Source organism: Treponema saccharophilum DSM 2985, from assembly GCF_000255555.1.
Classification (GTDB): domain Bacteria; phylum Spirochaetota; class Spirochaetia; order Treponematales; family Treponemataceae; genus Treponema_D; species Treponema_D saccharophilum.
In genome coordinates this window covers 57,672-115,183 of sequence record NZ_AGRW01000049.1, presented here as the reverse complement: position 1 = coordinate 115,183, position 57,512 = coordinate 57,672, and the positions used below count along the sequence as shown (strand labels likewise).

The following is a 57,512-nucleotide window of genomic DNA, read 5'->3' as shown; positions in this document are numbered from 1 at the left end:
TGCTTGACGCCGTTGCGAAGAAATTCGGGCACAAGTGGAACTACACGAACGTTGTGGCGGGCGGCGCGGCAATCGACAAATTCGGCAAGCCCCTTCCTGAGGAGCAGCTCGAAATCTGCCTCAAGAGCGACGCGGCTCTTCTCGGCGCGGTCGGCGGCCCCAAGTGGGACAACCTCGCCTCCGAGCTTCGCCCTGAGAAGGCGCTTCTTGGTCTTCGCGGCGGAATGAAGGTTTTCGCGAACCTGCGCCCCGCGGTCATGTGGAAGCAGCTCAAGGACGCGTGCCCGCTCAAGGACGAGATTGTCGGCGACGGGCTGGACATCCTCATCGTGCGCGAGCTTACGGGCGGAATCTATTTCGGCGAGCGCGGGACGAGCGCGGACGGAAACACCGCGTGGGACACCGAGAAATACACGCGCCCCGAGATTGAGCGCATTGTCCGCATGGGTTTTGAGTACGCGATGAGCAGGCAGAAGAGGCTCTGCGTCGTTGACAAGGCGAACATCCTCAACTCAAGCCAGCTCTGGAGGCGCGTCGCCGAGGACGTGAAGAAGGACTATCCCGAAGTCGCGCTCTCATACCTCTACATCGACAACGCCTCGATGCAGCTGGTGCGGAACCCGCGCCAGTTCGACGTCATCGCGACGAGCAACATGTTCGGCGACATCATGAGCGACGAGGCGAGCCAGATTACCGGCTCAATCGGAATGCTCGCGTCTGCCTCAATCGGCGACGGAACGGGCCCCGGCCTCTACGAGCCGATTCATGGAAGCGCGCCCGACATCGCCGGAAAAGATTTGGCGAACCCGCTGGCGACAATTCTCTCCGCGGCGATGCTCCTCCGCTACAGCTTCAAGCTTGAGGACGAGGCGAAGGCAATCGAGAACGCCGTGAGCGCGGTCCTTGACGACGGATGGCGCACGGGCGACATCGCCGGAAGCCACATCGACGAGGTGAAGGCTGCTGGCAAGCTCGTCGGAACGAAGAAGATGGGTCAGCTCGTTGTCGAGTACCTGAACAAATAAACGGTTTCAAGCGAACCGCAGATAAAAAACAAGGGGCAGTTCGCCCCTTGTTTTTTTATGCCTTGCCCCCTACGCGAGCACCGAATGTATCGCGGAAAGCTCGTCGTCGGTGAGGTCGGGCGCGTTTATGACGCGGGCGTTCTCCACAATCTGCTCGGCGCGGCTCGCCCCGATGAGGACGGACGTGAGCCTTCCCCGCCTGAGCGCCCAAGAGAGCGACATCTCGGCGAGCGACTGCCCTCGGTTTTTTGCGATTTCGTTCAGGCGGTTGAGCTTCGCGCGAAGCTCGTCGGTTATCCTGTCCGGCGTGAGGAACACGCTTCTCGTAGCCCGGCTTCCCTCGGGGATGCCTCCGAGGTAGCGCGACGTGAGAAGCCCCTGCGCGAGCGGGCAGAACGCGATTGAGCCGGATCCAACTTCGTCGAGCGCGTCGAACAGCCTGTCGTCGTCCGCCCACCGGTCAATCATGTTGTAGCGGAACTGGTTTATGAGGAGCGGCACTCCCATCGAGCGGAGAATTTCCGCCGCCTTTTTCGTCTGCTCGGCGTTGTAGTTGGAGATTCCCGCGTAGAGCGCCTTCCCCTGATGCACGATGTCGGCGAGCGCGCCCATCGTCTCCTCGAGCGGCGTGTCGGGGTCGGGGCGGTGGTGGTAGAAGATGTCCACGTAGTCGAGCTTCATGCGCGAAAGGCTCTGGTCGAGGCTCGACATGAGGTATTTTCGGCTGCCCCAGTTTCCGTAGGGACCGTCCCACATCTCGTATCCGGCTTTCGTCGAGATGACAAGCTCGTCGCGGTGGCTTTTGAGCTCCGCGGAGATTATCCGCCCGAAGTTCTCCTCCGCGCTTCCGGGGACGGGGCCGTAGTTGTTCGCCAGGTCGAAGTGGGTGATTCCGAGGTCGAACGCCGTGAACAGAAGCTTCTTCTGGTTCTCGAACGGGTCGACCGAGCCGAAATTGTGCCACAGCCCGAGCGAAATCCTCGGAAGAAGCAGCCCGCTCTTTCCGCACCGCGCGTATTTCATCTGCGCATATCTGTTTTCGTTTGCTTTGTACATGCGCCTATTTTACAGCCGAATCGCCAAGTATCAAGCGCGGAAGGTAGGAAAATGCGCGCGCGCCGTATTGTTTTTGGATTTTTTTGATATTTCCGACAATCCGCAACGCGGAGTGACTGCGAAATGCTTTTTCTTGAGATTTTTTTATAGAGGTTTTGTCGGATATTGTATAAAATATCTCGCTATGGGAAGCTCTAATTCATTCGACGCGCTCGTGTCCGGAATCTCTGCGGAGGAGAGGCAGTCTATACTAGACAAGATGCAAAGCACTCCAAAAGATTATGAAAATGACTCATTCTCTCCAGTTGAGGACCTGCCGACGGAGCCGGAGACGACTTTGTCCGAGCAGCTGAAGAAGGAGTCTCTTCCGTTCAGGTTTTGGCTTTGGTTGAAATCGATTTTCACGAACACGTCGACGGAAATCCTGTTCAACGAGATAAAAATCCAGAGCATGGCGAAGATTGTCGGGAGAAATTTTCCCGGCCTCATCGACATGAAGCGGGGGTTCATCCTTCCAGCGTTCTACGACAAGCTCCGCGACCTCAAGAAATCGGCGGACTTTTTCCGGCCGTACGTCGTGTCGTTCGAGCAGGACGAGGGCGCGTTCTATGTGTTCCTCGGCTCGATTGTCATGCCGATTGTGGCCCGCGACCTTGCCGACAACGTTGACCCGTACACGAATCCAGTTACTGGCGAGGCAAAACTCGAGTACCGCGTCGAGCTGCTCCGGCAGATGGACGACATTTTCCAGTCGATTCCGGCGGATTCCAAAAACGAGATGTACGAGGCTGTCAAATCCGTCGATTGGCTCAGGCAGTTCGTCCGGCTTCCCTTCAACAGGTTTTTGAGCCTTTTCTCCGAGATAACGGACGAAATCCACACGTGCCAGTTCAGCCAGATTGAGAACGAAATCGGCGCGTTCGCGAAATGCCTGCTGAACAGCTTCCGCCTTCCCAACGAGGTTCTTGAGACGCTATTCCTCTTCTCCATCAGGAATTCGAAGAAAAAAGGCTCCGATTCCGACGAGAATTCGAACGACGCTGTTGAGTTCATGTCGAAGGCGATGGAGAACATGTCGAACCTGCACATGTTCATGAGCTCCGTCCCGATTCATTCGATAAGCTGCATCGTCTATTCCGATTCGCAGTGGATGCCGGAGCATTTCTCGGGCGGCGAGGACTGGTTCGTCAAATTCAAGACGAGCTGGAAGAAGATTTTCGAGCAGAAATGGGACTCGTGGGTTTTCGACTGCAAGAAGGAGAACCTCAGGCAGAGCCTCGTCAGCCGTTTCTCGTTGGAATCGTTCCCGATTCTGCCGAACAGGCCGTGGGAGAACCTTTGGGGCGGCGTGAAATTCCGCTACGAGCTTACGGGCGGATTCCTCTACTGGTATTTCCTCAAGGAATTTCCGACGTACGAGATTGTGCTCAAGTCGATTATGGTCGAGGGCGTCTTCAAGAAGAAGGACAACCAGCTGATGTACACGGACACGTTCAACGATTTCATCCATATATCGATGGCGCTCAACGCCCTGAACGACCGCATCAAGCCGAGCGGCGATGTCGGAAGCACGTTCGCGAAATTCAGCGCCGAGGGGCAGATGAGGACGCTCCAGGAGCAGACCCGCGTCGAGCAGCTGATGAGGAGCGTCGAGTCAGAGATGCAGCTCATAATAAACCAGTTCGGCACCGCAAACCGCTCGATGAACCACATTCTTTCCGGACTTCTCGGTCTGAAGAAGGAGGCGCGGTTCGACACGCTGTCGAATATCGGGCATCTGTCGGGGCGCGGCAACGAAAACTTCCTTTCGACGCTGCAGAATGCGCGCGATTCCCTCGAAAATGCGCTGAACATAATAAAGGAGCTTGAGATGTTCGACGCGCCGCACGTTCTTGCCGGGGACGGAATCTGACGATGGCGGAACCGAACGTCATCAGTGTCTCGGAATCCGTCTCGCCGTCGGACGAGTTCGCCCTTTTCCCGTTCTTCTCTTGCGGTAGGCCCGTTCCCGGCGCCGTCTGGGGGATGAGCCTCCTGCGCGCGGGCTCGATGCGCTTCCGCTGGAACGAGCGGAACGACAACCGCAAGAAAATCATCGATTTCGTATCGTCCGCCGTCGGAAATTCCCGGAAGATGGCGCTTTCCCCCGTCGAGCTTGTCCACTCGAAAAAGGTGGTCGAGTCGTCTGTTGCGGGAGACACGGAGGGAATCGTCGCCGACGGTATCGTCACGAAGAATCCCTCCGTCGTTCCCGTCGTGACGGTCGCCGACTGCGTCCCGATTTTCCTTTACGACCCGAAGACTGGCGCCGTGGGCGCGCTCCATTCCGGATGGAAAGGAACGGGAATCGCAGCCGAGGGCGTCTCGATGATGGCGGATAAATTCGGCTCGGACGCAGGCTCCCTTCTTGCCGCAATCGGACCGCATATCGGGGGATGCTGCTACAACATCGACCGCGACCGCGCAGGCTTCTTCGCCGGCACGTTCGGAAAAACGTGCGTCTCGGAAAAAAACGGCGGATTCTTTCTTTCCCTCACGGAGGCGAACCTTGCCGTGCTCCGCTCTGCCGGAATCCGGGACGAGAACATCACGGTGTCGTCCGACTGTACCTGCTGCTCGTCGTTCCCCGACGGCTCTCCCGTCTTCGGAAGTTTCCGCCGCCAGTCCGCCCCGCTTCCGCCGACCGTGACAGCTGACGAGCGTAGCCGCGCGATGACCGTTCAGTCGGCGCTTGCATTCCTTTTTCCGTTCTGAGTTCAGCATTTATGGAGCAAGCGCACGCAGGAACATGCGGAGCATGTTCTGCGCCCTGGTGAGGTTGCGCGTGATGTGGGGTGCGGCTTTGCGTTTTCTTTTTCCGTTCTGAGTCCGGCATTTATGGAGCAAGCGGATGCAGGAACCTGCGGGGCATGTTCCGCGCCCTGGCGGGGTTGCGCGTGATGTGGGGATTTGCGTTTTTTCTTTTTTTTCACACGGATTCGGGGTGTCTGACGACACCCCTGTTTTTTTTGTGCGTGGTCTTTTTATGCGTCGATGTCCTGTTTGAGGTGGTGGACGATGAAGTCGCGCCGCTCGGGGGTGTTCTTTCCCATGTAGAAGGAGAGCACCGAGGGGACGTTCTTCAGCGCCTGGACCTCGACGGGGGTGAGATGCATCGTGCTCGGGTCTATGAACTGCTTGAACTCGTGCGGGCTTATCTCGCCGAGTCCCTTGAAGCGCGTGACCTCCGCCGACGCGCCGAGCTTCTTCACCGCCTTGTCGCGCTCCTCCTCGCTGTAGCAGTAAATCGTGTCCTTCTTGTTCCGCGCGCGGAAAAGCGGCGTCTCGAGAATCCACACGCGCCCGCTCGTCACGAGCTCCTCGAAATACCCGAGGAGGAATGTGAGGACGAGGTTCCTGATGTGGAAACCGTCGTTGTCGGCATCTGTCGCGATGACGATTTTCGAGTAGCGGAGGTTCTCAACGTCCTGTTCGATTCCGAGCGCCATCATCAGGTTGAACAGCTCCTGGTTCTTGTAGATGTCGCTGCGCTTCTTGCCGTACATGTTCTCGGGCTTTCCGCGCAGGGAGAAAATCGCCTGGTATGTGGGGTCGCGGCTTCCGACCATTGAGCCCGTCGCCGAATCTCCCTCCGTTATGAAAATCATCGACTCCGCGCCCTTCTCGCCGTCCTGGAGGTGGAACCGGCAGTCCTTGAGCTTCTCGATTTTGAGCGAGATTTTCTTTGCCGCCTCCTTCGCCTCCTTCTTGACCGCGTTCAGCTCCGTCCTGAGCTTCTCGTTCTTCTCGATTTTCTCCTTGAGCGCCTCCGCCTCCTTCGGGTGCTTGTGGAGCCAGTCGTCAAGCCCGCTCTGCGTCTCCGCGACAATCCACTGCCGGATGTCCGTGTTCCCGAGCTTGTTCTTCGTCTGGCTTTCGAAGACGGGGTCCTTCACCTTCGCGAGAACTGCCGCCGTTATTCCCTCGCGGACGTCCTCGGATTTGTAGTTCGAGTGGAAGAAATCGTTCACGCCCTTGAGGAATCCTTCCTTGAAGGCGGCGAGGTGCGTTCCGCCGTCTGACGTGTACTGCCCGTTGACGAAGCTGAAATAGTTCTCGCCGTACGAATTCGTGTGGGTGAACGCGAACTGGAGGTGCTCCCCGCGGTAGCTTCCGATTTGGTAGAGCGAATTCTCCTCAAGCTCCTTCTGCAGAAGGTCGAGGAGCCCGTTCTCGCTGACGAAATCCTGCCCGTTGAGCCTGAGCGTCAGCCCCGTGTTGAGGTACGCGTAGTTCCACATCCGCTTCTCGACGAATTCCATGTTGAACGAGTACTTCCCGAAAATCGATTCGTCGGGCGTGAATTCGAAATACGTTCCGTTCGGCTGCGGCTGCTTGAGCGTCCCTGTCTTCTGCGTGACGAGCTTTCCGCGCGCGAACACCGCCTCGGTGCACTGCCCGTCGCGAATCGATACGACGCGGAAATGGGACGAGAGCGCGTTGACTGCCTTCGTTCCGACGCCGTTCATTCCGACTGAGAACTGGAACACGTCGTCGTTGTATTTCGCGCCCGTGTTAATCTGCGACACGCAGTCGACGACTTTCCCGAGCGGGATTCCGCGCCCGTAATCGCGGACGGACACGCTTTTGTCCTCAAGCGAGATGGTGACGTCAATGCGGTCGCCGAATCCCATGATGAATTCGTCGACCGAGTTGTCGATTATCTCCTTGAGCAGGATGTAGATTCCGTCGTTCTGGTTCGAGCCGTCGCCGAGCCGCCCGATATACATTCCCGAGCGCAGGCGGATGTGCTCGAGCGCGTCCAGGTGCCTGATTTGGTCGTCGGTGTATGATACGGCTTTCTTCTTCGGCGCGCTGAGAGACGGGTCCTTCGATTTTGCTGCGGCGAGTCTTTTTTCGGCATCCTCCGCGGTCGTTCCCGGCACGAACCCCTTGTCCTCTGTCTTTCCTGTTTTCTTGGCGTCCGATGTCTTTGCCTTGTCCCATGCGCGGAACGTTCCGTCCTCCCCGATTCCTGCCTTGGGCTTTGCGGTGGCGGCAGTCTTCCTTGCCGCCGTGTTCTTCTCTTCTTTCATATCTGCGATTGTATTGAAAATCGCGGGAAAATGCACAGGGCAATTCCCGTTTTCGGAATGTTTGTTTTAGATTTTCCGTATTTATGTAGTAAAATGAAGAACTGTCCTGAAAATTTATTTGATATCACCGTGAGATTTATTGAGAGGAATTTATGGAAAAGGAAAGGAGAATAAACATAATCGTTTTCGGTATTTTCGGCGTGCTTCTGATTGCGGGTCTTCTCTTCTTTTTCGTCCATGTTTACGAGACTGACAAATTCAACGCGCGCCGTCGCATCGTCGGCGAGGGGGAGCGCGCCGAATGCACGGTGCAGCTCTATCCGCGCGGCGGGCTTGCCGATTCCTGGGACAAGCGCGACATCGAGTTCATGGGCGAAATCGTCACGTTCACCGGCTCGACGTACGACTGCACCGTCATGAATTTCAGCGACGCGGAGCTTACGGAATGGAAGCTCCGGATAAACATCAAGAAGGAATGCTACATCAACAACTCGTGGTGCGGCACGGTCGAAATCCACCAGCACCGGAAAACGTACCCGGAGGAAATCGTCCAGGAGCTCGACCTTCGGAACTACAGCGAAAGCGAAATCAGGCTTGAGCATTTTTATGTCGCGGAGGATTTGTACATTTCCCTCTCCGACGGCGACTACATAATATACAATCCGTCTGAGGTTTCCGGGGAACTTCCCGTCAGGGCGTTCGGGAATGAGGCGGGGAAGACGACGGTAGGGTTCATCTTTTACCACAAGAAGGGCGAGCGGCTCGATTTTTCCTGCTCGATGTTTTACCGGCTCACGAGAAGCTGCCTTCAGGGGACGCGGCCGAAGCTTCTCCTCGCCGCGTTCGCTCTTTGGCTTGTCCTCCTCGTGATACGGGTGACGTTCGTCCTCACCTTCTCGAACCTGAAGCGCGATACGAATTCCGTCATCCGCGCCGTGTCGGGAATCTACACGATTCTCTACAAGGCGAACCTTGAGAACGACACGTTCCAGGAAATCCGCGCGAGCGACGTGCTCCACGAATTCTTCGGGAAGCACACGAGCATCCGGGAGGCGCTTGACGGGATTCCTGAAGAATTCTACATCCCGGAGAACATGCGGGAGGTCAGGGAATTCTTCGACATCGACACGATGAAGGAGCGGCTGCGGGATACCGACAACTGCAGCGCCGATTTCAAGTCGCGCGATTTGTACGGGCCGGGAACGGGGCGCTGGTTCCGCTCGAGCCTGATTGTCTGCAAGCGGAACGGCAGGAACGAGCCTGTCGAGGTGATTTGCGGCACGCGGGACGTCGATTCGGAGGTGCGCGAGCACGAGGAGCACAAGATGATGCTCGAACGGTTCGCGACGGAGCTGAGCGACGAGGTCGCCAAGCAGACTGTCCACGTCCTCGAAATTCAGCGGAGGATAGTGTCGAGCCTCGGCGACATGATTGGCTCCCGCGACGGGAATACGGGCGGGCACGTGAAGCGGACGAGCGAGGTCATGAAAATCCTCGTTGACGAGATAATCCGCAGGAACAGGGCGGGGACGGGGAACCCTAAATTCAGCAGGATTTCAAAGAAAAAGGGCGAGGACATCATCCGCGCGGCCCCGATGCACGACCTCGGGAAGATTTTCATCGACACGAAGATTCTCTGCAAGCCAGGGAAACTCGACGCCGACGAGTACGCGATTATGAAGACGCACGCGGAGCACAGCGGCGAAATCGTGAACCTTGTCCTGCGCGACGTGGAGGAGGAGTCGTTCGTCGACACGGCGTTCAACATCGCACGGTACCACCACGAGCGATGGGACGGGCTTGGATACCCGGAAGGGAAGGACGGCGGCATGGTGGGCGAGGGAATCCCCGTCGAGGCGAGGATAATGTCCGTCGCGGACGTCTACGACGCGCTCGTCAGCAAACGGTGCTACAAGGAGCCGATGAGCTTCGAGATGGCGTGCCGGATTATGATTGACGGCATGGGCAAGCAGTTCGATCCTGATTTGGAGAATATTTTTGTCGCCTGCCTGAAAAAACTTGAGAAATATTATTCGGAGAACGCGGATTGAGAATCGTCACCGGACGTGCCGTCCGGCGACGGCGCTCAGACGTCTTTTGTGCTGTAGCACGGTTTTGGGTGGCCCGCGCACACGTCGTTCGAGAATTCCTCGAAAAACGACTTAGCGCTTTTCTTGTCCGCGAAATCCGCGAAGTCGAGCGTTTCCTTCTCGCCGAACACGAATTTCAGCGACTGGATTCCGTACGTTTCGTCAAGGTAGAAATACCTGACACGTTCGAGGTTGACGGCTTTTCCGTCTATCATTGTGTACATGTCCGCTCCTCCTCGCTCCATCCCCGGAAATGCGTTTTGCCTCCGGGAATGGAGCGAGCCGCGCCTTTTACAGCTTCTTTGCGATTTCGTCGATGAATTCCCAAGAGTTGAGGACTTTCGACGCTTTCGGTTCCGCGATGCGCGCGAGGTCGCCCGTCATGACGCCGCTTTCGATTGTGTCGAGAGTCGCCTTCTCGAGTTTTTTCGCGAACGCGGCAAGCTCTGGCGTTCCGTCAAGCTCCGCCCGTTTTGCGAGCGCGCCCGTCCACGCGAAGATGAGGGCGACCGGGTTCGTGCTCGTCTTTTCTCCCGCCTGGTAGCGGTAGAAATGCTTCTGCACGGTGCCGTGGCTCGCCTCGTACTCGAATTCGCCGTTCGGGCTAACGAGGATTGACGTCATCATGGCGAGCGAACCGCATGCCGACGCAATCATGTCGCTCATCACGTCTCCGTCGTAGTTCTTGCACGCCCAGAGGAATCCGCCCTCGCTCTTCATCACGCGCGCAACGGCGTCGTCGATGAGCGTGTAGAAGTACTCGATTCCCGCCGCGTCGAACTTCGCCTTGAATTCTTCATCGAACACGCGCTGGAAAATCGCCTTGAAATTCCCGTCGTACGTCTTGGAGATGGTGTCCTTCGTTCCGAGCCAGACGCTTATTTTCTGGTCGAGCGCATACGAGAAGCAGCAGCGCGCGAAGCTTTCGATTGACGAGTCGAGGTTGTGGATTCCCTGGATGATTCCCGGCCCCTTCATCTCCTGTATCGTCTTCCTGATTTCCTTCCCGTCCGCGCCGGTGAAGACGAGCTCCGCCTTTCCGGGCTGGTCCGTCTTCAGCTCGCAGTTCTTGTAGACGTCTCCGTACGCGTGGCGCCCGAGGACAATCGGCTTCTTCCAGCTTGTGACCGAGCAGGCGATGTTCTTCACGAATATCGGCGCGCGGAAGACCGTTCCGTCAAGCTCCTCGCGGATGATTCCGTTCGGGCTTCTCGTGAGCTGCTTGAGGTTGTATTCCTTCATCCTCGCGGCGTTGCTCGTTATGGTGGCGCACTTCACGCCGACCTTGAGCCTTTTTATCGCGGCTGCCGAATCGTACGTGACCTTGTCGTCTGTATCGTCGCGGTTCTTGAGGCCGAGGTCGTAGTATTCGGTCTTGAGCTCCACGAACGGCTCAAGGAGCTTCTCCTTGATAACTGCCCAAAGCACGCGCGTCATTTCGTCGCCGTCGAGCTCGGCGATGGCGTTCTTCATCTGGATTTTTGCCATTGTCTTTCTCCAAAAAATAAGATTACCCGATTATAGATTTTCTCAATCCGTTGAACAACACGCGTTTTCCGCATTTTTTTCTCGTTCGGGCTGAAATCGTTTTTCCGCACGTTATGATTGTTAACGTTTTTTTCGGAATGCGGCGGGCATATGCTCTTCCTTTATATGTTTAAGGTTATATATTGATTATCTTAAGATTCTTATTGCCTTTCTGTATTAGAATCTTGAACTTGTAAAGGTGGATTTAGTCGTTTTTTCGTTGATTGCCCCGGGGCGTTTTTTGTGTCTCCGTGTTGCTGCTCCCCGGGAATTCGGGAGCCGGGTGGAGCCGGTTTCCTGAAAAATATAGTTTCTTTGTTAGGAGGAAAAATATGAGGATTTTGCTTGTTGAGGACGAGGAAGGAATGTCGCAGGCTCTCGTCGAGATTTTCAAGAAGAACAAGATTGGTGTCGATGCCGTTCTCAACGGTATCGACGGGCTTAAATATGCCGAGTCCGAGGGATACGATGCGATTATCCTCGACATCATGCTCCCCGGAATCGACGGAATCACGATTCTCAAGAAACTCCGCGAGGCGAAGAACAACGTTCCCGTCCTGCTCCTTACGGCGCGCGACGAGGTTTCCGACAAGGTCGCGGGGCTTGATGCCGGCGCCGACGATTACCTCACGAAGCCGTTCTCGACGGACGAGCTTCTCGCGCGCGTCCGCGCGCTTACGAGGCGCAAGGGCGAGATTAAGGACGATTCCATAACGTTCGGCGACCTCACGCTCAGCAAGAAGAACTGCGAGCTTCAGTCGAGCGAGGGAAAGGCGATAAAGCTCTCTCTCAAGGAATTCCAGATTCTTGACCTCCTTTTCGAGAATCCCCATCAGATAATCACGAAGGAGCAGATAATCAACAAGATTTGGGGAAACGACTCGAACGCCGAGTACAACAACGTCGAGGTCTACATTTCGTTCATCCGCAACAAGATTGAGAATCTGAAAGTGACCGTCAGAATCAGGACGGCGCGCGGAATAGGGTACTCGCTTGAGGATGAAACCAGATAGCAATGAGCGTAATTAAAAAGCTCCGCATTCAGATTATCGCCGTCATTGTTCTCGTGCAGATGATACTTGTGGCGGGAATTCTTCTGACAGTCGATTATTGCCTTGCCCGCCACGAGATAGTCCGGTCGCGGCATTATCTTGAGACCATCGCGGAGAATGGCGGGATTCCTCCGCTTCCCGACGGGCGCGTTCACAAGGGGAATTTCGTCTCCAAAAAGCCGTGGCTCGCGATCGGAAGCGACGATTCGTTTTTCCCGCTTCAGATTTCAGTGGACAAGGACGAGATGCGGAATTTCTTCTCCGTGAAAATCACGCCGGACGGTGTGATAGGGGATGTTATCAAGAATTATTCGTTCGATTTGATGCCGAGCGACATCTCGAAGTTCGTCGGGAAGGTGCTTGCCGAATGCCGGGCGCGCGGCGGCGGGTGCTATCCCGGAAAAACCGTCGAGGGGACGTTCGACGGAATCCTTTTCTATATGAAGGTGAACGATGACGGTTCGAGGATAATAAGCGCGATGAACAGGCGCGTCGAGATAATGATGCTGTATTATCTCGTCCGTTTTTCCGTCGTGGTGTTTGTCGCGAGCATGGTCGTGGCGACGGTGTTCGCGTTCTTCCTTTCCGGCTTCGTCATTCGGCCGACCCGCGTCGCGTTCGAGAAGCAGAAGGCGTTCATAGCTGATGCCGGCCATGAGCTCAAGACTCCGATTGCCGTCATCGGCGCGAACCTCGACGTGCTCGCGCCCGACATGCCGGGAAACCGCTGGCTTTCGTACATTCGGGAAGAGAACGAGCGCATGAGCCATCTCGTGAAGAACCTCCTTTATCTCGCCAAGGACGATGCTGGGCGCAACAAGATTAATTTCGCCGAATTCGATTTCACCGATGCGGTGAGGAATTCCGTCCTGCCGTTCGAAAGCACCGTTTTCGAGGAGAAGAAGCGTCTTGAGCTTGGAATCCGCGAGGGGTTGCGGTTCGTCGGGGACGAGCAGCAGATAAAGCAGGTCGTCGTCATCCTCGTCGACAACGCCGTGAAGAATTCGGAGGAGGGCTCGACCGTCAGGATTTCTGCCGTCGCGGAGAAGGACAAGATAATCCTTCGCGTCTTCAATACGGGACACGGCATAAAGAGCGAGGATTTGGACAAGATTTTCAGGCGTTTCTACCGTTCCGATTCTTCGCGCGCGCGGAAAACGGGCGGGTACGGTCTGGGACTTGCAATCGCGCGGACAATCGCCGCCGTCCATAAAGGAACGCTGACCGTCGACAGCAAATTCGGCGAGTGGGCAGAATTTACGCTTACGCTTCCGATGAAAAAAGGAAGGAAGAAATCCTTCTTCGGCAAATAATTTCCCGCCGGGGGAAATCCCCGCGCGTTTTCATGCAGGAATCTTCTATATATAAGAACGTTTTTCTGGGGCTGCGTTTTTTTTCGGAAACCGCTCTGCCCCGTTGCCCACAACTTGATTCATCTTTTATTGTCGTTCATTATTCTTGTGCCGTTCGGTGCTTTGCGTGCCGCGCGGCATAAAAAAACAGGGTAGGAAAAAAATGAAAGACATCAAAGACATCAGGGTTGCGTGCGTCGGGTGCGGTGTTATGGGCGGTGCGCTCGTGAGGGCAATGGCGAAAGTCGTCGGCGCGGACAGGATAACTGTCTCGGCCGCTTCTTATGGCGAGGCTTCTTCGTTCGCGGAGAAAACGGGCGTGCGCGCCGCGAAGACGAACGCCGACGCGGTTTCCGGTGCGGATTTCGTGTTCCTTGCGGTGAAGCCTGCGTACATACGGGACGTCCTTTCCGAAATACGCCCGTTCGTCAGGAAAGATGCCGTGTATGTCAGCATGGCGGCGGGGGTGACTCTCAAGACAATAGGCGAGCTTCGCGCCGTCCGGATTATGCCGAACATTCCCGCTACGGTCGGCGAGGGAATGGTCGCGCTGTGCAGCACGGAGGGCGTATCCTCCGATGACCTTTCCCTCGTGAAGACACTTCTTTCTGAAAGCGGGCGCGTCGACGAGATTCCCGAGAGGCTTATGGACGGCGTTACGGCTGTTTCCGGTTCCGGCCCCGCGTATGCTTTTCTTTTTATCGAGGCGCTTGCCGATGCCGCCGTCAGGTTCGGGATGCCGAGAAAGCAGGCGTACGTGTATGCCGCGCAGACGCTCAAGGGCGCCGCGGAGCTTTTCCTGAACGACGGCAGGAGCGTCAGCGAGCTTAAGGATGCCGTCTGCTCTCCTGCCGGGACGACGATTGAGGGAGTCATCGCGCTTGAGGAGTCCGGGTTCCGCGCGGCTGTCATCAACGCTGCGACCGCTGCGTTCGAGAAGTCGGTGGAGCTGGGGCAGAAATGACGCTTTCCGCGACGGATATTCGGTAAATAGCAGGTTGCTTTTGGAGCGGCGGGGTGGGCGCGCCTTTTCCGCCGCTTTCCGTTCGTTTTTCTCATTAAGCGCGCGCCGTGTTTCTCCTTGTTCCACAAAAAATCCGTTTTTGGTAGTATTTCCCGCATGATTGCAAGAAACACAGGATTTTCCAATTTGACGGCTGGCTATCTCTTTCCTGAGGTCGCCCGCAGACGCAGGGAGTATGCTGCGGCTCATCCCGCCGCTTCCATCATAAGCCTCGGAATAGGAAACACGACGGAGCCTCTTTCGCCGCATATCGCGAAGGCGATGAGCGACTATGCGCTCGGGCTTGCGACTCCCGAGGGGTATTCCGGCTACGGTGACGAGCAGGGCAACACTGCCCTCCGGGAGCGCATCGCCGAGGTGTTCTACAATGGCATCGCCGACGCGAGCGAGATTTTCGTCTCCGACGGCGCGAAATGCGACATCGCGCGCATCCAGACGCTTTTCGGGCGCGACGTTTCGGTCGCCGTTCAGGATCCGGCTTATCCGGTCTATGTCGATGGTTCCGTCGTTGTCGGAGCCGCCGGAGCCGCCAAATCTGACGGTTCGGGCTACGAGGGAATCACGTATCTTCCCTGCACGCCGGAAAACAATTTCTTCCCCGACCTCTCAAAAGTCGGAAAGAACACGCTCCTCTACATATGCTCGCCGAACAATCCGACAGGCGCGACTGCTACGCGCGGCCAGCTGAAAACCCTCGTGGATTTTGCGAACGCGAACGGGTGCATCATAATCTATGATGCCGCATATTTCGCTTTCATCAGGGACGAGAGCCTTCCGAAGTCGATTTTTGAAATCGAGGGCGCCCGCACCTGCGCAATCGAAGTCAATTCGTTCTCGAAGCCTGCGGGATTTACCGGCGTGCGCCTCGGATGGTCTGTCGTTCCCAACGAGCTGAAATTCGCCGACGGCTCGTCGGTCAACCGCGACTGGAACCGCGTCATGACGACGCTTTTCAACGGCGCCTCGAACATCGCCCAGGCAGGCGGCCTTGCCGCCCTCGACGAGCAGGGGCTCAAGGACATGAAGGATTCTGTCGATTACTATCTTGCGAACGGAAAACTCATCAAGGAAACGCTCGACGGCTCGAATTTCAAGGCGGCGGGAGTCGAGGCGTACTTTACGGGCAACGGTCCGTATGTCTGGGCAAAATTCCCCGGGCGGAAGTCCTGGGAGGTTTTCGACCTCATCCTCGACAAATGCAACGTCGTGACGACGCCGGGTTCCGGGTTCGGGCCTTCGGGCGAAAGCTTCATCCGCTTCAGCTCGTTCGGGCACAGAAAGGATGTTGAGGAAGCCTGCGCGCGGCTCTCGAAGCTCGTGCTCTAGCTCTTCCTGAAAAAAAAATGCGCGCCAGCCGTTTTCCGGTTTTGGCGCGCGTTTTTTTTGTCAAATCGACTTCTTGAATCCCACGGTGATTCCGCTCTCGCTGAATTTCGTGGCTTTTATCCTTGCCGTCGTCGTCATCGTCCCGCCCATCACGGGGAACGACACGAACGGCATCATCTTGATGGCAATGCAGTCGGAAAGCTCGCTTTTGTCGCCGAGGTCGCCGAGGTGCCGTCCTTCGAGGGTGAGCATCGTGTGCATCCCGAAGCGGATTCCCGCGGCTCCCGTCTCCCTCGATATGAACGTGATGTTCCCGCCGAGCGTGTCGCTCATTTCCATGTAAGTCAGCGGCGTGTATGCGAAAATCGGCGTTCCGTCCGACGACTCGACTATCTTTCCGAGCGTCGTTCCGGGGATGTTGAAGAACGTGAAGTGGATTCCGCTCCCGTTGAATTTGAATCTCGGCTCGACGAGGAGGAACACGTCCTTCATCTCTGTGTCCGCCAAATCGGACAGCGCCTCGACTTCCCTGTTGTAGAATCCGCCCTGCACGAAAAGCGACGTGGAATTCCTGTTCCCGATGATGAGCGTGATTCCGGAATGGACGTTCACCCTGTCTATGAGGAGGAACACTTTCTCGCCCGTCGAAAGCTCCCGCGTTATCGGGATTCCCATGCCGAACGCGAAGTCCATCGTCAGGTACTTCAGCGCCGTCGCGAACCTGAAATCAACGTTCGTCTGGGATGTCTCGTCCGACGTCTCGTCGTTCTTGTAAATGTACGCGCCCGCGGCCGCCGGAACGGAACTGAACCGTGCGTTGTACGATATGCCGCTTCCCTTGAGCGGGTAGATTGCGATTCCGTCGCTTCCCAGGTGGCTTTCCGTTATCGGGGAGGCGACGCCGTTTGTCCCGAGCATTCTCCTCAGATACGTGTCCGTCCCGACAGAATCCTCGTATCCCGAGAAGGCCGACAGGACGTGTGTCATTCCCGCCGCATGGAACGAGTAGTTCAGCGAGAGCTTGTTCATGCTCATGCCCGACGCGGTGTCCTCGAAAATTCCTCCGTCGAGTATGTCGTCCGTTTTGACCGCGATTTCCGCCCGCGCGAAAAGCTTGTCCGTCATGTTGACCTGCCCCGACACGAATCCGTTCATCGTCAGCGCGATTTTTCCCGAATTCTGGCTTTTGCAGAACGTTCCCGCAAGCCCTGTCTCGCAGTCGAACGAGAAATCCGCGTATGCGGGGAATGAAATGGCGGAGAGCGCCAGCGTTATCGCTGCAATGACTTTGTTCTTTTTGACTTCCATTTCAAAAGCTCCTGTTTTTGTGAGAAAAAAGTTAATGATTATAACAATTATCGACATCTTGTGCTGAGCCCGCTTCCCGAAAATATGGCTTTTCCGCTTGACTTTGAAAAAGTAACTGTTAAAATGTTCTGTATGAGTGATTATCTTGATGCAACAAACGAAGAGTTACTAAAAGACTACTTTTCTGAATCGGAACAGATGGTTGACAACCTCGAGAGCAACATCCTTGCAATCGAGCAGGATCCTAATAACCATGATGCCATCGACGAAATTTTCCGCGCGGCTCATACTCTCAAGGGAAACTCAGCTACTGTTGAATTTACTGAAATTTCTCATTTTGCTCACACGATGGAAGATCTTCTCGATGAGGTTCGTTCTGACCGCGTCAAGGTGACTGAAGATGTCGTGGATACACTCCTTACGGCACTTGACGTTATCAAGGCGATGCTCGAATCACGGACTAACGGAAGTATCTACGGTGAGAGCGTCGATGAGATATCGAACAAAATCCGCTCGATGATTCCGGACGGTTCCGGAAAATCGAAGGCGGCGCCGGCACCGTCGAAGCCTGCTGCCGCTCCGGCTCAGCAGAGCGCGCCTTCTTCTGCCTCAAGCGGGGAGATTGTCGTCGCCCTTTCGGAATACGAGCTTGCAGAATTGAAGCAGGGATGCACCGACGGTCAGAAGCTTTGGGCAGTCAATGTCGTATTCGACGAGAACAACCCGATGAATTCCGTCGGAGGAATCCAGATTTATGCGGCGCTCAAAAACCGCGGCACAATTCTGAAGACGGAGCCTGATTTCGAGGAGCTGTATGAGGATGAATTCCACCGGGAAGTCGTCTATTACATCGCTTCGTCGAACGATGCAAACCAGATTGAAGACACCGCGTTCATGGATGACGTTACGATAAGCGTCGACGCGAAATGCCTCGACAATGCGGTGTCAAAGGAGGTCGTCGGCGACAGAAATTACGCTGCCGAAACTCCTGCTCCCAAGCCGGCGCCTGCGCCTGCCGCGCAGAAACCTGCCGTCGAGCAGAAAGCGGAAGAGAAGCCAGCTGCACCGGCGGCAGGCGGAGAGCAGAAGGCTCCTGCGAAGGCTCCCGCAAAAGGTGCGCCCGCGAGCGGCCACGCGCAGCAGAGTTCAATCCTCCGCGTCGATTCGAAGAGAATCGATTATCTTCTGAACCTTATATCGGAAACGGTCATAACAAAAGCCGCGTTCAACCAGAGCGCAACCCATTTGGCTGACATGCTCGTGAATTTCCAGACCTTGGACGCATCGTTCAAGGAAAAAGTCAGGAAGATGTTCGAGCAGCTTCCGCAGTACCTCGATGAAATCCAGAACGGTGTGGCGGTCAAGGATATAAAGACGAATATCCTCAACGAGTTCGGCGACATCGCGAATTATTTCGATTCCTTCGAGACGAAATTCAAGGATTTGAATTCGAAGTTCCATTCGTCGACCCAGAACCTCGGCCGCATAGCGGGAGAGCTTCAGGAAGGCGTCATGAAAATCCGAATGGTTCCTATCAGCCAGATTTTCGACCGTTTCCCGCGCGTCGTCCGCGATTTGCAGCGTGATTTGGGAAAGAAAGTCACCTTGCAGATTGAAGGTGAGGAGACAGAACTCGACAAGACTGTCATCGATGATTTGATGGATCCGATTATGCACTGCGTCAGAAATTCCGTTGATCACGGAATAGAATCTCCTGAGAAGCGCCGTGCTGCCGGAAAGGACGAGACGGGTACTGTCCTTCTCAAGGCTGCCAATGAGGGCAACATGATTATCATCGACGTCATCGATGATGGTGGCGGAATCGATGTAGAGAAGGTAAAGGCGAAGGCTGTTTCCAAAGGCTTGATTCACCCGAACAAGGTGCTCAATGACCAGGAGGCGGCGCAACTCATCTTCATGCCGGGATTCTCGACGGCTGATAAGATTACGAATGTGTCTGGGCGCGGCGTCGGTCTCGATGTCGTCAAGACCATGATTGACAAGCTCAATGGTACCGTTAACGTAACGACGGAAAAGGGAAAGGGCTCGAAATTCAGCATCCGCCTTCCGTTGACATTGGCAATCATTCAGGGGCTTTTGGTGCGCGTCGGCAGGGAAGTGTATTCTATTCCTATCGCGTCCGTAATCGAGAGCGTCCGCGTGAAGAAGTCTGAGATAAATACGATTGACAACTATGAGGTTCTCAACGTCAGGAATGAGGTTGTCAGCGTGTTGCGGCTCAGCAGGTTGTTCAATATCCGGACGAAAGAAGAGGGCGAATATTGCTTCGTCGTAATCGTCGGCTCTCAGGAAAAGAAAATCGGCATAATGGTTGATAACCTGATTGGCGAGGAAGATGTCGTCATCAAGCCGTTGCGCGATCAGTTTACGCAGTCTCCTGGTATTGCAGGTGCTTCGATACTTGGCGACGGTTCTGTTTCCCTGATTATCGATGTTACGCAATTGCTGGAGCTCGGCGTCCGTCAGGAAATCGAGGCTCGTCAGGAAAACAGTTTGGCTGATTAACAGGAGAATAGTATGGCAGAAAATACCAAACCTTCAATCAATGCGGTTCTGAAGGAAAGTCTTGGAAATCTCCAAAGCCTTGCGGGACCTGATGCGGCCGGTGAGCTGGCTGACAACATAGCGACTATAATTGACTACAAGATGGTCACCTTTTCGCTTGCGGGAAAGGATTATGCGATAGACATCATGAAAGTAAAGGAAATCGCAAAGGCGGGAAGATTCACATATGTTCCCAACGCGCTTCCGTTCGTTCTTGGTGTCTATAACCTCCGCGGTGACATTATTCCTATCGTGGACTTGCGCCTGTTCTTCAACATAGAGGTGCCCGAGCGCGAGTACGATGCGATAGAGAATATGCTTATCGTCGTTATCGGCGACCAGACGTTCGGCGTCGTAGTTGATGATATCGATAAGGTTGTCGGAATAAAGAAGTCGACGATTAATCCGCCGCATCCCTTGTTCGGTGACATAAACATCAAGTACATACAGGGCGTCGTCGAGGTAAACAACAGGCTGTACGTTCTTCTTGACATCGAGAGGATTTTCGGCGCGAAGCAGGACGTTTCGGCAGAGGCTGAGGCTGCCGCAGCTCAGGTTGCGAACGGCGTATCGAAGATTGCCGTCCAGACGACACAGAAATCGGCGGCGCAGAAAGTCGCGGAGTCTAAAGCGGAAAGCGCCCAGCCCAAGTCGGAGCCGAAACCGGTGGAGAAGGAAGTCAAGAGGGAGAAGATTGATTATTCGTTTATAGTCAATGGTCTTTCTTCGATGAAAAAATTCATCGTCACGGGGCTTAACGAAAAATGGATGCAGGGACGTTATACTGATTGGGAGAATGAGAGGGGGAAGGACAAGACCCAGCTCCAGACTGCTTCCGATGCTGATGCGTTCTTGAAGACGTTCTTCTCTCCTTGTTCAGGAACATGGTGGAGCAAGGAGTACGCCGATTCCATCTACAAAGCGCTTCCGGATAATTCTGCCAAGCAGATTGTCGTTTGGAACCCTGGGTGCGGAAAAGGATATGAAACGTATTCGTTCGCGTGCCTTTTGAAAAAGAGATATCCAGATGCGAAGATAAAAATATATGCGCATGAGGTGGATTTGCTCAGCATATCCAACGCTCCGCTTCTGTCTGTTCCGGCAGATGTCGCTGGGGATTGGTATTCTCCGTATGTCACGAAAAAAGCCAACGGCGAATATACGTTCGCTCAGGATATTCGCGACAGCATCTTGTTTGAGTACCATGACTGCGCAAATACGAATGCTCTTCCGCCTGTGGATATCGTTTTTGCCCGCGATGTTCTATCATTCCTTTCTGCCGATGCGCAGAAGAGAATTGCCGCAGACTTTGCGGATAAGCTCAAAGGAAATGGAGTCGCGTTTGTCGGGCAGAACGAGGTTTTGGACAATATGGAAGGTTCAAAATGGAATGTTCGTACAGTTGGTTCTGTAACTGTTTTTGGTAAATAACATACAAAGGAGTTAAAACCCATGAGAGTAGAGTACATCAACCCGTTTGTAGAGACTTCATATCAGATTTTGAAGGAAGTTCTTGGAGGGGCGACGGTCACCCGTGGTGACTTGTATTTAAAATCTACAGCGATGCCTGTTATGGGTGTTGCTGCTTTCGTCGGATTGGCTGGCGATGTTGAAGGACGCGTTCTTTTCGATATGACGTTCGAAACTGCGTTGAACATCGCATCACAGATGAATGGTGAGAAGCTTGATAAGTTCGACGACTTGGCAAAGGCTACAATCAGCGAGCTTGCGAATCTCATCACCGCTCAGGCTGTGACGAAATTGCACGAGCTTGGGTTTAAGTTTGATTTGACTCCGCCGGCTTTGTTTGCTGGTGAGAAAATGGAAATCGCTGCGATGGGCGGAAACAATGCTAACAGCGTCGAGGCGTTGATTGTTCCTCTTATCACTGATTGTGGAAAAATTGAAGTAAACGTCGCAATTCGCGAACGCGTGTAATAAGGAGTGCCGAAATGAAAACAAAACAGGATTTCCCTTCAATCAATGAGCGTCCGCCGGAAGGTATAAATGCTGACGGAACAAAAATCCGTGTATTGGTTGTTGATGATTCCATGTTCGTTGCGAAGCAGCTTGGACAGATTCTTACAAGCGAAGGTTATGAAGTTGTCGCTACGGCTGTGGATGGGAAAGATGGTGTCGATAAGTACAAGGATTTGTGCCCGAACGTTGATTTGGTCACGATGGACATCACTATGCCTCGCATGGATGGAATCCAAGCCCTTGAGCAGATAATGGCATTCGACAAGAATGCCCGCGTCGTTATGGTCAGCGCTCTCGGAAAAGAGGAGCTTGTAAAGAAGTCTCTGATGCTCGGCGCGAAGAATTACATCGTAAAACCGCTCGACCGCAAGAAGGTTCTTGAGAGAATCGGTGCTGCGGTCAAGAGCTGATGCTGTTTTGACAAGGCTGTATCCGTAAAACGGGTTGGTTTCGCAGATTGTAGTGCCGATGGCGGAAAATCGTCTGAGCCTGTCGGCATGTCACTGTAAATCTTCATGGCCTAAAAAACGCCTTTAATCATGGAAAAAGACTCCCCTTTGATGTCCTACGGCTTCAAGGGGGAGTTGTTTTTTTACTCTACAAATAATCGTTTTTGATTTATAATCTACGCATGGCTAAATTGAATATAGCTCCGACGAAATCAAATCTTCTTTCGATAAAGGAGCAGCTCAGCGTCGCTGTTGACGGATACGACCTTCTTGAGCAGAAACGGGAAATTCTCGTCATGGAACTGATGCGCATGGTCGAGAAGGTGAAGTTGTTGGAACGGGACATCGACAATACGATAGGAAAAGCGTATCCCGCGTTGAAGAATATGCTCGTTACCGTGGGAAGCGACAGGGTTGAACGGATAGCCCATTCGGTGAAATACGATTACAACATGAAGGAAAAGTCGGTTCAGGCTGGCGGCATGACGTTCAATTCCATTGATGTTGAAATACCGAAGCAGCAGCTTTTTTATTCGTTCATGGGGACGTTTGCGGATTCGGACAAGGTTATGGTCGAATTCTTCAAGCTTCTGAATCTCCTGACGGAACTCGCCTCGATACGGACAATCGTGTGGCGGCTTGCGAACGAGGTCAAGAAGACTCAGCGGAGGGTGAACGCGCTGGACAAGATGATAATTCCCCAAACGGAGGAGACGAAGGTATATATCGAGAGCGTCCTTGAGGAACGCGACAGGGAAAATGTGTTCGTTCTGAAATCCCTGAAGAACAGAAAACGTGACGCTTGATTTTGCCGTGGTTTTCAGGAGGAAAAGATGATAAAGCCTCTTTTTCAAAAAATTGTTGTTGCCGTCAACGGTTCCGAGCAGTCGCTTCGGGCGGCGATGTACGGAATAATGATGGCAAAAATGTTCAAGTGCGAGCTTAAGGCCGTTTATGTTGTCGATACGGATACGCTTCGGCAGCTTGAGCTGTCAAAATTTTTCATTACCGAGGAAGTTTCGAGATACAGGGCGAACCTGAAGTCGGATGGCGAGCGGTATCTTTCGTATCTGAAGCGGCTTGCCGACGAGAAGAGCGTGAAGATTTCTGTCGAGCTGAAGGAAGGCGCCGTTTGGTCCGAGTTGATAAAATCAGCGGAAGAGTTTGATGCGGATTTGATAGTCCTTGGCGGAAAGACGAACGGGGCGAATTCGATGAGCAGCGTCCTCCGAAGGGACAAGGTTTCCGCCGCGAACAGCGAAATAATCGGAAGCTCGAAATGCAACGTGCTCGTCGTCAAGGATGCCGATGTCGAGAAGCTGTTCAAGCTTTTGTGACGTGATTGCCGAGCGTTAGAATCTTTCCGCACAGCTCCTGCGCCTCTGCCTCGTCATGCGTCACGAGAATTGCGGTCCTCCGTTCGCGTTCAATCGTTTCCTTTGCGAAGTCCATGACGCGTTTTTTCGTTTCCTTGTCCAGCGATTGGAATGCCTCGTCCATGAGAATCGTTTCCGAGGGGAACGCAAGCGCGCGCGCGATGGATACGCGCTGTTTTTCTCCGCCTGACATTTTTGTTGGGCGCTCGTTTTTTTTGTTTCCAAGACCCATCTTGTCGAGGATTTTTCCGGCTTTGTCGTAGGCGTCGCCGCTCTTCATCTCGTTCTTCAGAGGAAGCGCGACGTTTTCGAGAATTGAAATTCCGTCGATAAGCCGCGGCTCCTGAAAGATGAATGAGACTTTCCTTCCTGCGGCAATCTCCCTCTCGGCGATTTCGTTCAGCAATGTCGTCTTCCCGCTTCCGCTCGGCGCGAGTATTCCCGTCGTCGTTCCCGCCTCGAATTCGACCGAGAAATCGTCGAACAGTACGGTTCCGCCGAATTTTACGGTCAGGTGCGATACTGCTATTTTTTTTCCGACAAGCTCCATTTCAGAATTTTCTCCATTGCGAAGCTGATTGCGATGATGAGCAGCGAAATCGCCATGACTTCCTGCGATTCGAGGTGGACTTGCGCCGATGACAGGCGTGTCCCTACAGCATGTTTCGGCAGGCTCAGGACTTCCCCCGCGACGACGACTTTCCACGACATTCCGAACGATGCGACAAGCCCCGCCGACGCGAACGGGCGCAGCTTAGGAATCCAGATGAATTTCATCCGCTGCCACCGCGTGAGCCTGAAAACGCGCGCCATCTGCATCATTTTCCTGTCTTCTTCCGATTCCGTGAACCCGCTTGAGATTGCGGAGAACATGACGGGAACGGACATCAGCGCTGCGACCGCGACGGGTACGGACGAAGATTCCGCCATGAAAACGATTATGAGTATGAGCGAGACGACAGGCGTCGAGCGCAGGAGGGAGACGGGGAATTCGAGGAATTTCCTCACGGGGCGCGAGAGTCCCGATGCGATTCCGAGCGCCGTTCCTGCCGCGGCCGTTATCGAGAACGCTTTCGCGACGCGGACGAACGTGTATGCCTCATCACGCCAGAATGCCGGCTCTCCGCACATCGTGATGAGGCAGCGGAATACGGCGGTCGGCTCCGGAAGTATTAGCGGGGAGCAGATTGCCGCCGCCGCAATCTGCCACAAAATGAGTGCCGCGGCGACGGAAAGCAGGTGCGGCGCGCTTTCTTTTATCTTCAATAGTAGAATTTCTTGTCGGGGAGTTTCCCGCCGACTGATTCAGGGGCGTTTTCCAGAAAAACCGAAAGAATTTTCTCTATGTCCGCCCGCCCGTCCTTCGCCGTCTTCCATGTGAGCGCGGCGTTCGGTATCGCCTTCGCGGCGACAGCGGCCTTCAGCCCGAGAGAATGCTTCTCGACGAGCGCGCCGGCTTCCGAGGCGTTGCCGTTGCTCCACTGCAGCGCGTTCCGGAATTCCTCGATTACTTTCGCGATTTCTTTCTTGTGCTTTTTGGCGTATGAGGCGTTCGCGACGAGAAGCGTCATCGGAAAATCGGATTTGACCGCCGACTTGAATTCGTCGGAAATGTTTATCGCGCGCCTGAACGAGCCGTCCTTCGTTTCGATGACCGTCGCGAACGGCTCGGGGACAAGCGCGTAGTCGAATTTGCCCGCGATGAGGACGCCCGCTATCTCGGGGTTCGGCGTCGTGAAATCGAGGTTCGCGGAGACGGAATTCTTTTTCATGAGGAATTTCGCGACGTATTCTGGCGTCGCGCCTTGTCCCGCGCATGAAATCGTCTTCCCGTCCAAGTCCCGGAATGAAGAAACCGATTCGTCCTTCGTCATGAGGAATATGTTCCCGTTTCCGGTGATTCCGAGGCAGACGAGCGAGTTCTTGCTCGTGTTGTACACTTTTGCCGCGACGTTCGGCGGAAGGAACCCTACGTCGATTTCGCCTTTCAGCAGTTTCGGAAGCTCCGTCTGCGCTGACGCGAAAACCTCGAATTCGAAGGGAACCGTTCCCTCCGACGCTTTTTCCATGAGCGGCGCGCACGGGATTCCCGACGGTCCGTTGAGAACCCCGATTTTCTGCGCCGATGCAGAAGCCGCAAGCGAGAGTGCCGCGGCGATTGCGATGATTTTTCTCATTTCTTTCACCTCTTTTCGTTTATGACGTTGTTGATGTCGCATTTTATTGGCCTGCCGTTCTCGTCGGGCTTGCTTCCCGCGTTCGCGTACAACGTCAGGAGCCCGTTCCCGAGCTTTGGGTTCGCGATGACGAGCGGCCCTGCTATGCATCCGCCCTCGCACGCCATGACTTCTATCAGGTTGGGCGTTTCCGGCGTCGATGGAATTGTACCGGCGTTTATCTGTCCGTAAGTCGTCAGCTGCTTCATCCCCGCCTTGTCGAGCCCGTTTATGACTGAGGGACGCAGAATCGACTTGTCGCTGAGCCTGACGCGCACGCTTTCCGCGACTCCGCCCGTCTTGGCGAAATTCCTGCCGGAGACCGTGGGGACGTATGATGTCGGAACGGAGTCCGGCTTCGACTCTACCTTCGCGATGTCGATTCCTTTCGCGGTGAAGAGAGCGTTTATCTCCTCGACGGAAAGGACGTAATCGACGATGTCCGTGTCGAAGCCTTCCCGCCTTTTTGCGAGGCAGGGGCCGATGAAGACCGTTATGCAGTCGGGGTTCGCCTGCTTCGCAAGCTCGGCAGTGTACATCATCGGCGATTTCGTGTCGCTTATGCATCCGGACAGTTCGGGGACGTGGATGTTTACGGCGCGGACGTAAGCCGGACAGCAACTTGTCGTCATCATCTTGTCTCCGTGCGCCATCCGCTCCTCGAATTCTGCCGCCTCCTTGTCCGCCGTTATGTCGGCCCCGATTGCGACTTCCCATGTTTTCGTGAATCCCGCGAGCCTGAGCGCCTCCTCAAGCTGTCCCGGTTTCGTCCTGAACTGGGCGCCTATCGCGGGCGCGTACATTGCGACGACTTCTTTTCCTGCCATTATGTGCTTGACGACGTCGAACAGCTGCGATTTGTCCATCATCGCGCCGAACGGACAGTTCGACATGCATTTTCCGCAGAATATGCACTTCTCGTAGTCGATTGACTCGCGGCCGTCAGCGCCTTTCGTTATCGCGCCGACGGGGCACGCTTCCTCGCACGGGACGACTGTCTTTATTATCGCGTGGTACGGGCAGTTCTGCGCGCAGATTCCGCAGTTGATGCACTTAGCCGGGTCGATTCTCGCCCTGTCCGTGACCGTTATCGCCTTCTTCGGGCAGTTTTCCTGGCAGGGGCGGGCGAGGCACGCCTGGCACGCGTCTGTGGGGAAGTATTTCGGCTTTACGCAGGCGTTGCACGCGCTCTGAATCATCGTGAGCATCGGCCATGTCGGGGATTCCCGCGCGTATGCCTCCCTTACGTAGTCGGCAAGCTTCTTCGACTCGTCGTAATCTTCCACGGAATGCCCGAGCCTCGCGACCGTCCTTATCCGCGCGATTTTCCTGTCCTCTTCTATGCTGCCCCTGACCGGTATGCTTCCGTCGGGAATTATCGTTTCCGGGATTTTTTCGATTTCGTCGATAGTCGCCTCGTCGAGCAGCTTTCCTGAAAGCTGAAGTTTCATAATCTCGACGAGAATGTTCTTTTTTAGATGCGCCGAGTTGTTGTTCTGGTTTAACATGGTTGCCTCCTGTTCTGTAAAATCAGCTCGAAGAAAAGTATAGCACAGAACGGGCGGAAGAACGCGTGCCGCGCATGTGCGGGAAGCATGATGATATCTTTCTTATAATCCGATTGTGGAAAATCCGCCAAAAATTTATCATTTGGAAACCGCGCGCGGGAATCCGGGGTTGCGCGGGGCGGGGCAGTTCGCTTCCGCCATACAAAAAAGACAAGGGGCTGGAGATGACAGATCCATACAAGGTGCTCGGAATTCAGAAAAACGCGACTGCTGCCGAGATAAAGCGCGCGTACAGGCGGAAGGCGAAGGAGCTTCATCCCGATTCGTCCGGAAGCGACACGTCCGCGGCTTTCAACGAGGTCGTCAAGGCTTACGAGCTTCTGTCCGACGTTCGCTCCCGCTCGCTTTTCGACGAGTCGTTTTTCATGCGCGCTGGCGGGGACCCGTACAGGCGGCGCACGGACTCGTGGGATTATCGGACGTGGCTTCTCGCTCGGCACGACGAGGAGAGCCGTGCCAAGCTGATATTCTTCGACCTGATGCATTCCCGCGAGGACGATGCTGTGGCGGAATTCAAGCGTATGTGCACGGAGCACCTGTCGTTCAGGCTCTCGCACTGGTTCTCCCGCGAGGATTTCATGGATTACGGGTTCATACTCTGCGAGGAGCTTGTCATAAGGCAGGAATACTACGACGCGTTCAATCTTCTTGAGCAGATAATACTGATGGAGCGCAGCTTCTCGTATTTCCGCCATTTCTTCCCCGAGGTCATGGATTTGGCGCGGCTCGTGCTGAAAAGCCATCTCGACGGGAAAATTTCCGACGAGCTTGCCATCGACTCGTGGGAGCGCGCGCTTGAGCTGGGGTTCGGGAACGATGACGACGCGTTCTTCCTCAGGAAGATGGGCGGCGCGTACCGGCGGATGGGCGACGTTGGAACCGCGAGAATCTGCGAGGAGGAGGCGGCCCGCCTTGCCGGATGAGCGCGAAGATTATCAATTAGCGCCGGCGAACTTTCAATTGTCGCACGAAAGTTTTATTATTCTGCCGAAAGATTTTTTGTTGGAGATTTGAAAGATGATTCGATTGAAGAATGAGAAGGAAATCGACGGAATCAGGAAGTCGTGCCATGCGCTCGCCGATTTGTTCAGGTTTGTCGTTCCCAAGGTGAAGCCGGGAATCTCGACCCTCGAAATAGACAATCTGTGCCGCAAGTTCTGCAAGGACATCGGCGGGAAGCCTGCATGGGCGAGGGAGGATTTTCCCGGGGTCGCGTGCATCTCGGTGAACAACGAGGTCATACACGGCATTCCGTCCAAGAAGCGCATCATTCAGGACGGCGATATCGTTTCCCTCGACATAGGAATCGACCTCAACGGCTACATCTCCGATTCGACGCACACCGTTATGGTCGGAAACGTGAAGCCCGAGATACGGCGCCTTGTCCAGGCGACGCGCGAGAGCCTCGCCGCGGGAATCCAGGCCTGCGTCGCGGGGAACAGAATCCGCGATATTTCCATCGCGGTGAACGATGTCGCGTACGGGAAATACGGATACGGCGTCGTATACGATTATTGCGGACACGGCGTGGGGCTTGACGTCCACGAGGACCCGAGCATCCCCAACTGCCCGCAGAGCGGCGCGAATCCGCGCATCCAGCCCGGAATGGTTCTCGCCATCGAGCCGATGATTAACCTCGGTACTGCCGACGTCGAGACAGCAAAAGACGGCTGGACCGTCCTTACGCGCGACGGAAAGTGGTCGTGCCATGAGGAGCATACTGTCGCCGTTTTCGCCGACCATACGGAAGTCCTGACTGCGTGCGATGGGCTTCCCGACTGGGCCTGATTTCCTTTTTTGACTATGGCGCGTCCCGGAAAATTCGGGGCGCGTTTTTTTTGCGCGGCGCTAACAACATTTTATAGTAACATTGCCGTTTTTCTCGCGTTTACCTCTTTGTAAGCAGCGTGGCGGTCGCGTTTGCCGGGCGCTGCTTTTTTCATTAAATTAAAATCAAAGATATATTCGGAGGTTTTCCATGAGAAAAATCACAAAAAGCGTGCTTGGTGCCACCGCTGTCGGAGCGTTGGCATTTTCTTTTTTCTCGCTTTCATGCCACAGGGTCGAGGTTCACGGTTCGGCGGATACCGTTTTCGCGGAATCTCCTAAGAATTCCGCTGTCGAAATCTCAAGGAGCGATCTCGGTGTCCTTGAGGCGCTCCAGTCGTCGTTCAGGGCGATAAGCTCGGGCGTCCTTCCGTCCGTCGTGGAAATCGACGTCACGGAGAAGACGGTCGTCTCGGCGGCGTCCCCGTTCGATGATTTCCCGTTCTTCTTCTTCGGAATCCCGAATCAAAACGACAAGGACAGAACGCGCGAGCGCGTGCAGTCGGGGCTCGGCTCCGGCGTAATCGTCAGGCGCTCGGGCAACACCGTCTACGTTCTCACCAACAACCACGTTGCCGGAAAGGCGGATTCGATAAAGGTCAAGCTGAACGACGGCCAGGAATTTGACGGGAAGCTCGTCGGCGCGGACGAGAGGCAGGACATAGCGCTCGTCTCGTTCGAGGTCAAGTCGGATTCGAACATCGTCGTTGCCTCGCTCGGCAATTCGGACGAGGTTCAGACGGGGGACATCTGCCTTGCGATGGGCGCCCCGCTCGGATACAGGCAGTCGGTGACGCAGGGAATCGTCAGCGCGATAGGAAGGAGCGGCACGCAGATTGGGAACCTCAACGATTTCATCCAGACGGATGCCGCAATCAACCAGGGAAATTCCGGCGGCCCGCTCGTGAATATATACGGCGAGGTTATCGGCATCAACACGTGGATTGCGTCGAATTCCGGCGGAAGCGTCGGGCTCGGGTTCTCCATCCCGATAAATTCCGTCAAGCGCGCGATAGACGATTTCATCGACAAGGGGAAGATAACGTACGGTTGGCTCGGCGTCTCGCTCCTCGATGTGACCGACAACTACAAGGACAGCCTCGGTCTTAAGGGGAAGAGCGGGGCGCTCGCGTCGCAGGTTTTTATCGGCTCTCCCGCGTTCAAGGGCGGAATCCAGGCCGGCGACTACATAATCGAGCTGAACGGGAAGGCCATAAAGGGCGTCTCGGAGCTGCAGCGCGAGGTCGGCTACCTTCCTTCCGGCGAGAAGGCGTCGTTCAAGGTTATTCGCGGCGGAAAGGAGGTTTCCGTCAGCGTGAAGATTGAGGAGCGCTCGAATGATTCGGGCAGCGACAACGCGAAGCTCTGGCCGGGATTCTTCGCGTCTCCGCTGACCGACGAGCTCAGGAAGGAGCTTCAGATTGATGATTCGAATGTCAAGGGCGTCGCGGTTTCCCGTGTCCTCGAGAAGTCGCCGGCGGCCGCGCTCAGGATTCAGAACGGGGACGTCATAACGGCGGTGAACGACAAGAAGGTCACGAACCTCAAGGAATTCTACGAGGCGCTCGACATATCGAAGAACAAGGAGATATGGTTCGACGTATACAACGGCGGGCATACTATTTCCACGGGACGGTACAAGTTCAACTGACGGGAACGTCGCGGATTTTCATGTTTTTTCCGAAAAAAAAAGAAAATCCGCTTGACCAAAATCTTCCGTTTGGATATATTGTAAAAACATTCAGCAATGAATGGATGGGCTACTAGCTCAGGTGGTAGAGCACCGCCCTTTTAAGGCGGCTGTCGATGGTTCGAGTCCATCGTAGCTCAGAGTTGGGAATCTTGGTGAATATCGCCAAGATTCCTTTTTTTTTGACATTCGGGATTTTCGGAGGGCGAAAAATGGCGGTTGATTTGAAGAAGATGCGCAATATCGGAATCATGGCGCACATCGACGCGGGAAAGACTACAACGACGGAGCGAATCCTCTATTATACTGGAAAAATTCATAAAATCGGCGAAATAGACGACGGTGCTGCGACGATGGATTTCATGAAGCAGGAGCAGGAGCGCGGCATCACAATCGCGTCCGCCGCCATAACGACGCAGTGGGATGGTCATACCATCAACATAATCGACACTCCGGGGCACGTTGATTTCACTGCCGAGGTCGAGCGCTCGCTCAGGGTGCTTGACGGTGCCGTCGCGGTCATCTGCGCCGTCGATGGCGTCCAGCCGCAGACGGAGACGGTCTGGAAGCAGGCCGACGAATTCAACGTTCCGAGGATATGCTTCGTCAACAAAATGGACAGGGTCGGAGCCGATTTCTTCTACTGCCTTGGCGACATAAAGGAAAAATTCGGCTGCGATACGGTCGCGCTTCAGATTCCGATAGGGCAGGGGCCTGATTTCGAGGGCGTAATCGACCTCATCAAAATGAAGGAAATCAGATGGGACGAGGAAAGCGAGGGGGAGAAATTCACCGAGACCGACATTTCCGGGGCAAACCTTGCCGAGGCCGAGAAGTGGCGTGCCAAGCTTGTCGAGGATGTCGCCGGCTCAGATGACGAGCTTGCGGAAATCTACCTCGAGGGCGGCGAAATCACGAACGAGATGCTCGTCGCCGCAATCCGCAAGGGGACAATCTCCCGCGCGTTCGTGCCGTTCGTCCTTGGTTCCGCGCGGCGCAACCAGGGAATCCAGCCGCTTATCGACGCCGTCATATCGTATCTTCCTTCTCCGCTCGACGTTCCCGCCGCGAAGGGAATCCACTCGAAGAAGGACAAGGAGGAGGAGGTCGAGATTCCGTGCGACGAGAAGAAGATGCCGCTCGGCCTGGTCTTCAAGATTCAGCAGGACAGGGAAATGGGCGCGCTGTGCTTCGTCCGCGTCTATTCCGGAAAATTCACGGCAGGTTCTCAGGTGCTCAACGTCGGGAAGAAAAAGCGCGAGCGCATAAACAGAATCCTCCGCGTCAACGCGAACCACATGGAGCAGATGGAGAGCGTATCTGCTGGCGACATCGCCGTTTTCGTGGGGCTGAAGCTTGCCCAGACCGGCGACACGCTCGGAAGCGAGGGCTTCCCGGTTCTGCTGGAGAGCGTCCGATTCCCGGAGCCGGTGATTTCTGTCGCGATTGAGCCGGAGACGCTTTCCGACAAGGACAAGCTTGTCGAGACGCTTGCGATAATGAGCCGCGAGGACCCGACTTTCACGAGCCATGAGGACGCGGAAACCGGGCAGCTTATCATCAGCGGCATGGGCGAGCTCCATCTTGACGTCCTTGTTACGCGCATGAAGGATGATTTCGGCGTCAAGGCGAATGTCGGCGCGCCGCAGGTCACGTACCGCGAGAGCGTCACGTCCGAGGTTTCTCATTCCGAGACATGGGACAAAGTTCTCGCCGGAAAGGAGAATTCAGCGGGCGTCACGCTCAGGATATTCCAGAACGAGCGCGGCGCGGGAAACACGTACTCATGCTCCGTCCACGACAAGAATATTCCCGAGGAGATATACGATGCCGTAAAGGCCGGCGTGGAGAATTCGTTCGGTTCGGGAATCCAGTACGGGTATCCGTGCGCCGATGTCGGCGTGGAGGTTACTTCCCTCGACTGGAACGAGCTTACGGCTTCCCCGATGGCGTTCACGGCGTGCGCGGCTCAGGCGTTCGACGAGGCGGCGCGCAAGGCTTCTCCCGAGCTTCTCGAGCCGGTCATGAACGTCGATATTTCGTGCCCGCTCGAATTTGTCGGCGATGCGATAAGCCAGATAACACAGCGGGGCGGGATGATTCAAGGGCAGGATTCGAAAGCATCGTGCGAGATTGTCCACTGCACGGCACCGATGGCGAAGATGTTCGGGTTCTCCACGACGCTGCGTTCCGTCACGCAGGGAAGGGCGAGCTTCAGCATGGAATTCAGCCATTTCCAGGTGAAGGCGGGCGGCCTTGATAGGGCGTTCTGATTTTTTGAGGTTCTGAAATGCCGGGGTCTGTCTTAGGCATTTCAGTTCAGCGTTTTGTATTCTGATTTTCCCCGGAGTTTTCATTCCGGGGATTTTTTTTGCCCGGGATGATTTTTGAAGTTTCCTTTTGAAGGCGTGCACTAAAACCCGATGCGCGCAAAAAAAATCCACTGAACTATTCAGTCCAGTGGATTGTCGGGTAGACTGGATTCGAACCAGCGACCCCTACGTCCCGAACGTAGTGCGCTACCAGCTGCGCTACTACCCGAAAGAAAAACCCCTCAAAAAGCCGAGGGGCTTTTCGCGATGTGCGGGGCTCGAACCCGCGATCTCCGGCGTGACAGGCCAGCGCGATAACCAACTTCGCTAACACCGCAATTGATGTTTGAGATAATAGCAGTACTTTCTTTTTATGTCAACAGCTTTTTTAATTTTTCACGATTTTTTTTCAAAAAAAGAATTTACCGCTGCGACAGGAGGAAGTCCAGAAAATCCTTCTGGAAGAAGAACTTTTCGATTCCGAGAGACTTGAACCCTTCGTTCCATGTGAACGACGCGCTTATTCCTGGCGTCTCCGTCTTCAGCCCCTCGAGCTCCGGGAGGTCGAAAAGCGGTGTCGTCTTTACGAGGTTCTTCGGCTCGTGCCTGTGCGCGGCTTTGAGCATCGCGTCGATGACCATCGGGGTTATGACCGTTCTTATGACTTCGTTCTGGAACATGTTCGTCTTGTGGTTTATGTTGAAGGAGATGCCCGCGAGGGAGCAGAACAGGAACGAGTCGAATTTGATGAGGATTTCATGTTTCTCTATCTCGACGAGGAACAGAAAATCGTTGTCCGATATCGTCGTCATGAATTCCGCGCGGCTTATCTGCTCCGTGGCTGACGGCGTCAGCTTCCGTATTCCCTGCTCCGAGAAAACATCCTTGAGGTGCTTTTTGAGTATCGCCGAAAAATCGTCCATGAGCGTGCCGAATTTCGCAATCTCGGCGTCCGTCGCTATGGTTTCCCTTTTGAATGCCGGAGCTTCTTTTTTCTGCGTCGGAACTGCCGGCCGTCCGAGCAGCCTGTCTACTTCGTCTTGGGAGAGGCTTATGTTATTTGCATTATCCATTCCCTTATTCTATACCGTATTTTTGATGATTGCACGGCATTTTAAGAAAAAACGCAGACAAGCGGTTTTAATACCGTAATAAGTTGCATTCTTGGCGGCGGACGATTGTTTTTTCGTTTTATTTTGCTCTTTCCGTTTTTTTATTCCGCGTGATTCTGTATAATCGACTGAATGAAAAGGATATTGTTCATCTGCCATGGAAACATCTGCCGTTCGCCGATGGCGGAGATGGTTTTCAAGCACATCGCTGCCAGCCGCGGGAAGGGCGCTGATTTCTTCGTCGATTCTGCCGCCACGACGTATGATGCAATCGGCTGCCCGATACATCGCGGGACGAGGAGCGCGCTTGTCCGCAACGGCATTCCGTTCACGGAGCATGTCGCGCGGCTCGTCACGGCGGACGAATACGGCTCGTTCGATTTTATTGTGTGCATGGACGACGAGAACGTCCGCCACCTTGCACGGATTTTCGGTTCTGACCCGGAGGGGAAAATCCACAAGCTGCTCGAATACTGCGGAGAGGCGCGCGATGTCGCCGACCCGTGGTATACGGGGAATTTCGACGAGACGTTCGACGATGTGATGCGCGGGTGCACGGGGCTTTTTGGAACAATTTCAGAGGAGTCAAAATGAAAGAATTTCTGTCTTACGATGTTGTGAGGAACAACGCAATCAAGCTTGCCGAGAAAATCTACAGGGAGGACGGTTTCGTCCCGGATGTCATCTACACGTCGCTCAGGGGCGGGGCGTACATGGCAAACGTCATAAGCGAGTATTTCAAGATTGCGAGGAAGACCGAGAAGCCGGTTCTCTATGCCGCAGTCGTCGCTAGAAGCTACACTGACGTGCATCAGAGCAGCGCCATCAGGATTGACGGGTGGACGTATTCGCCGGAGCATCTGCGCGCGGGCGACAAAATCCTCCTCGTCGATGATATTTACGATACGGGGCGTACGCTCAACTATCTCGTCGAGGTTCTGATGAGCTACGGCGTCCCGAGAAAGGACATCAAGGTCGTCGTCCACGATTTCAAAAATTTCCTCGACAGGCCGACACTTCCGATAAAGCCGGATTATTGGTGCCGCAAGTTCGACATCGCGAAGCCGGAGGAAGACAGGTGGATTCACTATATGAGCCACGAGCTTGTCGGTTTGTCGCAGGAGGAGCTTGAGGAGAACTACTTCAAGCAGGATGAGGCGCTGCGCCCGATTCTCGGACGCCTTTTGGGCGGCGGGGAGTAGAGCGGGGAAGGGGATTGCAGGACGGTGCGGGTTCTTTTTTCTGTATTCGCTTTGCTTTTTTCGCTTGCCTTCGAGGCTGCGGCTTCTGTTCGCGTAATCTCCCCTGTCGCGGGAAGGTGGGCGAACAGGCAGCCGCTCGTACTCGATATCGGCGATGATGAGGAATGCTTCTACTCGTTCACGTCGTCAAATCCCCTCGACTCCGGTTTCGCTTACGATGGTCCCGTCCTGATAGACGTGGGCGGCGACGTCAAGCTCCGCATCGTCTGCTTCGGGCGGGACGGCAGCCGCGAGGAATTCGCTGTCGATTACACGGTCGCGTCGGAGCCGTCGTCTTTTTCCTCCGGCATCGAGCGCGATTTCTTCGAGAAGGTCGCGTCGGCGGGCGTTGTTCCCGTTTCCGGCGGTGAGAAACTTGAGATTCCCGCGACGCTTTCCTATTGCATAGGTGACGGCGACATGCCGTTCATCCCCGGGAAGACGATTTCCGTCAGCGAGCCGAATGCCCTTTCGCGCTACGTTCCGTGCACTGTCTCCTCCGCTTCCGCGTCCTGCCGTTTCGTGATATTCGTCGTGGGAAGCGGGGCAGGGACGTTCGCGCGCCTTTCCGTGCCGTTTTCCGTCGAGGACTGGAAGTGGATTTCGTTCGGCGACAGGAGCCAGATTTGGCGGATTGACGACGGGATGTGGATGAAGGCGGGGACGGGCGAGAAAATAGAGGTTGACAGGAGCGTCCCCCATTTCGTCGAGTGGCAGAGCGTCGAATACGAGGCGGGGAATCCCGTGCAGCGGTTTGTCCTTCCGGAACTCCCTTCCGTTTCCGTCGGATATTCGACTGACGGGGTGCGTTTTTCCCTTGTCGGGGACGCGAGATACCGCATTGGGATTTTTGACAGCGGCATCGCGGGTACTGTCAGCGACGGAGGCTCGTTCACCAGCGTCGTTTTCGATACATTTTCCGGCGACGACATAAGCGCCGATGCCGTTTTCTCCGTTTTTTGCGACGGCGTCTATCAGGGAACCTTGTCTTCACCGTTCTCCCTCGACAAACGTCCGCCGCTTCCGCCTGTTTTTTCCCCGAGCGAGGGCGGAAGCTATGCGCGCAGCTCGGTCGAGCTTTCCGTTCTTGCGGAGGACGGCGCCGACGTGTTCTGCTCTGTCGCCGAATTCTCCGCGGACGAAAGCGAAAATTCGAGCGGCGCGGAGGAATTCGTCCCGTATTCGGGGCCGATTCCGCTTCCGTCGCATGGAGAGCGCGTCGTCCGGTACAAAGTCAGGGCATACGCGCGAGACAAAAGCGGGAACGCCGGCGGAATTTCCGAATACGGCGTCACCGTCGACGAATTCAACTATTACGTCTCCGCCAGCGCGCCGGATTCTGCGCGGGACGGAAGCCGCGGGCGGCCGTTCGGAAGCGTCGCCGAGATGGCGGACGTCCTCAAAAAGCACCGGTTCGCGCATTTCTACGTTTCGGGGATGGTTCCGTTCCCGGACGGCGAGACGGTGTTCCCGTCCAACTGCACGATAACGGCGGCGGAAAGCGGCTCAGGGTTCTCGATGGGTGACGGCGCATTTCTCACCGTCAGGAGCGCGAGCCTTGAGGTCGAGGGCTGCGTCTTTGAGAAGAAGGCGGAGGGCGGCGCGGAGTCGGACTCGAAGCGTATGTTCGTCCTTGAGAATGCGGGCGTGTCTTTTGACGGAACCGAAATCGTCGGGCACTTTCCGCTCGACGGGACTGTTCTGACGGCGATGAATTCGCTCGTCGTGTTCAGGAATGCCGGCGTCACCGTTCAGAGCTCCGAATACGGATGCGCTGTTTCTGCGCTCTCGTCGAAAATCTTCTGCGAGTCGAGCCGTTTCGCGTCCGTGTCGGGGATTGCCGTCGTTTTCAGCGTGCAGGGGGGCTCGTTCGACATGCGCTCGTCGTCATGCCGCGTTGTCGGAAGGCGCGGGCGCATCGCGGAGCTTTCCGGCTCGGACGCGAAAATCCGCGGGAATTCGTTTTCCGCTGAATTCACGGCGAGAAAAGGCGGAATCCTTCCCGTCTGGAAGGACGATTCCACGGTGCTTTCCGATGAGGGCGGGAATTCCTCTGACGGATTCTGAGCCGTATTTCTGGAGGTTTTTATGAAATGGGAATGTGGTCTTGATGAGGCGGGGCGCGGATGCATAGCGGGGCCCGTCGCCGCCGGATGCGTCGTTCTTCCCGCTGATTTTCCTGTCGGGATGCTCGACGATTCCAAGAAGCTTTCGAAAAAGGCGCGCGAGGCGGCTTATGCGGAGATTGTCGCGCGCGCGTGCTGGGGATTCGGCATCGTGGACAACAAGAAAATCGACGAGATTAACATCCTTCAGGCGTCGCTTCTCGCGATGAAAATAGCATACGAGAAGATGGCGGAGAAATTCCCGAAATGGGCGGAAGCGAACGGAATGCAGATTTGCGGCGATGCCGGAAGCTGCCTGTCCGCCGTCGTGGACGGAAATTTTGTCGCCGACATTCCCTGCGAGGTGCGGTGCGAGCCGAAGGCGGACGGGAACTATCCGTCCGTGATGGCGGCTTCGATAATCGCGAAGGTCGGGCGCGACGCGCTCATGGACGAATTCGACGCCGTATATCCCGGATACGGATACGCGAAGCACAAGGGCTACCCGACGAAAAGCCATCTCGAAATCTGCCGCTCCGTCGGTCCGAGCCCCATACAGCGGCTTTCGTTCGACATCCGCCCGAAATCGGAGAAGGCTTCGGGCAAAAAAAAGCCCGGCAGGCGGGACGATGATTCCCTTTTGCCGGGGTTGTTCGATTAAGATGAAAACGATTAGCCCTTTCGCGGGGCGTTCGTGGCGTGGTGAGGCGCTTCCCGCTTCGAATCAGTTTGCACCGTCGTCGGCGGGCTTGTCCGCGTCGCGCTTGCTGGCGATGTGGATGACTTTTCCAGTCCTCTTTATTCCGTCTGGCTGGCGCTCCTCCTCGAGAAAATTCTTCTTTCCGCGCTTTATGACGATTTTCTCGCCTGAGCCTTTGCCGAATTTCGCCTCTTTCGCGGCTTTCTTCGCTGCCTTCGCCTTCGCGCGCTCCTTTCTGTCCTTTTCGATGAATTTCAGGGAATCGTCGAGCCCTTTGAGAACCCGCTGCATGTCCTCCGCAAAAATCGCAATCTGATGCCTGTCGAAATCGGCACCTTCACCCTTTTTGCTCTCGACTATCTGGAGGAAGACGTCCCCCGCTCTGTTTTCCTTCACGTTGAAGAAGTACGACCTGTTGTCAAGCGTGACCTGCGTGGTAAAAAGCTCTCCTCTAATACCCATAATTTCCTTCCTTAAAAATGTATTTGGTTGATTTCATAAAAGACTTGTTGAATGATTGCGCATTCTACATCATACGGCGCGTTTGTTCAATCGCCCGCCCGCGCTGGAGAAGGCCGCTTTTTCGGGGCGGCCTCCTTTTTTGCGGATTCCGCCTCAGCTGAAGTCGGCGCAGATTTCGCCTACGGCTTTCGCGAGCGCGAGCATTCCTTCCTCCGTCGTGAGGTGGCCGAAGCTGAACCTGACGGCGGTGTCCTGGACTTCGCGGGATGAGCCCATCGCCTCTAGGATAGGTCGCGACTGTTTCTTTGCGGAGCAGGCGCTTCCCGTCGAGATTGCGAACCCCTTAGCGTCGAGCGCGCGCACCATGACGTTCCCGGGAATCCCTTTGAACGATGCCTGGACAACCCACGGGGAAAATTCCCCCGCGCGCTCCGTCCTTCTTTCCGGGACGGGGGTGAACGCGCTGTTTTTCGAAAGCTCCTCGATGAAGTGCGCGGTCATCTCCTTTTGCGCGCGAAGCCGTTCCGCCGCCTCTCCGTCCGCGCCTTTCCGGATGTAATGCTTTTCGAGCACCTTGGCGAACGCAATCGCGCCGAAAAGGTTCTCCGTTCCGCTCCTGACGTTCTTCTCCTGTCCTCCACCGACGAGGAAACCCTTGAATTTCTCCGGGTGCGCCATGTACAAAAGCCCGATTCCGCGCGGCCCCGATATTTTGTGCGCGGAGAACGCGGCGCTGTCGATTCCTTTGTGCGCGATGTCGAGCGGAATTTTTCCTGCCGCCTGAACGCAGTCCACGTGGAAGTGCGGCTTCCGCTTTCCCCCGTACCATTCGGTTATCGCGTCGGCGATTTCCTCGAACGGCTGGATGCATCCCGTCTCGTTGTTGACCGCCATCACGGTGACGAAGAGCGTGTCCGGCGTGAGTGCTTCCCGTATGGCTTCCGCCGTCACGAACCCGTTCCTGTCGGGCGCGACCGTCTTCACGTCGAATCCGAGTCGTCCCATCGCGGCGCATTGCTCCCTGAGGGCGGGATGCTCAATCGCGCTGACGACAATCCTTCCTTTCTGCGACATCGCGCCCAGTCGCGCGAGGAGGGAGAGAAGCGGGATGTGGTCGCTTTCCGTCCCGCCTGATGTGAAGAAAAGCTGGCTTTCCTTCACGCCGATTGCGTCCGCCGCCCTTTTCCGTGCCGATTCGAGCGCGTTCCTCGCCTCGATTCCCGCATTGTGCGCCGAGCTGGGGTTCGCCCACGAGCGCATCGCCTCCTCAAGCGATTCCCTGAGAACGTCCTCGTCCGCGGGGCTTGTCGCCGCCCAGTCGAAATATCTTGCGGCGTCCATCATCGCTCCGCCCCGAGGACTGCGAGCACGTCGCCCTCGTCAGCTTCCGTTATGACGGTGTCGCACACGCCGCGCTGCAGGACGAACCTGACTTTTGACGACGAATTCTTCTTGTCCTTCTTCATCGCGCCGAAAATCGTCCGCGCGATGTCGCCGGCGCTTCCTTTTCCTTCCATAGCGGGGTGGATTTCAGAAGTCTCCCAGGTGTACGAGCGGAGCATTCTCTTGACCCGTTCCGCGTATTCCTTCGTGCACAGCCCGAGCCGTTCTGAAAGGTCGGCTGCGCGCGCCATTCCCCATGCGACCCCGTCACCGTGCGCGACTTTTCCCAATCCGGCGCACGTCTCGAGCGCGTGCCCGAACGTATGCCCGAGGTTGAGGAGCATTCGCATTCCCTTCTCTGTCAAATCCTGCTCCACGACGGAAGCCTTCTCTGAGACGCAGGTGCGTATCATCTCGGAGATGAGCGGCGCGAATTCGCTTTTTCCGCGGCCGTCGAGGATTCCGGGATTCGATTCGAGCTTGTCGAAAAGAGGGGCAGAGAAGAGGAGCGCTGTTTTCACGACCTCGGCGAGTCCCGAGCGGTACTCGCTTTGTGGAAGCGTCTTTATGAATTCCGGGCAGATGTGGATTTTCTGCGCGGGGAAGAACGAGCCTATCATGTTCTTGTACGAGCCGAAGTCGCAGCCGGTCTTTCCGCCGACGGCCGCGTCTACCATCGACAGGAGCGTCGTCGGGACGAGCTCGCACCGCGCGCCGCGCTTGAAAATCGATGCCGCAAAAGCCGTCATGTCCGTTATGACTCCGCCGCCGATGCCGACGAACACCGTCGAGCGCTGCCCGTTCGCGTCGAGCGCCGCCGCCACTATCGACAGGACGCTCTCGATTGTCTTGAACGGCTCGCCCGCGCCGAGGATGACGAGAATGTCTTTTCCCGACCTCCGCTTGTGGACCGAATTCGCCGCGGCTCCCTTTCCCGTGCCGAATTCCGCCGTGAATTCATCCATGCACGGAAGCGACGATACCGTCGTGTCCGTCACGAAAACCCTCTGCGGCATTTCGTCGCAGCCGCCGAGAAGCATCGCTTTCGGATTCGGCTCGCCCTCGTAGAACCGGATGAACGTTCTGTCCGTTCCCGGATGCACGGGCGGATATTCGATTATTTTCTCCTCGTAGTTCATGATTGTTTTCTCCTTGCTTTTTTCATTGTGAGCAGGCCTAGTATTCCTTTGAAGGCATCGCCTCGAATTCCGCGATGACTTTCTTCACGCGCTCGATGTCCCGCTCGAGAATCTTCTTGTAGTCGAGCGTCCCCGTCGCGATGCGCTCCCGCTCGTCCTCCCACGCCTGTATGTCGGTGAGGAAGAGGAATCGGAATTTCGATACGTTCGCCTTTTCCGCCCAGAGCTTCGCCTCCGTCCAGTAGTACAGTCCCGCCTGGTAGCATGAGAGCGATTTTTTCAGGTTGTCGACGTAGGCGTCCTTCCACGGCGCGTCGTAGAAATGCGCGACGTTCTTGTCGTAAATCCGACCGAGCCGCTGGTGCTGCTCTATGAGCTTCAGGTTCAGGTGCATCTGGAAAAGAAATTTGTACTTCTCCCAGTCCGTCTCCGTCTCGATTTTTGCCTCGGCGTACAGCGGGTTGGCGAAATCCGCCTCGGTCGCCTTCTCGAGCCAGTAGATGTTCTCGATGCAGTCGTCCGGATACTGCTGGTAGTGCACGTGGAAGAGCTTGTAGTAGTCTTCCTTGTATTTGACCATGTATGCGTCCGCCGTGAACGGGGCAAAAAACGCCGCCGCCATGACAATGAGCGCGGCAACGGCTCGTTTCCCTGCATGTGCCGAAAGTTTTCTCAGTTTTTCCGTCATGTTTCTATTTTCGGAAGAATTCGCCCTTCGTGTCATCTCTACCTTTCGAGCATTCCCGCGTCCGATATCGCGCCGATTATTTCCGCAGCGACCTCCTCCTTCGTCTTCGCCGCGTCGATTGTCACGATTTTCATTCCCGTCCCCTCGAATTCGGAAATCGCGCGCTCGTACCGCTCCTCGGTTTTCCTCAGGAATTCGACTTCCTCGTAAATTTCCCGTTTTCCGCGCCCGCCGATTCTTGACAGGGAGACTTCCGGGGCGATTTTGAAGAAGAACAGCAGCTCCGGAAGCGGGAACGGTGCCTGAAGCATTTTTGCAAGCTCCCCGCCGCAGGTTACGCTCTGGTATGCGATGCTCGAAAAGAGATACCTGTCGCTGACGACGATTTTTCCCCCCGCGCAGATTCGCTCGATTCCGCCGTTGAAATCATCCCCGCCCGTTCCCCACAGGTGCTCGCACCGGTCCGCCGCGAAAAGGTACGCCGCCGTCCGCGGGTCGAGCCTGAATTCGCCGCCGAGCATCCGCCTGAGGAATCTTCCCGTCTCCCCGTTCGTCGGTTCCGCCGTCGGGAAGAACTTCCGCGCGTGGGGAGAATTCATGAGCATCTCTATCTGCGTCGATGTTCCCGCACCGTCAATCCCCTCAAAAACTATGAAATTCCTTAGAATCATCGCCATTTTCCCCTGCATCCGCCGTTTTTCGTCCTGTTCCGCCGCGGCATGCACGGAGAAGAATATATGAAATTGGAAGAAAATGATATATTTTTACTTCGGTACGAATCGTGAATCGCAGGCGGGTTTTAGGGCTTGTCGTAGGGACTGCCATCTTCATCATCCTTATTTCTCTCACCGGCTTGTTCGTGCGCCCCATATACGTCCGCCTGGAAGCGAAAATCACGGAAACGGAGCGCATGCTTTCCCGCGCCCTTACCGATGCGACGGGGCTTTCCCTGTCGTACCGCTCGCTTTCCCCGTCGCTTTTTTCGAACGTCAGCATACGCGGCATCGAGATTTCGGATGTCGCCTCGAAGCGGAAAATCGCCTCGATTCGGAAGGCGGTTATGGAGTACGACGTCGAGAAACTGTTCTCGGCGGACCCGCTCTCCGCGTTCGAGTCTCTTACCGTGAGCGGCATTTCCGTGGAGTACGATTCCGTCGAGAATTCGGAGGTCACGCGTCGGCTTGTCGAGCTTTTCGGCGGGAAGGACGCGGACGGCGGGAAAAAAAGCTCGTTCGACATCGCCGGGTTCCGACTTCCGTTCGCGGTCATCGTCAAGGACATCTCCCTCCATTATTCCGACGGCACTAACGACGCCGTGACCCGCATTAAGAGGCTCGACCTTTCCGACGCGGGTGCGGGCGGAATCGGCGTGGTCGCGTCGGGGAACGCGGTTTTCTGCACGGACAAAATACGGGAGGGGAATCGTCGCGCGGAATTCGGCGTGTCGTACAATTTGTCGGGGACGTTCTTCGGCTCGCTCGAGGGAAGCTCCGCGACGCTTCAGCTGACCCGCCTTCCGTCGCACGATTATTCCGTGACGCGGCTCGACATGCTGATGAATTACGGCGACTCGAAAATCCAGTTCCGCACGATGAGGACGCGGCTTCCGTACAGCGCGTTCATGGAAATCGACTTCGCGAAGGAAAAGCTTCGCGCCGCGATGACGGCGGACGGTTTCGACCCGATGAAGCTCTTTTCCGTGCGCCGGCTTCCTTCCCTTGCCGCGAAGCTGTCCGGCTCCACGATTTCCGGGACGGCTGGCGCGGAGGTCTCACTTTCCGGCGGCGGAATTTCGTTCGAGACCGACCTCGTCGTGCGCCTGACGGCAGGGCTTCTCGGCTCCCCGTCGAAAATCGTCTGCGTCTCGAAGGGAAACGAGCGCGTCGTGAAATTCAAAAAGGCGTCGCTCGAGAATTCGTATCTCGGGGCGTCGTTCGTCGGCGATATGGCGGTGAAGGGGCTTGCGCTTACGGGAAACGCCGCGCTCGACTACCTCAAGCTTCCGAACGGCTCGTATTTTTCGAGCGACCTCGTCTTCATCGAGCCTGCGGAGGGCGAGATTTTCGGCGTCACGGGGTTTTCGCCGCAGTTCTACCTGAATTCGTCCGTAGGAACGAAGGCGGTCACGGGCCTCGAGACTACCGTGCAGATTTCGTCTTCGTCCGTCGATTTCATCGGGCAGTTCTACGACTATTCCCATTCGGAAAGCGGGAGCGTCGCCTCGTTCGACGTGGACGGGAGCGTCCTTATCGACAGCAACGTCTACGTGCAGGTGAAGACGCACGCGTCCGACTTGTACGGGGACTCCGCGGCGGAGGCTGTGGCGTTTTTCCTTGGCGACGACGCGGCGGCGTCCGTTTACGGGATGAGGGAAAAACTTTCGCCGTACCTTTTCACGGGCGACGTCTACGTGTCGGTCGATGTCGATTCCCTTGAGTATACGTTCAACGCGCCGAACTGCATCTTCGCCGACGAGAGAAGCTCGAGCGACAGGATTCTCTTCGCGGCGGCGGACGGAACGTCCCAGTCGATTCAGATAAGCAGCTTCAACCTGCGCTACGGTGACGTGGGCGTTCAGGCTACGGCGTCGGTCGATTTGTCCGCGGGGTTCGACGACATATCGTTCAGGTGCGACCTCCTCGCGAATTCGCTGCCGTACTCGCTTTCGGGGAACATAACGCCGCAGTGGATTTCCCTTTCCGGCAATTACGGTTTCGAGTCGATGGTCAGCATCGCCGAGACGGGATTTTCGGACGGCGTGAGCGGGTTCGTCCAGTTCAACCAGCTTCCCGTTCCGCTCGGCACGTACATATTCACGGCCTCGACGATGTCCACGTTCGCCTGGAGCGCCGCCGACGGAATCGACGTCAACGTCGCGCGCTGCGAGCTTTCCGAGGCTACGGGCGCACTTCCGATGGAGCCGCGCGTCTCGTTCACGGGGCGGCTCGCGAACTACGGCTTCGACTTTTCCGCGCTCACGTATTCCGACAGGTCGTCGCAGCTCGATTTTTCGGGGAGCGTGAACTGGTATCTCTCCGACGGAACCATCGATTACGCGAGCCTTGAGCTTGGCGGAAAGAACCCGTACTCGCCCGAGTCAGTCTCCGTCTCCGCGAACCTTTCGAATCCGAGCCACCTCCCGCTTTCAGCCGAGTCCGTCCTCAACGACTTCTATCTCTCCGCGAACGTTTCCGTCGACTCGTTCCCGTCATCGCGTTTCCTTCCGAACCAGAACGCCGGGAACGTAATCGACGCGACGGTGAGCGCGACCGGGACGATAAAGAATCCGTTCGTCTCGATTGACGTCAGGAAGGCGTCGATGCTGCTTTCCGGGTACGATTTCGACGCGAGGGGCGTCATCGTGCTCGACGACAACGGGCTCAACGTCACCGATGTCTCCGCGTCGTGGGCTTTCTTCCGGCTTTCCGGTTTCTCAGCGGCAATCGATGCGGGGACGCTTTGCGGGACGGCATCGGCAGTCGCGGACATCTCGCTCGCGGGGCGCGACTTGCACGTTCCCCTTGATATGACGCTGACGAGCGTTCTTGACGGCGCGCCGGCGTCTCCGATAGCGGTTCCCGATTTCTTCTCCGTCTCGGTAAGCTCTCCGGGCGCGACCGGAACGATGTTCCGCCATGCGATGCCGTTCACGCTGAACGTCGTGCACATTCCGGGGCAGGACGGGGAGCCGGGGCAGATTGACGTCTTCACGGACAACAGGAAGGGATTCCACGCGTCCGTCGTCGGCGGGCACATAACGGCATCGACGGGGCGGAACCCGACGCTCGCGTTCGACCTTGACGGGCGGCTTGAGGGCGGCGGCATGGATTTCATCATGTCGGGAATCGAGTGCGACCTCGCGCGCGTCTGCGATGTCGTGGACATCCCGATGATATCGTTCGGCTCGGGGCATCTTTCCGGGAACGTCAGGATTTCGGGGCTGACGACCGACCCCGAATTCGCGGGATTCGTCGATATCGGCGACTTCTCGCTGAGCGTCCCGGCGTTCTCCCCGTATCCTCTGACGGCGTCCGCGGTGCAGGTCGCCGCCGGTGCCGACGGGGTGAACATGCCCGAGACCGTCTTCTCGTGCGGGAAGGGCGCCGTCGCGCTCAGCTCCGACATCACGTTCGACCGGTGGAGCATCGCGAACGTCTCCGTGCGCGTCTCGACAAAGAAATTCCGCGGTCTTCCCGTTGACATGACGATGCCGTTCATGCACCTCAAGGGCGACGCGCGCGCCGACGTCTCCCTGTCGATTTCCATGCCCGACGAGATTGTCGTCAGCGGAAGCCTCTACGCCGACAACACCGACCTTGAGATTGTCGCCAGCGAGCTCCAGAACCAGCTTTCGTTCGAGGGGCTGATGGACTCCCTCATAAAAAACAGCAAGCTCAGCATGGAGAAGATATTCGGGAAGTCGAAGAAAAAGAAGGAGAAGGAGAAAAAGGACGACGAGGCGAAGAAGAAGCCGGAGGAAGCGGCTCCCGCGATGATGATGAACGTCGCCGCCGACCTCCGCGTGAACGTGGGGCAGAACGTGCGCATCCTGTTCAACCCGTTCATGCGCGGCGTCCTCGCGCCGAACACGCCGATCGATTTCTCGTTCGACACGCGCTCGGGGGAATTCTCCATCGTCGGGGACGTCTCCCTGCACGGCGGGGAAGTCGCGTGGCTCAACAGGAACTTCTACCTCAAGAACGGGCTCATATCCTTCAACGAGACGCAGGACGGAATCGACCCGCGCGTCACAATCCGTGCAGAGACGAAGGAGCGCGACTCCGAGGGAAACCGCGTCACGATTGTCCTTTCCGCGGAGAACCAGCCCGTGAGCAAGTTCAACCCGGTTTTCTCGGCGACGCCCGCGAAATCGGAATACGAGATTATGGAGCTTCTCGGCGAAGTCCTCACCGCGGATTCCGACAACATATCGTCGATTGCGCTTGCCGGCGGCGATTATCTCGTGCAGGCGACGGTCATCCGCGAGATTGAAAATGCGTTGCGGGAACTCTGCAATTTTGATATATTCTCAATCCGAACCAACGTGCTGCAGAACGCCATAAAGCAGGGGTTCAGCCAGGATAAGGATGATGAGGACGGTCAGGTCACATTCAGTAACTTTTTCGACAATTCTACTGTTTACATCGGTAAGTATTTCGGCAGTGCGATTTATGTAGACGCCATGTTCCACTGGGTTTACGACGAGACGAAACTTGCGGACGGGAATTCCGTTGACGGGCTGGTTTTCCAACCGGAATTCGGATTCGAGATGGCATCCCCGTTCGTGAATATCCGCCTGGGGGTTTCCCCTGATATAGAGTCGATTCAGAACAATATGTGGCTTCCCTCAACATCAATCACATTATCATGGAAACACTCATTTTGATTAAAAAACTGGAGTTCTTATGAAACGTAATTGTCTCCCCATCCTTTTTGCAGTCACCCTGCTTTTTTCTTTCTTTGCCCTGCCGGTTTCCGCCGACGAGGCGGAAGAACCTTCCGGCGCGACGGAGATGTCCGACGGGGACTGGTATTACGGAAAGCCCATCCGCTCCGTCTCGTTCAAGGGGCTGAAGCACACGGACAGCAAGGATGTCGACGGCGTGTCGAGCGGGTTTATCGGCGAGATGTTCACCGACGAGGTGTACCAGAATCTTCTCGACAGGATTTATGCGATAGACCTCTTCGACGAGATTGAGCCGCAGGTCAGCAGTTCCGGCCGCGGAAACACGGTCGACATAACGTTCGTCGTCAAGGAGAAGCCTTCCGTGCGGAGGATTCTCGTCACGGGAAACAGGCAGGTGCGCACGGCGGAAATCAAGGATGCCGTCTCCATGAAGGAGAAGGAAATCTTCATCGCGGGAAAACTCGCCTACGAGGAGCGCGCAATCCGCTCGCTCTACCTTGAGAAGGGATTCACGAACGTGAAGGTTTCGTCGTCCACGAAGGAGACTGAGAAGGGAATCGACGTCCTCTTTACGATTGACGAGGGGCGCGCGACGGTCATCACCGAGATAAAATTCACGGGGACGAAGGCTGTCTCCGCGAAGACTCTGAAAAAGAAGATTAGGCTCAAGGAGGCGGGATTCCTCTCGAAGGGCGCGTTCCAGGAGTCGATGCTCGAAATCGACAAGAAGCTTATCGCCCTGTATTACCAGAACATCGGATATATCGACGTCAAGTCGGACGACGTCACCAAGACGGTCACCCCGAACGAGGAGAAGCGCCGCGACGAGCTTACGATAACGTTCCACATCCAGGAAGGCGAGCGCTACACGTATTCCGGAATCGAATTCAGCGGCAACGAGATTTTCTCCGACGAGGAGCTTCTTTCCAAGATGAAGATTCAGCCGGGCGCTGTTTTCAACATCACGAAATTTCAGGAGAGCCTGACGGGAATTACGGACCTCTATTACGAGAACGGCTACACGGCGAACAGGTTCCGGCCGGTCGAGAACAAGGATTCGGAGAACAAGACCGTCTCGTACACGTTCATCATCACGGAGAATTCCAGAAGCCACGTGGAGAGCGTCTCCATAAAAGGAAACAACAAGACGAAGGAGCACGTCATAACGCGCGAGATTCCGATTCAGGTCGGCGACATCTTCTCGAAGACGAAGATTGAGACTGGTCTGAGAAATTTGAGGAACCTCCAGTATTTCAGCAACGTCGACTGGCAGTATCTTCCCGGCTCCGAGGAGAACCTCGTCGACCTCGTGTTCAACGTTGACGAGCAGTCCACGACGTCCGTAGAATTCGGCGTCACGTTCTCCGGCGTGTCAGACCCGGACGAGCTTCCGTTCGCGCTTTTCGCGAAGTGGCAGGACTCGAACATACGCGGCTCGGGAAGGTCTGTCGGCGTGTCCTCGACCATCGCGACGAACGAGCAGTCGCTGAGCCTCAGCCTTTCGGAGAACTGGTTCCTCGGGCTCCCGCTCAGCGCTTCGGTAAGCACGGAGATTTCGCATTCGAACAAATACGCGTACAGGCTTTCCATTGCCGGCGACGGAACGGTGGACGACGACTCGTACTACATGCAGTACGAGCGCTGGAAGTGGGCGCTCGGCTTCTCCGTCGGCAGAAGGTGGACGCCGGACTGGGCAATCATATCGCTTGCCGGCGGCGTGAACGGAAGCCTCCTCAACAACATATACGACTCCGAGCTGTGGATTCCCGTCGATACGTCCGTCAGCGAGTACGCGAACAACTGGGGATGGCAGAATTCCGTCTGGGCGTCGTTCTCGGTGGACGACAGGAACATAAACTACAACCCGTCGCGCGGATGGTTCGCGAGCGAGCGTCTTACATGGTACGGTCTCACGCCGATCGAAACGGAATTCTTCCTCAAGACGGACACGAAACTCGAGAAATACTTCACGCTGTTCGACATAAACGTCACCGAGTCGTGGAATTTCAAGGCTGTTCTCATGGGATACTCGAACCTCGCGCTTCTTTTCCCGGCACCGGGCTCGGGAATCGGGGATTCGAGCAAGCTCTACATAGACGGAATGTTCAACGGAAGGGGATGGACGGACATCTACAACAAAGTGCGCGGAAAAGCGGCGTGGAACAACACGGTTGAGCTCCGCGTTCCCGTCATCCCGAACGTCCTCGCGCTCGACTGGTTCGGCGATGCCGCGGTCATCAAGGATAGCCCCGACGCGCTGTTCCACGATTTGTCCGTCGAGGATTTCTACTTCAGCACGGGCCCCGGCGTCCGCTTCCTCATCCCGCAGTTCCCGCTCAGGCTCCTTTTCGCGAACACGTTCAGGATAGAGGACGGAAGCATCAGCTGGGAAGACAAGTGGCAGTTCGTCCTGTCGTTCGTCATCACGAATAGATAGCCGCGTTTTCCGTCCGCCGGGCGCGGGCGGTCCGATTTTCCGAAAGATGGGCGGAAAGGGGCGTTCCCTTTTTCCGCGCCTTGATATTTTAGGGGGCTTCTTTTATGAAGAGGTTTTTCATTGCGCTTTCTGTCGCGCTCGCGATTTCATTTTCCGCCGCCGCGCAGCAGATAACGAGATTCGGCGTCGTTGACACGGCGAAGGTTTATCAGGCGTATTTCAGGACGTCCGCTCCTATGCGTTCGTATGATTCGAAAAAGGCTGAGGCTCAGAAGGAGATTTCGAAGCGCACGGAGGAAATCCGCCGCCTCAAGCAGCAGAAGGCTGATGCCGAGCTCAACGCGGACGAGCAGCTTGCCGCAAGGCTCGACGCCGACATCGTCAAGAAAACGGACAGCCTTACCGAATACACAAAATCGAAGAACCTGGAGCTTGAGAATCTTCGCAACAGCCTCAGGAATTCAAACGAATTCTACAACAAGCTTTACAAGGTCATTGAGCGGGTCGCCGAGAACGAGGGGCTTTCCGTAATCCTCAGTCTTCAGGATGACCGCTCGATTCTCTGGTACAGCAATTCCGTCGACGTCACGGACAAGGTTATATCGGAGCTGGACCGCTAGGCGTCCTGTTCCGCAGTCGTTCGAGTCGGGATTCGTCCCGGCTCTTTTTTTCGGCGGGATTCGTTCCGCCTTTCGTTGTTTTTTTGGAGGGGTTTTGATGGGAAAGGACAGCGTCGTCGCGGGCTGCGTTCCGTCCAAGTCGGGTTCGATGGAGGATACGCCGCTGATGCGCCAATATCAGGAGATGAAGGAAACATACAAGGACGAGGTCCTTTTCTTCCGCGTCGGTGATTTTTACGAGATGTTCAACGACGATGCGGTGGAGATTTCCCGCCTCCTGAACCTCACGCTGACTCATCGCGGCTCGCAGCCGATGTGCGGGATTCCGTATCACGCGTCGAAGCGGTACATCGCGCGGCTTTTGCGGTGCGGGAAGCGCGTCGCCGTGTGCGAGCAGGTTTCGGAGCCGACGGGAAAGGGGCTTACGGAACGGAAGGTGGTGGAGGTCATAACGCCGGGAACTGCCGTTGACGGGGATTATATTGAGGGCGTGGCGAACAACTTCCTCGCGTGCCTTTTCGTCAGGGGGCAGTCTGCCGGATTCGCATTCGTCGACGTGACGACGGCTGATTTTTTCGCGACGTCCTGGTCCGTCTCCGACATGGAGGAGTCCTTCTCGAAGGAGCTGGGGCGCGCGCATCCGAGGGAGCTTATCCTTCCCGAATCGCTTCGGAGAAACGATACCGTGCAGCGCCTCATTTCGCTTGACGGCGGGATTGCCTGCTCGTATTACCCGGACTGGAATTTCGACGCCGAAAAATCGTTCGGAAGGCTTTGCGCGCAGTTCGGGACGAAGAACCTCAAGTCGTTCTCGCTTTCCGAGCTTTCGCCCGAAGTTCCGCCGGCGGGGTTCCTTCTCGACTACGTCCAGAAAATGACGATTACGGCGACCCCGCACATCAATTCGATAAAAGTATACAAGGACAGCCAGTTCGTCATGATGGACGACTCTTCCCGGCGGAACCTTGAGATTGTCGCGAACCTCCGCGACGGAAGCGCGCAGTTCTCCCTTCTTGAGGTTATCGCGCGCACGAGGACCGCGATGGGGCGGAGGCTCCTTCGCTCGTGGCTCCTTTATCCGCTCCGCTCCGTCGGCGATATAAAGATGCGGCAGGATGACGTGTCCTTCTTCTTCGGCAACGGAGGAATGAGGGATGACGCCGAAAGCCTTTTGTCGTCGATACTCGACGTCGAGCGCCTCGCCGGAAGGATTGCGATGGAACGCGCCCATGCGAAGGATTTGCAGGCGTTGCGCGCGAGCCTCGACGCGTGGATACGGATGGCGGAGAAACTTTCCGCTGCCGGTTTCGGGACTTTCGAGCTGGAAAAGGCGAGGGAGATATCCGCGCTGATATCCTCTTCTATAGAAGAAGACCCTTCGACAACGTTCGGGGACGGGCGCGTCGTGAAGGCGGGATGGTCGTCCGAGCTTGACGGCTACCGCGATATGCAGGAGAACGCCGGCCGAATCCTTGAGGAGTACGCCGCGGAGGAGCAGCGTCTGACCGGCATCCAGAACCTGCGCATAAAGGTGAATTCGATTTCCGGATATTACATCGAGATAACGCGCGGGAAAGTTTCCCAGGTTCCGCCACATTTCATAATGCGCCGCTCCCTCACGAATTCCGACCGGTTCACGACGCCGCGCCTTCAGGAAATCGAGAGGCAGATGAACGAGGCCGCGTCGAGAATCGTCGAGACGGAGCGCGCCCTTTTCGCGGAGATTCGCGCGAAGATTGCCGCGGAGTCCTCGTATATTCTTTCCGTCGCCCATAAAATCGCGTACGTCGACGTCGTTTCGGCGCTCGCTTCTTCGGCCGTCCTCAACAGGTGGGTGCGCCCCGTCGTCGATGACGGGGACGTGTTCCGCGTCGTCGGCGGCCGCCATCCCGTAGTCGAGGCGCATCTTCCGTCCGGGGAATTCGTTCCGAACGATATCGTCGTGTCGTCGGCCGGAGACGGAAGCGCGTCCTTCGGTCTCATAACGGGGCCGAACATGGCGGGAAAATCGACCTATCTCAGGCAGAACGCCCTTCTCGCGCTGATGGCGCAAATAGGCTCGTATGTTCCTGCCGAAGAGGCGCATGTCGGCGTCGTCGACAGAATATTCTGCCGCGTCGGCGCGAGCGACAACCTCGCGCGCGGCGAGTCGACGTTCCTCGTGGAGATGACGGAGACCGCGTACATTCTGCGCGGCGCGACGAGAAAATCGCTCGTCATAATGGATGAGGTCGGGCGCGGGACATCCACCGAGGACGGGCTTTCGATTGCATGGGCAGTCTCGGAATATCTTCTCAACACGATACAGTGCAAGACGCTTTTTGCGACGCATTACCACGAGCTTACGAGAATGGTCCATCCGTCGCTCAAGCTGATGTGCATGGACGTCCTTGAAGACGGGGACAAGGTCGTCTTTTTGAGGAAGATGAAGGAGGGCGCGAGCGAGAATTCGTACGGAATCCACGTCGCGTCCCTCGCGGGAATCCCTCAGACCGTCATAAAAAGGGCGTCCGAGATTCTTTCCTCCCTGCAGGATTCTGCCGGTTCCGGTTCATGCAGGATTGAGACGTCAACCGTCCCCGACGTCCCGCCGAACCCGCGCCTTTCCGTCACGATGCCGGGGCTTTTCTCGGACGAGGAGATTGTTCTTGAGGAAATCTTGTCGGTCGACACGGACGAGATAACGCCGAAGCAGGCTTTGCAGATTATCGAACGGTGGAAGTCGGCGCTTTCCGGAACGTGATTTTTCGCGTGCGGTCGGCGAGATGACGGCGTATAACAGAAAATTATAAGGGGTTTTTGAAAAAAGGCGCGCGTCGAGAGGATATTTATGCCGTATGTTTTCGATGCTGCTGTTCCCGTTCTCGTTTACCGAGCCGCCGTTCAGGATTTTTTTCTTCCTGCTGTCCGTTTTCCGTGCCGCGCTGTCGTTCGTTTTCGGCGGCGAGGTGTGCGCGGGATGCGGGCGGAGGACTGTCGTGTATCCGCTCTGCGCTGATTGCGCGTCGACATTCCTCCTCCCGCCGCCGCCTCGCTGCCCTTCGTGCGCGTCGCTACTTTCCGGGGGCGAGAACATATGCTGGCGGTGCCGTGACGGCATCGGGAAGAAGCTGTCCGTCGCGGGAATGCATCCGGCGCACTCGTATGCGCTCTGGCGGAAGGAATTGCTTTTCGACTGGAAATCGAGGGGAATACGAAGCTTGTCGCCTTTTTTCGCGGCGCTTGCCGAGCGGAAGATTCGCGATGCCGAAAAAGGCGAGGATTCTCCGTTGTGCGTCGTTCCTGTTCCGCCCCGCCCTGGGAAGATAAGGCGCCGTGGGTGGGATCAGGTTGACGAGCTCTGCTTCTATCTCCGGCACGGATACGGGCGGCGTGTGCTCCGCATTTTGAGGCGTCTTTCCAAAAACCAGCAGAAAAAGCTTTCCCGCGAGGAGCGGCTCGGGACGCGGGGAAAAGGATATCGTGCCGTCGACGGGAAAAAACTGCGGAAGGCTCTTTTCCGCGCGGGGGTTGATTCTGTCCCGGAGACCGTCGTCCTCGTCGATGATGTCGTGACGACCGGCGCGACTGTCTGCGATTGCGCTTCCGTGCTGGCATCGCTCGGTGTCAGGCGGGTGCACTGCGTGTCGCTGTTCATTGTCGATTGATTTTCTTTGATTTTTGCGTTCCTGTTCATTATACTGTAGGATATACTTTTTCAGACGAGGTCTAGTTTTATGGAGAAAGAAGAAATCAGGGGCTATACGATTGAGGAAGCAGTCGCCGAGGCGCGCAGGTGCCTCAACTGCCCGAAACCGCTGTGCCGGACTGGTTGTCCAATCGAGAATGAGATTCCTGCTTTCAACCACGCCGTTTCCGTTGGGAATTTTGGAGAAGCATTCGAGATAATTTCGCGCAAGAGCAATCTTCCCGCAATCTGCGGGCGCGTATGTCCTCACGAAAACCAGTGCGAGGGGCATTGCGTCCTTGCAAAGAGCGGAAAGGGAATAAAGATTGGTCAGATAGAGCGTTTCGTCGCAGATTTCGAGGCTGAGGCAAAATTCGCGAAAGATGCGAAAATCGTAAGGACCGAGGGAAAAGTTGCCGTGATAGGTTCCGGTCCCGCCGGGCTTACCGTTGCGGGCGATCTTGCGCGCAAGGGCTATGAGGTTACCGTTTATGAGGGGGAAAGCGAGCCGGGCGGTGTTCTCCTTTACGGAATTCCCGAATTCAGGCTCCCGAAAGATGTTGTCCGGAGGACGACGAAGAAAATCGAGGAGCTGGGCGTAAAATACATAACGAACACGATGGTCGGCGTCGATATAACGGTCGAGGAGATGTTCAAGAACGGTTTTGATGCCGTTTTCATCGGAACCGGAACGGCGCTCGCGAAGTCGCTTGACCTCCCCGGCAAAGACTTGACCGGCGTAATCCAGTCGAATTATCTTCTCAGGATGGTGCGCCTGTATCAGGACGGCAACGTCGAGAAGGATGATGTCCCCATCAAGGAAGGCGACAACGTAATCGTCATCGGTGCGGGGAACGTCGCTATGGATGCCTGCCGCACGGCTGTCAGGATGAAGGCTGCCTCCGTTACTGTCGCGTATAGGAAGACCGTCGAATTTATGCGCGCGGCGAAAGCAGAGTATGACGGCGCGATAAAGGACGGCGTCGATTTCAAATGGGAGCACGCGCCGCTCGAATTCGTCGGGGAGAACGGATGCGTTACCGGGCTCCGTTGCCAGACGCCGGAGGGGGAGGTCGTCCTTCCGGCAAACAAGATTCTCCTCGCGATAGGCTCTCGGCCTGCGGCCCGCATTCTCAGCACGACGCAGGGAATCGACTGCGATGAATCCGGTTATGTCATAACGAAGCAGAAGCCGTATGGAATGACAAGCCGCAGGGGAATCTTTGCCGGCGGAGATGTCGTTCACAAGCCTGCGACCGTCGTTCTTGCAATGCGCGAGGCAAAAAAGGTGGCGGAAGGAATCTCTCAGTTTCTTGAGGCAAAGAAGCTGCTTGGAGAGTAAATTATTTCATATCGGGTATTTGAGCCTGTATGCGGGGTCAAATACCCGGGCACTTTGGGGGATATATGGCAGAAAACACGCAGATTCAGCTCGTCACGTTCCAGTTGGGTGAGGAAATTTACGGCGTCGATATCATGGACGTCAAGGAAATCGTAAAGGTGACTAAGGTTCGCCCGATTCCTAACGCGCCTTATTACGTCGAGGGCATATTCAACCTTCGCAGGGAGATAATTCCTGTCATAAATTTGCACAAGCGGTTCCAGATTCAGAAGCTCGAGCAGACCGAGGAGGAGAACGAGTTTGAGGGCGGATTCATAATCCTCAATATCGACAACAACAAGGTTGGAATCATAATCGACAAGATTGCCCGCGTCGTTACAATCAATACGGAGGACATAAAAGACCCGCCGCAGATGATTTCGGGCATCGGAACCGAATACATAACGGGCGTTGTCCGTCAGGATTCAAAATATCTTATAATGCTCGACATCAGGCGAATCTTCAGCGCGAAGGAAATGCAGAAGATTATCGCGACGGATGTCGTCGCTTCCGAGTAACATGGTTCCTGTTTTCAGCTCAACAATCAGAAGAAAGGAGATGGACGCGGTTCTGTCGTGCCTTGTGGACGAGAAGGTCGGTCCGGGGGAGATGAACGCGAAGCTCGTTTCCGCCGTGAAGGATTTTTTCGGCGTTGCAGGCGGTGTCGCGTTCAGAAGCCCCGAGATTGCGCTTTCCTATGCGCTGAAATCGCTCGGCGTGGAAAAAACTTCCAAAATAATGATTTCGGCGCTCGCTCCGGGGTGGCAGTATTCTGCGGTGCGGGAAATGGGCTTCGTTCCGCTTGTCCTTGATGTGGACGAATCGAGCGGCCTTGTCTCCGCGGATGCCGTGCAGAAGGGAATACAGTCAGGCGGTTCCGTCCTTATTCTCCACGAGACGATGGGGATACTGCCGGATTCCGATGAGATGGAGCGCATTCTCGATTTCGGGATTTTTGTCATAGAGGATATATCCCAGGCTGTTGGGGCTGGGATTTTCAAGGACGGTCTTGGCGGGGACGATTCCGTCGCCGACGGGATTCGCGATGATGATGTTCAGGAAGAGAGCTCCATCAGGAGGGCCGGAACGTTCGGCGTTTTCGCCATTCTCGGGCTTGAGGAGAACGACTGCGTTACCGGCGGCGGCGGCGCGGTGCTTCTCGCTCCTTCCCGGCGCGATTGGCTTGTCCTCAAAAAGATTTCCGAATCCGCGTCCCGGACGGAAATTCTCGGGGATTTGAACAGCGCGCTTGCGTTCGTGCAGCTCAAGGAATTTTCCCGCAACGAGGCGGCAAGAAAAAGCATTTTCTCTTTCTACAAAAAAGCGTTTCCGTCCTCGTCGAAAAACAGGCTTCTTTCGCACGGGCAGGGGGTGGAGCGTTCCGTTTGGTCGTTTCCCGTCGTGCTTGCCGGAAACTTTCCGGATGCGGAGCAGTATGCGAAACGAAAGGATGTCTCGATTGCGCACGCCTATTCGGATTCTGTAATCGCTCGTATTCTCCGTGAGGAGTCGGAGCTTGACGAATCCGGCGCTCCGTCCGACGTGAATCTGGAGCTTCTTTCGAACATGCTGATTCGCTCGAAGTCCCTGTACTTGAGGACCGCGCTTTTTCCGCTTTATCCGAGGATGAATTCGGAGACTGTCTCGAAAATCACAAAGATAATGGCGACCCTGCCTTGAGAAGTTCCATTCTCTTTATGGAAAGGATTCTATGAAAAAATACAAAAAGTGCTTAATCGTCGTGAATTCCTTCAAGGAGGAATCCAAGAATCTCGGCGCGACGGTCGAGGCGTATCTTGCGACGCGGGGAATTCAGGCGGACGTCTTCGTCTTCAATGGTTTTTCGGAGCAGTATCCGTTCCACGGGTATGATTTCGTTATTACGATGGGCGGGGACGGCACCGTTCTCTTTGCGGCGCGGGGATGCGTGTCGCTCGGAATTCCCGTTTTTCCCGTCAATTTCGGCTCGTTCGGCTTCATCGCGAGCGTCCAGAAGGATGAATGGCGCGCGGAGCTCGATTCCTTTCTTGCGGGGAATGCCGTCATCGAGGAGCGCTCGATGCTTCAGGCGGATTTGATTCGCGGGGGGACGAGGCGGCTCAGCTCCGTCGGCCTGAACGATATCGTCGTCAGCGCGGCGCACGCCGCCCATACGATTTCGTATACGGTTTCGTATGATGACATCCCGTTGGGGGAATTCAAGGCGGACGGGATAATCATATCGACGGCGACCGGCTCGACCGCCTATTCGGCAAGCGCCGGCGGCCCGATAATAGACCCCGGCCTTGACGCGATGGTGCTGACGCTTATAAACGCGTTTTCGCTGTCGAGCCGCCCGATTGTGCTGAGCCC

The 57,512-nt window shown here is 55.9% G+C and carries 46 protein-coding genes and 3 tRNA genes (2 of these 49 cut by a window edge); 32 read left to right on the top strand and 17 right to left on the bottom strand.

Features of this window, described 5'->3' with window-relative positions; genetic code table 11:
* Positions 1–1,025, top strand: partial view of a 3-isopropylmalate dehydrogenase gene (gene leuB, locus TRESADRAFT_RS08825; protein WP_002704896.1) — the 3' portion only. The gene continues 70 nt to the left of window position 1, outside the view; 1,025 of the gene's 1,095 nt are visible here — the last part of the coding sequence; the start codon falls outside the window, past its left edge; it ends in the stop codon at positions 1,023–1,025.
* Positions 1,026–1,094: 69 nt separating this feature from the next.
* Here leuB and TRESADRAFT_RS08820 read toward each other — a convergent pair whose 3' ends face one another.
* Positions 1,095–2,081 carry an aldo/keto reductase gene (locus tag TRESADRAFT_RS08820; protein ID WP_002704895.1) on the bottom strand — a complete coding sequence of 329 codons (987 nt, stop codon included), beginning with the start codon at positions 2,079–2,081 and terminating at the stop codon, positions 1,095–1,097.
* A 184-nt stretch (positions 2,082–2,265) separates the two neighbouring features.
* On the opposite strand from TRESADRAFT_RS08820, the gene TRESADRAFT_RS08815 reads away from it, so the two are divergent.
* Both TRESADRAFT_RS08815 and TRESADRAFT_RS15205 read left to right on the top strand, forming a co-directional pair.
* Positions 2,266–3,993: a DUF5312 domain-containing protein gene (locus TRESADRAFT_RS08815; RefSeq protein ID WP_002704894.1), complete on the top strand. Its 1,728-nt coding sequence runs from the start codon at positions 2,266–2,268 to the stop codon at positions 3,991–3,993.
* A gap of 2 nt (positions 3,994–3,995) precedes the next feature.
* Positions 3,996–4,835, top strand: a complete 840-nt coding sequence (locus TRESADRAFT_RS15205; protein WP_002704893.1) for a purine nucleoside phosphorylase YfiH/LACC1 family protein — start codon at positions 3,996–3,998, stop codon at positions 4,833–4,835.
* Between the two features lie 269 nt (positions 4,836–5,104).
* Here TRESADRAFT_RS15205 and TRESADRAFT_RS08805 read toward each other — a convergent pair whose 3' ends face one another.
* Positions 5,105–7,156, bottom strand: a complete 2,052-nt coding sequence (locus TRESADRAFT_RS08805; RefSeq protein ID WP_002704891.1) for a DNA topoisomerase IV subunit B — start codon at positions 7,154–7,156, stop codon at positions 5,105–5,107.
* Between the two features lie 152 nt (positions 7,157–7,308).
* Between TRESADRAFT_RS08805 and TRESADRAFT_RS15200 the strand changes: the two genes are divergently transcribed.
* A complete protein-coding gene (locus TRESADRAFT_RS15200; RefSeq protein ID WP_002704889.1) occupies positions 7,309–9,207 on the top strand; it encodes an HD-GYP domain-containing protein in 1,899 nt (632 codons plus the stop codon).
* Positions 9,208–9,242: 35 nt separating this feature from the next.
* Here the strand turns inward: TRESADRAFT_RS15200 and TRESADRAFT_RS08795 are convergent, their stop codons facing one another.
* Both TRESADRAFT_RS08795 and TRESADRAFT_RS08790 read right to left on the bottom strand, forming a co-directional pair.
* On the bottom strand, positions 9,243–9,470 hold the full coding sequence (locus tag TRESADRAFT_RS08795) for a hypothetical protein (RefSeq protein ID WP_002704886.1): 228 nt from the start codon (positions 9,468–9,470) through the stop codon (positions 9,243–9,245).
* Positions 9,471–9,537: 67 nt separating this feature from the next.
* Complete coding sequence (locus TRESADRAFT_RS08790; protein WP_002704883.1) at positions 9,538–10,734, bottom strand: NADP-dependent isocitrate dehydrogenase; 1,197 nt, start codon at positions 10,732–10,734, stop codon at positions 9,538–9,540.
* Positions 10,735–11,105: 371 nt separating this feature from the next.
* Between TRESADRAFT_RS08790 and TRESADRAFT_RS08785 the strand changes: the two genes are divergently transcribed.
* From TRESADRAFT_RS08785 to TRESADRAFT_RS08770, 4 genes are all read left to right on the top strand, one after another.
* Positions 11,106–11,786, top strand: coding sequence for a response regulator transcription factor (locus TRESADRAFT_RS08785; RefSeq protein ID WP_002704881.1), 681 nt, complete (start codon positions 11,106–11,108; stop codon positions 11,784–11,786).
* Positions 11,787–11,788: 2 nt separating this feature from the next.
* Positions 11,789–13,138, top strand: coding sequence for a sensor histidine kinase (locus tag TRESADRAFT_RS15195; protein WP_002704878.1), 1,350 nt, complete (start codon positions 11,789–11,791; stop codon positions 13,136–13,138).
* 202 nt (positions 13,139–13,340) lie between these two features.
* A complete protein-coding gene (proC, locus tag TRESADRAFT_RS08775; protein WP_002704877.1) occupies positions 13,341–14,141 on the top strand; it encodes a pyrroline-5-carboxylate reductase in 801 nt (266 codons plus the stop codon).
* Between the two features lie 156 nt (positions 14,142–14,297).
* A complete protein-coding gene (locus tag TRESADRAFT_RS08770; protein ID WP_002704875.1) occupies positions 14,298–15,527 on the top strand; it encodes an LL-diaminopimelate aminotransferase in 1,230 nt (409 codons plus the stop codon).
* Between the two features lie 60 nt (positions 15,528–15,587).
* Here TRESADRAFT_RS08770 and TRESADRAFT_RS08765 read toward each other — a convergent pair whose 3' ends face one another.
* Complete coding sequence (locus tag TRESADRAFT_RS08765; RefSeq protein WP_002704874.1) at positions 15,588–16,835, bottom strand: hypothetical protein; 1,248 nt, start codon at positions 16,833–16,835, stop codon at positions 15,588–15,590.
* Positions 16,836–16,967: 132 nt separating this feature from the next.
* Between TRESADRAFT_RS08765 and TRESADRAFT_RS08760 the strand changes: the two genes are divergently transcribed.
* The 6 genes from TRESADRAFT_RS08760 (at position 16,968) to TRESADRAFT_RS08735 (ending at position 23,166) form a co-directional block, all read left to right on the top strand.
* Entirely contained in the window at positions 16,968–19,361 is a 2,394-nt protein-coding gene (locus TRESADRAFT_RS08760) for a chemotaxis protein CheA (protein ID WP_040842730.1), read from the top strand.
* Positions 19,362–19,373: 12 nt separating this feature from the next.
* Complete coding sequence (locus TRESADRAFT_RS08755; RefSeq protein WP_002704869.1) at positions 19,374–20,831, top strand: CheR family methyltransferase; 1,458 nt, start codon at positions 19,374–19,376, stop codon at positions 20,829–20,831.
* 21 nt (positions 20,832–20,852) lie between these two features.
* Complete coding sequence (locus TRESADRAFT_RS08750; RefSeq protein ID WP_002704868.1) at positions 20,853–21,338, top strand: chemotaxis protein CheX; 486 nt, start codon at positions 20,853–20,855, stop codon at positions 21,336–21,338.
* A 14-nt stretch (positions 21,339–21,352) separates the two neighbouring features.
* Positions 21,353–21,790: a response regulator gene (locus TRESADRAFT_RS08745; protein ID WP_002704867.1), complete on the top strand. Its 438-nt coding sequence runs from the start codon at positions 21,353–21,355 to the stop codon at positions 21,788–21,790.
* A 221-nt stretch (positions 21,791–22,011) separates the two neighbouring features.
* Positions 22,012–22,635, top strand: a complete 624-nt coding sequence (locus tag TRESADRAFT_RS08740) for a V-type ATP synthase subunit D (protein WP_002704865.1) — start codon at positions 22,012–22,014, stop codon at positions 22,633–22,635.
* 27 nt (positions 22,636–22,662) lie between these two features.
* Entirely contained in the window at positions 22,663–23,166 is a 504-nt protein-coding gene (locus TRESADRAFT_RS08735) for a universal stress protein (RefSeq protein WP_002704862.1), read from the top strand.
* Here TRESADRAFT_RS08735 and TRESADRAFT_RS08730 read toward each other — a convergent pair.
* The 4 genes from TRESADRAFT_RS08730 to TRESADRAFT_RS08715 are packed head-to-tail and all read right to left on the bottom strand — an operon-like array spanning position 23,153 to position 26,929.
* Positions 23,153–23,755, bottom strand: coding sequence for an ATP-binding cassette domain-containing protein (locus tag TRESADRAFT_RS08730; protein WP_002704861.1), 603 nt, complete (start codon positions 23,753–23,755; stop codon positions 23,153–23,155). The genes TRESADRAFT_RS08735 and TRESADRAFT_RS08730 overlap by 14 nt on opposite strands.
* On the bottom strand, positions 23,731–24,471 hold the full coding sequence (locus tag TRESADRAFT_RS08725) for an ABC transporter permease (RefSeq protein WP_002704859.1): 741 nt from the start codon (positions 24,469–24,471) through the stop codon (positions 23,731–23,733). Before TRESADRAFT_RS08725 ends, TRESADRAFT_RS08730 begins: the two co-directional genes overlap by 25 nt.
* The gene (locus tag TRESADRAFT_RS08720) at positions 24,468–25,382 is read right to left on the bottom strand and encodes an ABC transporter substrate-binding protein (RefSeq protein WP_002704857.1); all 915 of its coding nucleotides are present in this window, start codon (positions 25,380–25,382) and stop codon (positions 24,468–24,470) included. The genes TRESADRAFT_RS08725 and TRESADRAFT_RS08720 overlap by 4 nt, the downstream gene beginning before the upstream one ends.
* A 5-nt stretch (positions 25,383–25,387) precedes the next feature.
* Positions 25,388–26,929: a monomeric [FeFe] hydrogenase gene (locus TRESADRAFT_RS08715; protein WP_002704855.1), complete on the bottom strand. Its 1,542-nt coding sequence runs from the start codon at positions 26,927–26,929 to the stop codon at positions 25,388–25,390.
* A 224-nt stretch (positions 26,930–27,153) separates the two neighbouring features.
* Between TRESADRAFT_RS08715 and TRESADRAFT_RS08710 the strand changes: the two genes are divergently transcribed.
* The 5 genes from TRESADRAFT_RS08710 to fusA all read left to right on the top strand — a co-directional run bounded on the left by TRESADRAFT_RS08710 (position 27,154) and on the right by fusA (position 32,779).
* Positions 27,154–27,912 carry a J domain-containing protein gene (locus TRESADRAFT_RS08710; protein WP_040842757.1) on the top strand — a complete coding sequence of 253 codons (759 nt, stop codon included), beginning with the start codon at positions 27,154–27,156 and terminating at the stop codon, positions 27,910–27,912.
* 94 nt (positions 27,913–28,006) lie between these two features.
* Positions 28,007–28,777: a type I methionyl aminopeptidase gene (map, locus tag TRESADRAFT_RS08705; RefSeq protein ID WP_002704851.1), complete on the top strand. Its 771-nt coding sequence runs from the start codon at positions 28,007–28,009 to the stop codon at positions 28,775–28,777.
* A gap of 190 nt (positions 28,778–28,967) precedes the next feature.
* Positions 28,968–30,467 (top strand): Do family serine endopeptidase, encoded by a 1,500-nt coding sequence (locus tag TRESADRAFT_RS08700; protein ID WP_002704849.1) that lies wholly within the window; start codon positions 28,968–28,970, stop codon positions 30,465–30,467.
* Between the two features lie 106 nt (positions 30,468–30,573).
* A tRNA-Lys gene (locus tag TRESADRAFT_RS08695) sits at positions 30,574–30,646 on the top strand.
* A 72-nt stretch (positions 30,647–30,718) separates the two neighbouring features.
* Positions 30,719–32,779 carry an elongation factor G gene (gene fusA / locus TRESADRAFT_RS08690; protein ID WP_002704847.1) on the top strand — a complete coding sequence of 687 codons (2,061 nt, stop codon included), beginning with the start codon at positions 30,719–30,721 and terminating at the stop codon, positions 32,777–32,779.
* Positions 32,780–32,974: 195 nt separating this feature from the next.
* Here fusA and TRESADRAFT_RS08685 read toward each other — a convergent pair.
* From TRESADRAFT_RS08685 to TRESADRAFT_RS08675, 3 genes are all read right to left on the bottom strand, one after another.
* Positions 32,975–33,047: transfer RNA gene (locus TRESADRAFT_RS08685), tRNA-Pro, on the bottom strand.
* Between the two features lie 34 nt (positions 33,048–33,081).
* A tRNA-Asp gene (locus TRESADRAFT_RS08680) sits at positions 33,082–33,155 on the bottom strand.
* 85 nt (positions 33,156–33,240) lie between these two features.
* Positions 33,241–33,891, bottom strand: a complete 651-nt coding sequence (locus TRESADRAFT_RS08675) for a hypothetical protein (protein ID WP_002704845.1) — start codon at positions 33,889–33,891, stop codon at positions 33,241–33,243.
* A 171-nt stretch (positions 33,892–34,062) separates the two neighbouring features.
* Here TRESADRAFT_RS08675 and TRESADRAFT_RS08670 point away from each other — a divergent pair, with 171 nt between their 5' ends.
* From TRESADRAFT_RS08670 to TRESADRAFT_RS08655, 4 genes are read left to right on the top strand one after another with little or no spacing between them, the layout of a single operon-like run.
* Complete coding sequence (locus tag TRESADRAFT_RS08670) at positions 34,063–34,524, top strand: low molecular weight protein-tyrosine-phosphatase (protein WP_002704843.1); 462 nt, start codon at positions 34,063–34,065, stop codon at positions 34,522–34,524.
* Positions 34,521–35,132, top strand: coding sequence for a phosphoribosyltransferase (locus TRESADRAFT_RS08665; RefSeq protein ID WP_002704841.1), 612 nt, complete (start codon positions 34,521–34,523; stop codon positions 35,130–35,132). The genes TRESADRAFT_RS08670 and TRESADRAFT_RS08665 overlap by 4 nt, the downstream gene beginning before the upstream one ends.
* 24 nt (positions 35,133–35,156) lie before the next feature.
* Positions 35,157–37,238 (top strand): hypothetical protein, encoded by a 2,082-nt coding sequence (locus TRESADRAFT_RS08660; protein WP_141607282.1) that lies wholly within the window; start codon positions 35,157–35,159, stop codon positions 37,236–37,238.
* A gap of 21 nt (positions 37,239–37,259) precedes the next feature.
* Complete coding sequence (locus TRESADRAFT_RS08655) at positions 37,260–37,937, top strand: ribonuclease HII (protein ID WP_002704838.1); 678 nt, start codon at positions 37,260–37,262, stop codon at positions 37,935–37,937.
* A 63-nt stretch (positions 37,938–38,000) separates the two neighbouring features.
* Here TRESADRAFT_RS08655 and TRESADRAFT_RS08650 read toward each other — a convergent pair whose 3' ends face one another.
* From TRESADRAFT_RS08650 to tmk, 5 genes are all read right to left on the bottom strand, one after another.
* The gene (locus TRESADRAFT_RS08650; RefSeq protein ID WP_002704836.1) at positions 38,001–38,438 is read right to left on the bottom strand and encodes a DUF3276 family protein; all 438 of its coding nucleotides are present in this window, start codon (positions 38,436–38,438) and stop codon (positions 38,001–38,003) included.
* Between the two features lie 153 nt (positions 38,439–38,591).
* On the bottom strand, positions 38,592–39,779 hold the full coding sequence (locus TRESADRAFT_RS08645) for a cysteine desulfurase family protein (RefSeq protein WP_002704835.1): 1,188 nt from the start codon (positions 39,777–39,779) through the stop codon (positions 38,592–38,594).
* Complete coding sequence (locus TRESADRAFT_RS08640) at positions 39,779–40,960, bottom strand: 3-dehydroquinate synthase (protein ID WP_002704834.1); 1,182 nt, start codon at positions 40,958–40,960, stop codon at positions 39,779–39,781. Before TRESADRAFT_RS08640 ends, TRESADRAFT_RS08645 begins: the two co-directional genes overlap by 1 nt.
* Before the next feature lie 37 nt (positions 40,961–40,997).
* Complete coding sequence (locus TRESADRAFT_RS08635; RefSeq protein ID WP_002704833.1) at positions 40,998–41,648, bottom strand: hypothetical protein; 651 nt, start codon at positions 41,646–41,648, stop codon at positions 40,998–41,000.
* 38 nt (positions 41,649–41,686) lie between these two features.
* On the bottom strand, positions 41,687–42,319 hold the full coding sequence (gene tmk, locus TRESADRAFT_RS08630) for a dTMP kinase (protein WP_040842754.1): 633 nt from the start codon (positions 42,317–42,319) through the stop codon (positions 41,687–41,689).
* 110 nt (positions 42,320–42,429) lie between these two features.
* On the opposite strand from tmk, the gene TRESADRAFT_RS08625 reads away from it, so the two are divergent.
* The 9 genes from TRESADRAFT_RS08625 to TRESADRAFT_RS08585 all read left to right on the top strand — a co-directional run.
* The gene (locus TRESADRAFT_RS08625; protein WP_002704831.1) at positions 42,430–47,034 is read left to right on the top strand and encodes a translocation/assembly module TamB domain-containing protein; all 4,605 of its coding nucleotides are present in this window, start codon (positions 42,430–42,432) and stop codon (positions 47,032–47,034) included.
* 19 nt (positions 47,035–47,053) lie between these two features.
* Positions 47,054–49,492: an outer membrane protein assembly factor BamA gene (gene bamA / locus TRESADRAFT_RS08620; protein ID WP_002704830.1), complete on the top strand. Its 2,439-nt coding sequence runs from the start codon at positions 47,054–47,056 to the stop codon at positions 49,490–49,492.
* Positions 49,493–49,596: 104 nt separating this feature from the next.
* Positions 49,597–50,112, top strand: a complete 516-nt coding sequence (locus TRESADRAFT_RS08615) for an OmpH/Skp family outer membrane protein (RefSeq protein WP_002704829.1) — start codon at positions 49,597–49,599, stop codon at positions 50,110–50,112.
* 97 nt (positions 50,113–50,209) lie between these two features.
* Entirely contained in the window at positions 50,210–52,855 is a 2,646-nt protein-coding gene (gene mutS / locus TRESADRAFT_RS08610; RefSeq protein WP_002704828.1) for a DNA mismatch repair protein MutS, read from the top strand.
* Positions 52,856–52,949: 94 nt separating this feature from the next.
* Positions 52,950–53,759 (top strand): ComF family protein, encoded by an 810-nt coding sequence (locus TRESADRAFT_RS15190; RefSeq protein ID WP_002704827.1) that lies wholly within the window; start codon positions 52,950–52,952, stop codon positions 53,757–53,759.
* Positions 53,760–53,828: 69 nt separating this feature from the next.
* Entirely contained in the window at positions 53,829–55,121 is a 1,293-nt protein-coding gene (locus TRESADRAFT_RS08600; protein ID WP_002704826.1) for an NAD(P)-dependent oxidoreductase, read from the top strand.
* Positions 55,122–55,186: 65 nt separating this feature from the next.
* Positions 55,187–55,678 carry a chemotaxis protein CheW gene (locus TRESADRAFT_RS08595; RefSeq protein WP_002704824.1) on the top strand — a complete coding sequence of 164 codons (492 nt, stop codon included), beginning with the start codon at positions 55,187–55,189 and terminating at the stop codon, positions 55,676–55,678.
* Positions 55,659–56,840, top strand: coding sequence for a DegT/DnrJ/EryC1/StrS family aminotransferase (locus TRESADRAFT_RS08590; RefSeq protein ID WP_002704822.1), 1,182 nt, complete (start codon positions 55,659–55,661; stop codon positions 56,838–56,840). Before TRESADRAFT_RS08595 ends, TRESADRAFT_RS08590 begins: the two co-directional genes overlap by 20 nt.
* Positions 56,841–56,871: 31 nt before the next feature.
* Positions 56,872–57,512, top strand: partial view of an NAD(+)/NADH kinase gene (locus TRESADRAFT_RS08585; RefSeq protein ID WP_002704819.1) — the 5' portion only. Its footprint extends 217 nt past the window's final position; only the first 641 of its 858 coding nucleotides appear in the window; the start codon lies at positions 56,872–56,874; the stop codon falls past the right edge of the window.

What these genes read in the sequence shown, in the direction of transcription:
- TRESADRAFT_RS08720 (WP_002704857.1), bottom strand. Translation starts at nt 25,382, where the DNA reads ATGAGAAAAATCATCGCAATCGCCGCGGCACTCTCGCTTGCGGCTTCT.
- TRESADRAFT_RS08750 (WP_002704868.1), top strand. Translation starts at nt 20,853, where the DNA reads ATGAGAGTAGAGTACATCAACCCGTTTGTAGAGACTTCATATCAGATT.
- TRESADRAFT_RS08675 (WP_002704845.1), bottom strand. Translation starts at nt 33,891, where the DNA reads ATGGATAATGCAAATAACATAAGCCTCTCCCAAGACGAAGTAGACAGG.
- TRESADRAFT_RS08590 (WP_002704822.1), top strand. Translation starts at nt 55,659, where the DNA reads ATGTCGTCGCTTCCGAGTAACATGGTTCCTGTTTTCAGCTCAACAATC.
- map (WP_002704851.1), top strand. Translation starts at nt 28,007, where the DNA reads ATGATTCGATTGAAGAATGAGAAGGAAATCGACGGAATCAGGAAGTCG.
- TRESADRAFT_RS08735 (WP_002704862.1), top strand. Translation starts at nt 22,663, where the DNA reads ATGATAAAGCCTCTTTTTCAAAAAATTGTTGTTGCCGTCAACGGTTCC.
- proC (WP_002704877.1), top strand. Translation starts at nt 13,341, where the DNA reads ATGAAAGACATCAAAGACATCAGGGTTGCGTGCGTCGGGTGCGGTGTT.
- TRESADRAFT_RS08770 (WP_002704875.1), top strand. Translation starts at nt 14,298, where the DNA reads ATGATTGCAAGAAACACAGGATTTTCCAATTTGACGGCTGGCTATCTC.
- TRESADRAFT_RS08740 (WP_002704865.1), top strand. Translation starts at nt 22,012, where the DNA reads ATGGCTAAATTGAATATAGCTCCGACGAAATCAAATCTTCTTTCGATA.
- bamA (WP_002704830.1), top strand. Translation starts at nt 47,054, where the DNA reads ATGAAACGTAATTGTCTCCCCATCCTTTTTGCAGTCACCCTGCTTTTT.
- TRESADRAFT_RS15200 (WP_002704889.1), top strand. Translation starts at nt 7,309, where the DNA reads ATGGAAAAGGAAAGGAGAATAAACATAATCGTTTTCGGTATTTTCGGC.
- TRESADRAFT_RS08745 (WP_002704867.1), top strand. Translation starts at nt 21,353, where the DNA reads ATGAAAACAAAACAGGATTTCCCTTCAATCAATGAGCGTCCGCCGGAA.
- TRESADRAFT_RS08665 (WP_002704841.1), top strand. Translation starts at nt 34,521, where the DNA reads ATGAAAGAATTTCTGTCTTACGATGTTGTGAGGAACAACGCAATCAAG.
- TRESADRAFT_RS08730 (WP_002704861.1), bottom strand. Translation starts at nt 23,755, where the DNA reads ATGGAGCTTGTCGGAAAAAAAATAGCAGTATCGCACCTGACCGTAAAA.
- TRESADRAFT_RS08595 (WP_002704824.1), top strand. Translation starts at nt 55,187, where the DNA reads ATGGCAGAAAACACGCAGATTCAGCTCGTCACGTTCCAGTTGGGTGAG.
- fusA (WP_002704847.1), top strand. Translation starts at nt 30,719, where the DNA reads ATGGCGGTTGATTTGAAGAAGATGCGCAATATCGGAATCATGGCGCAC.
- TRESADRAFT_RS08795 (WP_002704886.1), bottom strand. Translation starts at nt 9,470, where the DNA reads ATGTACACAATGATAGACGGAAAAGCCGTCAACCTCGAACGTGTCAGG.
- tmk (WP_040842754.1), bottom strand. Translation starts at nt 42,319, where the DNA reads ATGATTCTAAGGAATTTCATAGTTTTTGAGGGGATTGACGGTGCGGGA.
- TRESADRAFT_RS08765 (WP_002704874.1), bottom strand. Translation starts at nt 16,835, where the DNA reads ATGGAAGTCAAAAAGAACAAAGTCATTGCAGCGATAACGCTGGCGCTC.
- TRESADRAFT_RS08655 (WP_002704838.1), top strand. Translation starts at nt 37,260, where the DNA reads ATGAAATGGGAATGTGGTCTTGATGAGGCGGGGCGCGGATGCATAGCG.
- TRESADRAFT_RS08700 (WP_002704849.1), top strand. Translation starts at nt 28,968, where the DNA reads ATGAGAAAAATCACAAAAAGCGTGCTTGGTGCCACCGCTGTCGGAGCG.
- TRESADRAFT_RS08635 (WP_002704833.1), bottom strand. Translation starts at nt 41,648, where the DNA reads ATGACGGAAAAACTGAGAAAACTTTCGGCACATGCAGGGAAACGAGCC.
- TRESADRAFT_RS08650 (WP_002704836.1), bottom strand. Translation starts at nt 38,438, where the DNA reads ATGGGTATTAGAGGAGAGCTTTTTACCACGCAGGTCACGCTTGACAAC.
- TRESADRAFT_RS15195 (WP_002704878.1), top strand. Translation starts at nt 11,789, where the DNA reads ATGAGCGTAATTAAAAAGCTCCGCATTCAGATTATCGCCGTCATTGTT.
- TRESADRAFT_RS15190 (WP_002704827.1), top strand. Translation starts at nt 52,950, where the DNA reads ATGTTTTCGATGCTGCTGTTCCCGTTCTCGTTTACCGAGCCGCCGTTC.
- TRESADRAFT_RS08815 (WP_002704894.1), top strand. Translation starts at nt 2,266, where the DNA reads ATGGGAAGCTCTAATTCATTCGACGCGCTCGTGTCCGGAATCTCTGCG.
- mutS (WP_002704828.1), top strand. Translation starts at nt 50,210, where the DNA reads ATGGGAAAGGACAGCGTCGTCGCGGGCTGCGTTCCGTCCAAGTCGGGT.
- TRESADRAFT_RS08600 (WP_002704826.1), top strand. Translation starts at nt 53,829, where the DNA reads ATGGAGAAAGAAGAAATCAGGGGCTATACGATTGAGGAAGCAGTCGCC.
- TRESADRAFT_RS08640 (WP_002704834.1), bottom strand. Translation starts at nt 40,960, where the DNA reads ATGAACTACGAGGAGAAAATAATCGAATATCCGCCCGTGCATCCGGGA.
- TRESADRAFT_RS15205 (WP_002704893.1), top strand. Translation starts at nt 3,996, where the DNA reads ATGGCGGAACCGAACGTCATCAGTGTCTCGGAATCCGTCTCGCCGTCG.
- TRESADRAFT_RS08760 (WP_040842730.1), top strand. Translation starts at nt 16,968, where the DNA reads ATGAGTGATTATCTTGATGCAACAAACGAAGAGTTACTAAAAGACTAC.
- TRESADRAFT_RS08805 (WP_002704891.1), bottom strand. Translation starts at nt 7,156, where the DNA reads ATGAAAGAAGAGAAGAACACGGCGGCAAGGAAGACTGCCGCCACCGCA.
- TRESADRAFT_RS08710 (WP_040842757.1), top strand. Translation starts at nt 27,154, where the DNA reads ATGACAGATCCATACAAGGTGCTCGGAATTCAGAAAAACGCGACTGCT.
- TRESADRAFT_RS08755 (WP_002704869.1), top strand. Translation starts at nt 19,374, where the DNA reads ATGGCAGAAAATACCAAACCTTCAATCAATGCGGTTCTGAAGGAAAGT.
- TRESADRAFT_RS08820 (WP_002704895.1), bottom strand. Translation starts at nt 2,081, where the DNA reads ATGTACAAAGCAAACGAAAACAGATATGCGCAGATGAAATACGCGCGG.
- TRESADRAFT_RS08785 (WP_002704881.1), top strand. Translation starts at nt 11,106, where the DNA reads ATGAGGATTTTGCTTGTTGAGGACGAGGAAGGAATGTCGCAGGCTCTC.
- TRESADRAFT_RS08715 (WP_002704855.1), bottom strand. Translation starts at nt 26,929, where the DNA reads ATGTTAAACCAGAACAACAACTCGGCGCATCTAAAAAAGAACATTCTC.
- TRESADRAFT_RS08645 (WP_002704835.1), bottom strand. Translation starts at nt 39,779, where the DNA reads ATGGACGCCGCAAGATATTTCGACTGGGCGGCGACAAGCCCCGCGGAC.
- TRESADRAFT_RS08790 (WP_002704883.1), bottom strand. Translation starts at nt 10,734, where the DNA reads ATGGCAAAAATCCAGATGAAGAACGCCATCGCCGAGCTCGACGGCGAC.
- TRESADRAFT_RS08615 (WP_002704829.1), top strand. Translation starts at nt 49,597, where the DNA reads ATGAAGAGGTTTTTCATTGCGCTTTCTGTCGCGCTCGCGATTTCATTT.
- TRESADRAFT_RS08670 (WP_002704843.1), top strand. Translation starts at nt 34,063, where the DNA reads ATGAAAAGGATATTGTTCATCTGCCATGGAAACATCTGCCGTTCGCCG.